Source organism: Niallia laureatilytica (assembly GCF_046613985.1).
Lineage (GTDB): Bacteria > Bacillota > Bacilli > Bacillales > Cytobacillaceae > Niallia.
Window position 1 is genome coordinate 1 of sequence record NZ_JBKKHP010000016.1, and the last position, 55409, is coordinate 55409.

71 protein-coding genes, 1 pseudogene and 2 other annotated features are annotated in these 55409 nt (G+C 39.2%); of the genes and pseudogenes, 7 read left to right on the forward strand and 65 right to left on the reverse strand.

Annotated elements, in window-relative coordinates; translation table 11 throughout:
• Window positions 1–223 precede the first annotated feature (223 nt).
• A complete protein-coding gene (locus ACLIJJ_RS24220) occupies window positions 224–457 on the reverse strand; it encodes a hypothetical protein (protein ID WP_233318738.1) in 234 nt (77 codons plus the stop codon).
• 219 nt (window positions 458–676) lie between these two features.
• Here ACLIJJ_RS24220 and pdaB point away from each other — a divergent pair, with 219 nt between their 5' ends.
• The gene (pdaB, locus tag ACLIJJ_RS24225) at window positions 677–1426 is read left to right on the forward strand and encodes a polysaccharide deacetylase family sporulation protein PdaB (RefSeq protein WP_233318736.1); all 750 of its coding nucleotides are present in this window, start codon (window positions 677–679) and stop codon (window positions 1424–1426) included.
• Window positions 1427–1594: 168 nt separating this feature from the next.
• Entirely contained in the window at window positions 1595–2167 is a 573-nt protein-coding gene (gene gerD / locus ACLIJJ_RS24230) for a spore germination lipoprotein GerD (protein WP_233318734.1), read from the forward strand.
• A 48-nt stretch (window positions 2168–2215) separates the two neighbouring features.
• On the opposite strand, the gene ACLIJJ_RS24235 is transcribed toward gerD, so the two are convergent.
• The 3 genes from ACLIJJ_RS24235 to ACLIJJ_RS24245 form a co-directional block, all read right to left on the reverse strand.
• Window positions 2216–3256, reverse strand: coding sequence for an Mrp/NBP35 family ATP-binding protein (locus ACLIJJ_RS24235; RefSeq protein WP_233318745.1), 1041 nt, complete (start codon window positions 3254–3256; stop codon window positions 2216–2218).
• 123 nt (window positions 3257–3379) lie between these two features.
• A complete protein-coding gene (cwlD, locus tag ACLIJJ_RS24240; protein ID WP_233318732.1) occupies window positions 3380–4096 on the reverse strand; it encodes an N-acetylmuramoyl-L-alanine amidase CwlD in 717 nt (238 codons plus the stop codon).
• A 109-nt stretch (window positions 4097–4205) separates the two neighbouring features.
• The gene (locus ACLIJJ_RS24245) at window positions 4206–4646 is read right to left on the reverse strand and encodes a DUF2521 family protein (RefSeq protein WP_233318730.1); all 441 of its coding nucleotides are present in this window, start codon (window positions 4644–4646) and stop codon (window positions 4206–4208) included.
• Window positions 4647–4826: 180 nt separating this feature from the next.
• Between ACLIJJ_RS24245 and ACLIJJ_RS24250 the strand changes: the two genes are divergently transcribed.
• Window positions 4827–5078: a sigma-G-dependent sporulation-specific acid-soluble spore protein CsgA gene (locus tag ACLIJJ_RS24250; RefSeq protein ID WP_233318728.1), complete on the forward strand. Its 252-nt coding sequence runs from the start codon at window positions 4827–4829 to the stop codon at window positions 5076–5078.
• Window positions 5079–5136: 58 nt separating this feature from the next.
• Here the strand turns inward: ACLIJJ_RS24250 and ACLIJJ_RS24255 are convergent, their stop codons facing one another.
• The 3 genes from ACLIJJ_RS24255 to ACLIJJ_RS24265 form a co-directional block, all read right to left on the reverse strand.
• Window positions 5137–5907, reverse strand: a complete 771-nt coding sequence (locus tag ACLIJJ_RS24255) for a TraR/DksA C4-type zinc finger protein (RefSeq protein ID WP_233318726.1) — start codon at window positions 5905–5907, stop codon at window positions 5137–5139.
• A 121-nt stretch (window positions 5908–6028) separates the two neighbouring features.
• Window positions 6029–7504 (reverse strand): PH domain-containing protein, encoded by a 1476-nt coding sequence (locus tag ACLIJJ_RS24260; RefSeq protein ID WP_411411836.1) that lies wholly within the window; start codon window positions 7502–7504, stop codon window positions 6029–6031.
• On the reverse strand, window positions 7501–7995 hold the full coding sequence (locus ACLIJJ_RS24265) for a PH domain-containing protein (RefSeq protein WP_233318723.1): 495 nt from the start codon (window positions 7993–7995) through the stop codon (window positions 7501–7503). The genes ACLIJJ_RS24260 and ACLIJJ_RS24265 overlap by 4 nt, the downstream gene beginning before the upstream one ends.
• A 327-nt stretch (window positions 7996–8322) precedes the next feature.
• Here ACLIJJ_RS24265 and ACLIJJ_RS24270 point away from each other — a divergent pair, with 327 nt between their 5' ends.
• The 4 genes and pseudogenes from ACLIJJ_RS24270 to ACLIJJ_RS26950 all read left to right on the forward strand — a co-directional run.
• Window positions 8323–10851 (forward strand): LamG-like jellyroll fold domain-containing protein, encoded by a 2529-nt coding sequence (locus ACLIJJ_RS24270; RefSeq protein WP_411411837.1) that lies wholly within the window; start codon window positions 8323–8325, stop codon window positions 10849–10851.
• Window positions 10852–11217: 366 nt separating this feature from the next.
• Window positions 11218–11478 carry a WXG100 family type VII secretion target gene (locus tag ACLIJJ_RS24275; protein ID WP_311315989.1) on the forward strand — a complete coding sequence of 87 codons (261 nt, stop codon included), beginning with the start codon at window positions 11218–11220 and terminating at the stop codon, window positions 11476–11478.
• A 68-nt stretch (window positions 11479–11546) separates the two neighbouring features.
• Complete coding sequence (locus tag ACLIJJ_RS24280; protein ID WP_233318719.1) at window positions 11547–11726, forward strand: hypothetical protein; 180 nt, start codon at window positions 11547–11549, stop codon at window positions 11724–11726.
• 61 nt (window positions 11727–11787) lie between these two features.
• Window positions 11788–11919, forward strand: a pseudogene (locus ACLIJJ_RS26950) (DUF5381 family protein); the annotation flags it as partial.
• A 396-nt stretch (window positions 11920–12315) separates the two neighbouring features.
• Here the strand turns inward: ACLIJJ_RS26950 and rpsI are convergent.
• The 58 genes from rpsI to gltX all read right to left on the reverse strand — a co-directional run bounded on the left by rpsI (window position 12316) and on the right by gltX (window position 55370).
• The gene (gene rpsI / locus ACLIJJ_RS24285; RefSeq protein WP_150911003.1) at window positions 12316–12708 is read right to left on the reverse strand and encodes a 30S ribosomal protein S9; all 393 of its coding nucleotides are present in this window, start codon (window positions 12706–12708) and stop codon (window positions 12316–12318) included.
• A gap of 21 nt (window positions 12709–12729) precedes the next feature.
• The gene (gene rplM, locus ACLIJJ_RS24290) at window positions 12730–13167 is read right to left on the reverse strand and encodes a 50S ribosomal protein L13 (RefSeq protein WP_127742459.1); all 438 of its coding nucleotides are present in this window, start codon (window positions 13165–13167) and stop codon (window positions 12730–12732) included.
• 206 nt (window positions 13168–13373) lie between these two features.
• Entirely contained in the window at window positions 13374–14111 is a 738-nt protein-coding gene (truA, locus tag ACLIJJ_RS24295) for a tRNA pseudouridine(38-40) synthase TruA (protein ID WP_251647796.1), read from the reverse strand.
• 12 nt (window positions 14112–14123) lie between these two features.
• Entirely contained in the window at window positions 14124–14921 is a 798-nt protein-coding gene (locus ACLIJJ_RS24300) for an energy-coupling factor transporter transmembrane component T family protein (protein ID WP_237940542.1), read from the reverse strand.
• Window positions 14918–15790, reverse strand: coding sequence for an energy-coupling factor ABC transporter ATP-binding protein (locus ACLIJJ_RS24305; protein ID WP_233318713.1), 873 nt, complete (start codon window positions 15788–15790; stop codon window positions 14918–14920). The genes ACLIJJ_RS24300 and ACLIJJ_RS24305 overlap by 4 nt, the downstream gene beginning before the upstream one ends.
• The gene (locus ACLIJJ_RS24310; protein ID WP_237940541.1) at window positions 15766–16605 is read right to left on the reverse strand and encodes an energy-coupling factor ABC transporter ATP-binding protein; all 840 of its coding nucleotides are present in this window, start codon (window positions 16603–16605) and stop codon (window positions 15766–15768) included. Before ACLIJJ_RS24310 ends, ACLIJJ_RS24305 begins: the two co-directional genes overlap by 25 nt.
• Window positions 16606–17003: 398 nt before the next feature.
• Window positions 17004–17366 (reverse strand): 50S ribosomal protein L17, encoded by a 363-nt coding sequence (gene rplQ, locus ACLIJJ_RS24315; protein WP_127742449.1) that lies wholly within the window; start codon window positions 17364–17366, stop codon window positions 17004–17006.
• Window positions 17367–17425: 59 nt separating this feature from the next.
• On the reverse strand, window positions 17426–18370 hold the full coding sequence (locus tag ACLIJJ_RS24320) for a DNA-directed RNA polymerase subunit alpha (protein WP_233318741.1): 945 nt from the start codon (window positions 18368–18370) through the stop codon (window positions 17426–17428).
• 177 nt (window positions 18371–18547) lie between these two features.
• Window positions 18548–18937: a 30S ribosomal protein S11 gene (rpsK, locus tag ACLIJJ_RS24325; RefSeq protein ID WP_233318710.1), complete on the reverse strand. Its 390-nt coding sequence runs from the start codon at window positions 18935–18937 to the stop codon at window positions 18548–18550.
• 21 nt (window positions 18938–18958) lie between these two features.
• Window positions 18959–19324 carry a 30S ribosomal protein S13 gene (gene rpsM, locus ACLIJJ_RS24330; RefSeq protein WP_127742447.1) on the reverse strand — a complete coding sequence of 122 codons (366 nt, stop codon included), beginning with the start codon at window positions 19322–19324 and terminating at the stop codon, window positions 18959–18961.
• 22 nt (window positions 19325–19346) lie between these two features.
• A complete protein-coding gene (rpmJ, locus tag ACLIJJ_RS24335; protein ID WP_000868344.1) occupies window positions 19347–19460 on the reverse strand; it encodes a 50S ribosomal protein L36 in 114 nt (37 codons plus the stop codon).
• A 37-nt stretch (window positions 19461–19497) separates the two neighbouring features.
• A complete protein-coding gene (gene infA / locus ACLIJJ_RS24340; RefSeq protein WP_016204578.1) occupies window positions 19498–19716 on the reverse strand; it encodes a translation initiation factor IF-1 in 219 nt (72 codons plus the stop codon).
• Window positions 19717–20573: 857 nt separating this feature from the next.
• On the reverse strand, window positions 20574–21224 hold the full coding sequence (locus ACLIJJ_RS24345) for an adenylate kinase (protein ID WP_233318706.1): 651 nt from the start codon (window positions 21222–21224) through the stop codon (window positions 20574–20576).
• Between the two features lie 68 nt (window positions 21225–21292).
• Window positions 21293–22588 carry a preprotein translocase subunit SecY gene (gene secY, locus ACLIJJ_RS24350; RefSeq protein ID WP_233318704.1) on the reverse strand — a complete coding sequence of 432 codons (1296 nt, stop codon included), beginning with the start codon at window positions 22586–22588 and terminating at the stop codon, window positions 21293–21295.
• On the reverse strand, window positions 22588–23028 hold the full coding sequence (gene rplO / locus ACLIJJ_RS24355) for a 50S ribosomal protein L15 (protein WP_233318703.1): 441 nt from the start codon (window positions 23026–23028) through the stop codon (window positions 22588–22590). Before rplO ends, secY begins: the two co-directional genes overlap by 1 nt.
• A 32-nt stretch (window positions 23029–23060) precedes the next feature.
• Entirely contained in the window at window positions 23061–23243 is a 183-nt protein-coding gene (gene rpmD / locus ACLIJJ_RS24360) for a 50S ribosomal protein L30 (protein ID WP_233318701.1), read from the reverse strand.
• A 13-nt stretch (window positions 23244–23256) separates the two neighbouring features.
• Window positions 23257–23763: a 30S ribosomal protein S5 gene (gene rpsE, locus ACLIJJ_RS24365; RefSeq protein WP_233318700.1), complete on the reverse strand. Its 507-nt coding sequence runs from the start codon at window positions 23761–23763 to the stop codon at window positions 23257–23259.
• Window positions 23764–23787: 24 nt separating this feature from the next.
• On the reverse strand, window positions 23788–24150 hold the full coding sequence (rplR, locus tag ACLIJJ_RS24370; protein WP_233318698.1) for a 50S ribosomal protein L18: 363 nt from the start codon (window positions 24148–24150) through the stop codon (window positions 23788–23790).
• 32 nt (window positions 24151–24182) lie between these two features.
• Window positions 24183–24719 (reverse strand): 50S ribosomal protein L6, encoded by a 537-nt coding sequence (gene rplF, locus ACLIJJ_RS24375; RefSeq protein ID WP_233318696.1) that lies wholly within the window; start codon window positions 24717–24719, stop codon window positions 24183–24185.
• A 31-nt stretch (window positions 24720–24750) separates the two neighbouring features.
• Window positions 24751–25149, reverse strand: a complete 399-nt coding sequence (gene rpsH, locus ACLIJJ_RS24380) for a 30S ribosomal protein S8 (protein ID WP_233318694.1) — start codon at window positions 25147–25149, stop codon at window positions 24751–24753.
• 29 nt (window positions 25150–25178) lie between these two features.
• Window positions 25179–25364, reverse strand: coding sequence for a 30S ribosomal protein S14 (gene rpsN / locus ACLIJJ_RS24385; RefSeq protein ID WP_009499044.1), 186 nt, complete (start codon window positions 25362–25364; stop codon window positions 25179–25181).
• A 25-nt stretch (window positions 25365–25389) separates the two neighbouring features.
• Window positions 25390–25929 carry a 50S ribosomal protein L5 gene (gene rplE, locus ACLIJJ_RS24390; protein WP_233318692.1) on the reverse strand — a complete coding sequence of 180 codons (540 nt, stop codon included), beginning with the start codon at window positions 25927–25929 and terminating at the stop codon, window positions 25390–25392.
• Between the two features lie 26 nt (window positions 25930–25955).
• Window positions 25956–26267, reverse strand: a complete 312-nt coding sequence (rplX, locus tag ACLIJJ_RS24395; protein ID WP_233318690.1) for a 50S ribosomal protein L24 — start codon at window positions 26265–26267, stop codon at window positions 25956–25958.
• Between the two features lie 37 nt (window positions 26268–26304).
• Window positions 26305–26673 carry a 50S ribosomal protein L14 gene (rplN, locus tag ACLIJJ_RS24400; protein ID WP_016204567.1) on the reverse strand — a complete coding sequence of 123 codons (369 nt, stop codon included), beginning with the start codon at window positions 26671–26673 and terminating at the stop codon, window positions 26305–26307.
• Window positions 26674–26713: 40 nt separating this feature from the next.
• On the reverse strand, window positions 26714–26977 hold the full coding sequence (gene rpsQ, locus ACLIJJ_RS24405) for a 30S ribosomal protein S17 (RefSeq protein ID WP_233318739.1): 264 nt from the start codon (window positions 26975–26977) through the stop codon (window positions 26714–26716).
• 20 nt (window positions 26978–26997) lie between these two features.
• A complete protein-coding gene (gene rpmC / locus ACLIJJ_RS24410; protein ID WP_003351417.1) occupies window positions 26998–27201 on the reverse strand; it encodes a 50S ribosomal protein L29 in 204 nt (67 codons plus the stop codon).
• A complete protein-coding gene (rplP, locus tag ACLIJJ_RS24415) occupies window positions 27191–27625 on the reverse strand; it encodes a 50S ribosomal protein L16 (protein ID WP_127742417.1) in 435 nt (144 codons plus the stop codon). The genes rpmC and rplP overlap by 11 nt, the downstream gene beginning before the upstream one ends.
• Before the next feature lie 2 nt (window positions 27626–27627).
• On the reverse strand, window positions 27628–28284 hold the full coding sequence (gene rpsC, locus ACLIJJ_RS24420; RefSeq protein WP_127742415.1) for a 30S ribosomal protein S3: 657 nt from the start codon (window positions 28282–28284) through the stop codon (window positions 27628–27630).
• Window positions 28285–28287: 3 nt separating this feature from the next.
• Window positions 28288–28629, reverse strand: coding sequence for a 50S ribosomal protein L22 (rplV, locus tag ACLIJJ_RS24425; protein ID WP_233318686.1), 342 nt, complete (start codon window positions 28627–28629; stop codon window positions 28288–28290).
• 18 nt (window positions 28630–28647) lie between these two features.
• A complete protein-coding gene (gene rpsS / locus ACLIJJ_RS24430) occupies window positions 28648–28926 on the reverse strand; it encodes a 30S ribosomal protein S19 (protein WP_233318684.1) in 279 nt (92 codons plus the stop codon).
• 60 nt (window positions 28927–28986) lie between these two features.
• Window positions 28987–29817 carry a 50S ribosomal protein L2 gene (gene rplB / locus ACLIJJ_RS24435; RefSeq protein ID WP_233318682.1) on the reverse strand — a complete coding sequence of 277 codons (831 nt, stop codon included), beginning with the start codon at window positions 29815–29817 and terminating at the stop codon, window positions 28987–28989.
• A gap of 29 nt (window positions 29818–29846) precedes the next feature.
• Complete coding sequence (rplW, locus tag ACLIJJ_RS24440; RefSeq protein ID WP_144458335.1) at window positions 29847–30131, reverse strand: 50S ribosomal protein L23; 285 nt, start codon at window positions 30129–30131, stop codon at window positions 29847–29849.
• Entirely contained in the window at window positions 30131–30754 is a 624-nt protein-coding gene (gene rplD, locus ACLIJJ_RS24445) for a 50S ribosomal protein L4 (protein ID WP_233318680.1), read from the reverse strand. The genes rplW and rplD overlap by 1 nt, the downstream gene beginning before the upstream one ends.
• A 28-nt stretch (window positions 30755–30782) precedes the next feature.
• Window positions 30783–31409, reverse strand: coding sequence for a 50S ribosomal protein L3 (rplC, locus tag ACLIJJ_RS24450; protein ID WP_233318678.1), 627 nt, complete (start codon window positions 31407–31409; stop codon window positions 30783–30785).
• A 38-nt stretch (window positions 31410–31447) separates the two neighbouring features.
• Window positions 31448–31756: a 30S ribosomal protein S10 gene (gene rpsJ, locus ACLIJJ_RS24455; RefSeq protein WP_233318676.1), complete on the reverse strand. Its 309-nt coding sequence runs from the start codon at window positions 31754–31756 to the stop codon at window positions 31448–31450.
• On the reverse strand, window positions 31756–31896 hold the full coding sequence (locus ACLIJJ_RS24460; protein WP_237940537.1) for a hypothetical protein: 141 nt from the start codon (window positions 31894–31896) through the stop codon (window positions 31756–31758). Before ACLIJJ_RS24460 ends, rpsJ begins: the two co-directional genes overlap by 1 nt.
• A 249-nt stretch (window positions 31897–32145) precedes the next feature.
• Complete coding sequence (gene tuf / locus ACLIJJ_RS24465) at window positions 32146–33333, reverse strand: elongation factor Tu (RefSeq protein ID WP_233318674.1); 1188 nt, start codon at window positions 33331–33333, stop codon at window positions 32146–32148.
• A 120-nt stretch (window positions 33334–33453) separates the two neighbouring features.
• On the reverse strand, window positions 33454–35523 hold the full coding sequence (gene fusA, locus ACLIJJ_RS24470; protein WP_411411838.1) for an elongation factor G: 2070 nt from the start codon (window positions 35521–35523) through the stop codon (window positions 33454–33456).
• Between the two features lie 45 nt (window positions 35524–35568).
• Entirely contained in the window at window positions 35569–36039 is a 471-nt protein-coding gene (gene rpsG, locus ACLIJJ_RS24475) for a 30S ribosomal protein S7 (RefSeq protein ID WP_127742395.1), read from the reverse strand.
• Window positions 36040–36080: 41 nt separating this feature from the next.
• Complete coding sequence (rpsL, locus tag ACLIJJ_RS24480; protein ID WP_233318670.1) at window positions 36081–36503, reverse strand: 30S ribosomal protein S12; 423 nt, start codon at window positions 36501–36503, stop codon at window positions 36081–36083.
• A 103-nt stretch (window positions 36504–36606) separates the two neighbouring features.
• Entirely contained in the window at window positions 36607–36855 is a 249-nt protein-coding gene (locus tag ACLIJJ_RS24485) for a 50S ribosomal protein L7ae-like protein (RefSeq protein WP_233318668.1), read from the reverse strand.
• Between the two features lie 185 nt (window positions 36856–37040).
• The gene (rpoC, locus tag ACLIJJ_RS24490) at window positions 37041–40640 is read right to left on the reverse strand and encodes a DNA-directed RNA polymerase subunit beta' (RefSeq protein WP_233318666.1); all 3600 of its coding nucleotides are present in this window, start codon (window positions 40638–40640) and stop codon (window positions 37041–37043) included.
• 120 nt (window positions 40641–40760) lie between these two features.
• On the reverse strand, window positions 40761–44321 hold the full coding sequence (gene rpoB, locus ACLIJJ_RS24495) for a DNA-directed RNA polymerase subunit beta (RefSeq protein WP_233318664.1): 3561 nt from the start codon (window positions 44319–44321) through the stop codon (window positions 40761–40763).
• 244 nt (window positions 44322–44565) lie between these two features.
• Window positions 44566–45171 (reverse strand): class I SAM-dependent methyltransferase, encoded by a 606-nt coding sequence (locus ACLIJJ_RS24500; RefSeq protein ID WP_233318662.1) that lies wholly within the window; start codon window positions 45169–45171, stop codon window positions 44566–44568.
• A 128-nt stretch (window positions 45172–45299) separates the two neighbouring features.
• Complete coding sequence (rplL, locus tag ACLIJJ_RS24505; protein ID WP_192486434.1) at window positions 45300–45662, reverse strand: 50S ribosomal protein L7/L12; 363 nt, start codon at window positions 45660–45662, stop codon at window positions 45300–45302.
• 61 nt (window positions 45663–45723) lie between these two features.
• Window positions 45724–46224, reverse strand: coding sequence for a 50S ribosomal protein L10 (gene rplJ / locus ACLIJJ_RS24510; protein ID WP_192486435.1), 501 nt, complete (start codon window positions 46222–46224; stop codon window positions 45724–45726).
• 29 nt (window positions 46225–46253) lie between these two features.
• Window positions 46254–46397: a sequence feature (ribosomal protein L10 leader region), on the reverse strand.
• A 58-nt stretch (window positions 46398–46455) separates the two neighbouring features.
• On the reverse strand, window positions 46456–47145 hold the full coding sequence (gene rplA, locus ACLIJJ_RS24515; RefSeq protein WP_192486454.1) for a 50S ribosomal protein L1: 690 nt from the start codon (window positions 47143–47145) through the stop codon (window positions 46456–46458).
• Between the two features lie 115 nt (window positions 47146–47260).
• Complete coding sequence (gene rplK / locus ACLIJJ_RS24520; RefSeq protein WP_141434103.1) at window positions 47261–47686, reverse strand: 50S ribosomal protein L11; 426 nt, start codon at window positions 47684–47686, stop codon at window positions 47261–47263.
• Window positions 47687–47859: 173 nt separating this feature from the next.
• The gene (gene nusG, locus ACLIJJ_RS24525; protein WP_192486436.1) at window positions 47860–48393 is read right to left on the reverse strand and encodes a transcription termination/antitermination protein NusG; all 534 of its coding nucleotides are present in this window, start codon (window positions 48391–48393) and stop codon (window positions 47860–47862) included.
• 187 nt (window positions 48394–48580) lie between these two features.
• Window positions 48581–48763, reverse strand: coding sequence for a preprotein translocase subunit SecE (gene secE, locus ACLIJJ_RS24530; RefSeq protein WP_192486437.1), 183 nt, complete (start codon window positions 48761–48763; stop codon window positions 48581–48583).
• A 49-nt stretch (window positions 48764–48812) separates the two neighbouring features.
• The gene (gene rpmG / locus ACLIJJ_RS24535) at window positions 48813–48956 is read right to left on the reverse strand and encodes a 50S ribosomal protein L33 (protein WP_411411839.1); all 144 of its coding nucleotides are present in this window, start codon (window positions 48954–48956) and stop codon (window positions 48813–48815) included.
• A gap of 105 nt (window positions 48957–49061) precedes the next feature.
• Window positions 49062–49721: an RNA polymerase sporulation sigma factor SigH gene (sigH, locus tag ACLIJJ_RS24540; protein ID WP_192486439.1), complete on the reverse strand. Its 660-nt coding sequence runs from the start codon at window positions 49719–49721 to the stop codon at window positions 49062–49064.
• A 70-nt stretch (window positions 49722–49791) separates the two neighbouring features.
• Complete coding sequence (locus ACLIJJ_RS24545; protein ID WP_192486455.1) at window positions 49792–50301, reverse strand: NYN domain-containing protein; 510 nt, start codon at window positions 50299–50301, stop codon at window positions 49792–49794.
• A gap of 2 nt (window positions 50302–50303) precedes the next feature.
• Window positions 50304–51047: a 23S rRNA (guanosine(2251)-2'-O)-methyltransferase RlmB gene (rlmB, locus tag ACLIJJ_RS24550; RefSeq protein ID WP_192486440.1), complete on the reverse strand. Its 744-nt coding sequence runs from the start codon at window positions 51045–51047 to the stop codon at window positions 50304–50306.
• A gap of 12 nt (window positions 51048–51059) precedes the next feature.
• Window positions 51060–51467, reverse strand: a complete 408-nt coding sequence (locus ACLIJJ_RS24555; RefSeq protein ID WP_192486441.1) for a Mini-ribonuclease 3 — start codon at window positions 51465–51467, stop codon at window positions 51060–51062.
• A 3-nt stretch (window positions 51468–51470) separates the two neighbouring features.
• Window positions 51471–52868 (reverse strand): cysteine--tRNA ligase, encoded by a 1398-nt coding sequence (cysS, locus tag ACLIJJ_RS24560; protein ID WP_411411840.1) that lies wholly within the window; start codon window positions 52866–52868, stop codon window positions 51471–51473.
• Entirely contained in the window at window positions 52868–53518 is a 651-nt protein-coding gene (cysE, locus tag ACLIJJ_RS24565) for a serine O-acetyltransferase (protein WP_192486443.1), read from the reverse strand. Before cysE ends, cysS begins: the two co-directional genes overlap by 1 nt.
• 97 nt (window positions 53519–53615) lie before the next feature.
• Window positions 53616–53868, reverse strand: a binding site (T-box leader).
• A 44-nt stretch (window positions 53869–53912) separates the two neighbouring features.
• The gene (gene gltX / locus ACLIJJ_RS24570; protein WP_411411841.1) at window positions 53913–55370 is read right to left on the reverse strand and encodes a glutamate--tRNA ligase; all 1458 of its coding nucleotides are present in this window, start codon (window positions 55368–55370) and stop codon (window positions 53913–53915) included.
• Window positions 55371–55409: the final 39 nt, after the last annotated feature.

Consider the following 55409-nt stretch of genomic DNA (forward strand, 5'->3'; position numbering starts at 1 on the left):
TTTTATAACGCAAGTTATAAAAACGATTATTGTTGACGTTTTGTTTGTTCAGTTTTCAAAGAGCAATTTCATGCCGCTCTCTCAAGCGACTTTATCAATTTAACATAACCAAAACTCATTGTCAAATATTTTTTAACTTTTTTATTTTGGTGTTTTTTGTCGAAGTGACGTTTATTAATATAGCAAGTTATCTAAACTTCGTCAACAACTATTTAGAAGTTTTTTATATTTTTTCATCCAGGTACTTATTATCCTTAATGATATAATTCATACACTCTTTTGGAGAAGCAACTCTTTTGAACAATGAAAAAAGGTCTTTATACCTTTCTACCATTGATTTCTTGACAACAATATCAATTCTTTCATCACCTAGATCCAACAATATTTCGTCTAATTCCCGTTTAATCAAATACTCTATTTCCTTCACTTCTCTTTGCGTTAATAGTAGTCCTACCATATGGCTCCTCCTTGATGTACTTGTGTGAAATTTTATTATTCCTATATACAGCCTCTGCAATCTAGGAGAGATGATATCCATCATCAACAAATATAATGGCACTTTGTCTCAGTATTATTGCCATCTTATATTTTTTTATGAATAAACTTTTTTTGTTATTTTCATTTCTTTCTCTGCATAGGATGAACCAAGCAGTAAATTGGACGAGGTGAGCTTAGTATGAATAACTTTTATGTACTTAATGGCAAAAGGTTGAAGCAGTTAACATTAATCGTTGTCGTATCTTTCTTTACCGCTTGGTTCTTGTATATGGAAAACATTGTACAAGTCCCTGTCTTTTCATCAAAGGATGGACCTAAAGCAGTTTATAAAGGAGAAAAGGGTATTGCATTGACATTCAACATCGGATGGGGCGATGAAAAAGCTGAGCCGATATTGGATATATTAAAAAAAGAGAAAGTGACCGCTACCTTTTTTCTCGCTGGTTCTTGGGCTGAAAGACATCCTGACCTCATCGCAAGAATCGTTAAGGAAGGCCATGAAATTGGTATCCTCGGCTATGACTATGTTGATTATTCCGATGTAAAAGAAGAAAAGATTAATCAAGATGTTTCAAAAGCAAAAACAGCATTTGAAAAACTGAAAGTGGAGAATATCTCCTTATTCAGAGCACCAACAGGGCATTTTGACCAAAAGGCTTTAACCATCACAAACAGGTACAACTACACACTTGTTCATTGGAGTGTTGATTCTAAAGATTGGACAAATCCAGGAACCGAACAAATTGTTAAAAACGTTGCTCCGGCAAAAAAAGGAGATATTGTATTGCTTCATGCATCAGATTCAGCTAAGCAGACAGCTAACGCACTGCCAGCGATAATCGACAATCTCAAAGACAAAAACTTGAAGTTCGTTTCTGTAACAGAAATGCTTTCAAACGCTGACTCAAGTTCAAAAGAAGTGAATTAATTCCCATAACATAAAGGTCCTTGATGATTTATTTCATTAAGGGCCTTTATCATTATCCCCTATTCCCGGCAAAACATATCCTGCAAACTTGAAATCGAAAGGAATAATAAATAAAAAACAAAGCATCCTAATGAACAGGGATATTTCCTTTTGAAAGGAGCAGCTGCAATGTTCAAAAAATACAGCATCGTCCTGCTTTTATCTCTTTCCATTTTAAGCGGATGTTCAGCCGGCGAGTCTGCGCAACAGATGGACTATGACCAAACCAAAAAAATGGTAGTAGATATACTAAAAACCGATGACGGAAAAAAAGCAATACGTGATGTTATTGGGGATGAAGAAATTAAGGAAAATCTCGTAATGAATGAAGAGGCTGTAACAAAGACCATTGAATCTACTTTAGTTTCTGATAAAGCAGCTAAGTTTTGGACAGAGAAATTTAAAGATCCGGAATTTGCAGAAACAATGGCAAAAAGCCTGAAAACAGAGAATGAGAAATTACTCAAAGACTTGATGAAGGATCCAGATTATCGAAAGATGATGGTCGAACTACTGCAAGACCCGGCAATTGAATCAGACTTGAAAAATGTGTTAAAAAGCACAGAATATCGAGAACATCTAATGCAGGTTATGCAGGAATCAATGGATACACCTGAATTCAAGAAAAAGTTTCAGGAAATGCTCGACAAAGCAGCTAAAGAGGCAGCCTCTAACTTTAATACTAAGTCCTTTAAAATCTAGTCAAAATAAGAAAGCAGGGAATCCCCTGCTTTCTTTTATTTAGGCTTCTTATTTTCCTACCTTTTGAATGACCTTCTCTGCAATCTTTATATAGATATCGCCTATTACATGTTCCTGCCCATAAACAGAAGGGGCAAAATCATTTTTATCCCAATCAGGCTGACCTAACGGAAGCTGTCCCAACATGGAGGTTTGCAAATCCTCTGCCAACTTCTTGCCCCCGCCTTGTCCAAACACATATTCCTTTTCTCCTGTTAATTTACTCTCAAAGTAGGACATATTTTCAATAACACCTAATATCTCATGTTCCGTTTTTATTGCCATTGCTCCCGCTCTAGCTGCTACAAATGCTGCAGTAGGATGTGGAGTTGTTACAATTATTTCTTTGCTAGAAGGTAGCATCGTATGTACATCTAAAGCTATATCACCTGTTCCAGGTGGCAAGTCTAGAATGAGATAATCTAAATCTCCCCACTCCACTTCTTGCAAAAAGCTTGTCAGCATTTTCCCGAGCATAGGACCTCTCCAAATGATTGGGGCATTATCCTCAACAAAGAAACCCATAGAAATGACCTGTACTCCTAAACGCTCTACAGGTATAATTCGATCATTTACCACTTCCGGTCTCTTCGTTATTCCCATCATATCAGGAACACTAAATCCATATATATCTGCATCTAGAAGCCCAACCTTTTTTCCAAGCCTTGCCATAGAAACAGCCAAGTTGACAGAAACAGTTGATTTACCAACCCCTCCCTTTCCGCTGGCCACAGCAATATATGTAGGGGAATTCTTATTTTCCATCTCAGCATGTTCTGCTTGTATCTCCCGGACTAGGGCACTTGAAAGTTCAGTGAATCGCATACCAACAGTCTGCACCCCATTTTGTTTAAGTATGCTGACAACTTCCTGCTGCAATTCCATTTGTGCAGGAGATCCCATTTCCGCAACTGCTAACTTAATGCTGACATGTGACTTTTCTGCATCCCATTTTAAATCCTTTATGGAATTCAATTCTAACAATGTCTTATGTAAAAAAGGATCTGTTATCTGTTCTATCATGCGTTCAATCGCTTCTGCGTTTAAAATGACAATCCCCTCCTCTTTTTAGTAAGTATAACATAGAAAATGATAACCTTTACATATTTCAGATTCTCCCTTTATATTTCCCAGGAATTACGGGAGAAAAGAATAAGGAGAATCAGCCTATAGCTATTCCCCTTTAATTGCATCCTCGTTAGAAAAATATCGATTAACACCTTTATAGATGGATGCAGCTATTTTATTTTGGTACTCCTTATCCATTAAGTTCTTTTTCTCTGCAGGATTGGATAGAAAACCAATTTCCACTAAAGCACCTGGCTTTTTGGCATACTTTAAAATATAAACACTGTTTAGTGGCTTTGCTTTTCTTGTTGTGTTTTCCAGGTTATCAATCAGCTCATCTTGAATAAACTTTGCGGCAATCTCATTATCCTCCAGCTGTGGGGAAAAGAAGGTTTGTGCTCCGCTCCATTTAGAGGACGGAATGGCATTCAGATGTATACTTAAAAACAAATCAGCATCTGAGGAATTAATCATATTGAGCCTTTCCTTCAGGTCTGCTACCTTCCGATTGCGATATCCCTTTACATCATCCCCTGCTAAATCCTTATCTTCCTCTCTAGTCATTATAACTAGCGCGCCTTGTTCTTGAAGATAATCGCGGATTTTTAAGGATACATCCAAAGCAACATCTTTCTCTAACACTTCCTCATCACCCGCTCCACCATCTGGGCCACCATGACCAGGATCAATGACAATAATTTTCCCGGTTAAAGGCAAATTCCAAGCGTCCCATGAATCATCATCAGAAAAGTCAAATTGCAAGATGAAAAAAAGAAGGATGAGTCCCACTGCAAATATACTGATTTTAAGTTTTTTATTCACTGTCCTAGTCAATCCCTCCTGCTGCTCGTCCTTATTCTAAATATATGGGACAAGGAGGCAATTTAGAACAAACCAGAAAAAAATCAAGCGGTGTGCGCACCGCCTGATTTTAATGAAGTCTAAGTTTTTTTCTTTTAATTGCTTTATTAAAACCCTCTAACCACCATGCATTTACGAATTGTTCACAAAGATAGTATAGCGATTCATTTTTACTGCTTTCTTCACTTCCCCAGTAGAGGAGAAAATGAAATAATGTATCCTTTAAATGTTTATCTTCTTCTAAGCATCTATTTTTAATAGTGGGGATATCTTCACCCCATGCGCTGAACTTGCTAAAGTTTGCCCCTAACAAAAATGCTTCAATAGCTACATCATAACAAGCCTCTTCCATACCTTCGTTCATAATAACGCTTGATGTCAATTGAGATGAGCCAAAATAACGAGCAACCTTTTCTTTTAAATCCTTTACAGAAAGCTCTTTAAGAACAGATCTTTCATATTTTATTTGTTTTTCTCTTTTTTTTAAATCGAAGTTCATAATAACTGTCACTGATTTCACCTCTTGAAAATAGTTTTTAACTAATCGAGAGGAGCAATTCAAGGATAAGGCTAATTTCCATATCCAAATAATATGGATGTTTCTATATATGGAAAAATGTAAGACGGATAATAAAAATCAAGAGAATAACCCATAATAATATAGAAAAAATGATAAGTATGAGGTGCTTAAATGAATCAGTCATTAGCCTATGTAAGAGAAGTTTTATCTCTGTATACAGACCGTTCAGATACTGGAAAAAGCATTTACAGCAAAATGATGAAGGGTCATTATAAATCAGAAGAAGCATTTGTCCGCGAATTATCCGAAGAAGAAAGTAGCTTCTTAAATCAAGTATTAGAAGAGGAAATACAGCATGCTAAAAACGAGCAAGACTCCAAAAGGGCTCACCACCTAAACGACATATATGAACTGTTGTTTTAAACAAAAAGGTCAGGCTGCGCACTAGATATAAATCTAGATGTGTGCCTGACCTTTCTTATTAGCGTTCTCTGCCATCCTCATCTTCAACATAAGGATCATGCTCATATGCAGGCAAATCTCCGAAGCTCGTCATGATTCCTTCTTCATCTAAGCTCTGCTCATATCTTTTATGCTGCTGATTAGGATATACCGTGATATTTTTTCCCTCTATATCAACACCTACAAAATTTTCATACTCCTCTACGTACCCAACATTTTCATAAGAATCAATGGAGAGATCATTATAATGATCAAATACAGGATGAACAAAGTCAGATGGAGTCTCTGACGTACCAAAGCTCTCAACATCCTGCCAGGAATCCTCCGCATCATATGCAACTGTTTCATCCTGTTCATCCATGTCAAACTTTCCAAATGGAGGCATAAGCACACCTTCCTCTACCGGCCGCTCGTGTGAAACAACTTGGTCCGGGGTATGCTCAATGCAATATCTTGCTGTTGGAAGAGCTTCAAGTCTTTCAAGAGGAATTTCCTTTCCACATTCTTCACATTTTCCATATGTTCCATTTTCAATTGCCTTTAACGCATTTACAACACCAGCATATTCAAATCTATAATGCTCATTTAAGGCAATATCCTTTTCTCTTTCATATAACTCGGTGCCCTCATCTCCTGGGTGATTATCATAACTCGATAATTCCCCAACCGAATCATGTGCATGACTGCGGATTAAACCTAAGTGATCATTTATATCATATCTTTCTTCTATGTCTTGTTTTTCATTTTCTAACAGTGATTGGAATTCATTAAGTTGTTGTTTAGTCAGCATGAGATTTTTCCTTTCATTAAATCTTTTGCCTTATTAGTATGAACGAAAAAAACAAGAACATTGAAGGAAATATGTACTTGTATACACTTCATTGATTGGGGAACGATAGGAAAAGATGTCACTACTGCTTATCAATGCGAATTTCCTTTGTCCGCATCCTATACCAATAATAAAAGCCAGCAGCTGCTTCATACGGAATATCCGATATTTCAGTATGTACAATTGGCTTTGAACGGTTGACAATATCAATTGTCGCTAAACCAAATCGCTTTTGCCAACGGGACTGTCCTACTTCAATCTCGATTACTTTATTTCTTTTTGTGAGAAATAAGGACGTTTGGAAGCTGCCTGTTTTAATCTGGATATATTCATCCTTTACTATATAGCGGCTGTTCACGAAGTCCAGAGTTCGTAATAGATAAACAAACAGCAATACGGCAAACGATGCATACCATAAACCTGGTTTAAAAATACATAGAGCAATTAATGATATAATCCATAAATAGCTCGGTCTTAACAACCTTGCTGCTAGCGCGTTCTTCGGCAGGCTAGTCATTTTTGAATGAATTTTGTACTCAGGCAATAATTCATGAACAATTTCATATGCTTTCTCTATCGGCAAAAACGGATAAAGAGAGTTTGTCTTTAAATCTTCTTCCCCTGTCTCCCCTGCACTGACTAACTTGACCTCTGCAAGTTTCAGGATTCTTTTCAAAGGCGATTGGATCACTTCAATTGCTTGCACCTTCTCTTTTAAGATAGAAAATGCAACCTCATCCACAAGTCCTTTTCTAATATAAATTCTATTGCTGTCAGATAATATTTGGTATTTTCCATATCTCCAGTACGTGGAGATTACACCATAAGCAACTGCAGCTATTGTAAAAAGAAACAGCAGTATAGCGATCATCCACCAGTATCTCATAATGCTGCTAAACCAATCCCCCATTTTATTTGTAACAGGGAAAACATCTTCTACATTGGAATAGATAGAAAAAACAACAGGAATTAGTGCAAAAAAACTAAATGATGTAAAGGATGCCTTTAAGACATCTTTTTTTGACGCTATAAAGTGAATCTGTCTGTCATTTGTTTTCTCCACCGTATATTCTATGTTATCCTCAGCCGCTTCATCAGGTACATCCATATACTCAGTTGAAGCTATAGTCTCCAGCCAATCTGCTTCCTTTCGAGAGACAGCAGGCAGTGCAATCGAACCATTATCCCCTGACTCACCAGTTTCCATAGTAATGGAAGAGATATTAAATAACTTATGGATAACAGTAGTGCGTCTTTGAATATTTTGTATCTTATTTAAGTAAATAACCCGCTCTGATTTTTTTATGACACCCGATATAATATGAATAGCTTCATCTTTCACTGTATAACGGTAGAAGCACCAATCAAAGATTATATAAACAATGGCAATAAGTATAAATACTGCAAATAAATACTGTAAAGCTATCCAAACCTTATTGTCTGTGCCAAAATGGATGACATAAAGAAAGAAAATAAATATTATATTGGTTTTAACCAATGTAATGAGGTCCAGCAGCATTTTTACCGGATGCAGCCTTACTGTTCTCCCTTCCATCATTCCACTTCCTTTATTTTTGCATAATGTGCTATCTGATCCCTTAGTTCTCGTGCTTCTTCTTGCGGTATAGCTGGTATTTTATGACTGCTGCCCATTGTGCCGACAGAGATGGAATACAGCTCGTATTTTCTTAATAATGGCCCTTGAATAAGTTCAACAGATTGTACCTTTGTCATCGGAATGAGTTGATGCTGTTTATTCCAGATACCTGATTTCAATTGAATGAACTCTTCATCCACATCATAACGCCAATATTTTTGCTTTAATGACGGTTCAAGAATAATCCCCCAAATTGCGGATAATACTGTTAGCCCAAGAAGCCCAATTATTATCCAGCCTATCCAGTACTTCCAATCAAAATAAACATCTAAATAATATACTATGCCAAGTACAACTAGAATTCCCCCATTTAGGAGAGCTTCCGATATCCGCCACACTTTCATTGCCTTTTCAGAAATACATCTATTCGGTTCCTCAATTTTTGTATACATTCTTCATTCACCTCCAAGCCTTGTAATTGTTATACGGGTGAAAAGCCAGATTAGTTTCTACTATTTCCAAAAAACGTTATTATTTAAGTATTTTTATTCAAAGAAATTAGTAGTTAAAAATAGGCCAATAGGTTCTGTTTTCCTAATTTTGTTAACGTATGATAGATTATGAAAGCGTTTCAAAAATTAAGAGAAAAGGAGTTGATAAAGCCGATAATCACTTAGTTCACCACAACGGAGCTCCTCCCTCATACATAACATCGCCTCTTAGAATGGAGTTGTCCTTTGGCAAGTAATTTTCCATTTCAAAATGAAGGAGATCTGTCAATGAAAACAAATCATATGCGGGTTTTGCTGTCCGCCATTCTAGCTTTTGTATTGATGATTCCCAGCGCTGCCTTTGCAGAAAAAGATAAACAAAAATCCCCTTCTAGCACAAATCCTAGTTTTCAAAATGTATCTGTTCATGATCCATCTATTATCAAGGATGGTGACACATACTATGTATTTGGTTCTCATATTGAAGCAGCCAAGTCAAACGATTTAATAAATTGGGAGACATTCACAAATGGGTATACAACACCTAATAACAAGCTGTATGGAGATTTATCCAAAAATTTAGCCGGATCATTCAAATGGGCTGGCGAAAATGACTCCGACAGCAAAGGAGGTTTTGCTGTTTGGGCTCCGGATGTTTTCTGGAACGAAAATTATGTTAATAAGGATGGTAGCAAAGGTGCTTACATGATTTACTACAGTGCTTCCTCCACATATATACGCTCAGCGATCGGTTATGCAGTTTCTCAAAATATTGAAGGTCCATTTGAATATGTCGACACCATTGTGTATTCAGGTTTCACAAAACAAAGTGCAAAAGATGCTAACAGCAATGTTGATAAAAAATGGGTAAATACAAATATCAGTAACTTAATAAGCTCTAAAGAATTAACAAATGAAAACGACAGCTGGTTTAATGCTGACGGCTCCTATAACAATAATCTTTATCCTAATGCGATTGATGCTAATGTGTTCACAGCTGCTGACGGCAAGTTGTGGATGACATATGGTTCTTGGTCTGGCGGAATTTATCTGTTGGAAATTGATAAGAAAACTGGAAAACCAATTTATCCTGGCAAAGACGGAAAAACAAAGGACGGCAGAATGATTGACCGCTACTTCGGCACAAAAATCGCCGGAGGCTATTACAAATCTGGAGAAGGTCCGTATGTGGTTTATGATAAAAATACGAAATATTATTATCTGTATGTGACATATGGCTGGTTAGGTGCTGATGGAGGTTATAATATGAGGCTGTTCCGTTCCAAATCACCTGATGGTCCTTATGTAGATGCAAGTGGTCAATCTGCAGTGCTACCTGGGAATGTTGACAATTCTCCATACGGAAATAAGGTAATGGGAAATTTCCTGTTTGAACGAAGAATTGGCGATCCAGGAACTGGTATCGGAGTCGGCTATGTATCTCCTGGGCATAACTCAGCTTTCATCGATTCTAAAACTGGGCAGCATTTCTTAGTATTCCATTCCCGCTTCCCTGAAACAGGTGAAATGCATGAAGTACGTGTCCATCAAATGTTCATGAACAGTGAAGGCTGGCCTGTTGCAGCACCATACCGCTACAGCGGGGAAAAGTTAGAAAAAGTGAATAGACAAAATCTTATAGGCCAATATCAGTTCATTAATCATGGAAAAGCTTATTCAGGCGATATTACAGAATCAGTTTATATTGAACTGAATAAAAACGGTAAAATAACAGGAGATGCGACAGGTACTTGGAAAAAAACAAGTCATAACGAAGCAGAAATAAAAATCGATGGCAGTACCTATAACGGTGTGTTTGTCCGCCAATGGGATGAAACGTCCAAAAGCTATGTGATGGCATTTACAGCAATGTCAAACGAAGGAGTTACAATCTGGGGCAGCAAAATGGAAGATAAGTCAGACAAGGAAATAGTCCAGGATGTAAAAACCGACCTAAACCTTGGTGATACAGCTAACGTAGTTTCAAATATATCCTTGCCGACTGAGGGAACCCGTCATACAACAATTACTTGGAAAACCTCTGATTCAAATCTCATATCAGCAACAGGTGCAGTAACACGTCCAGAGGCTGGTGCTGCCAGTAAAGAAGCAACGCTAACCGCAACTATTACAAAAGGCAAGTCCACGACTACTAAAACCTTCGTCATTACTGTTTTGCCATATAAGGAAAATGGCTTGGCAGCCCAATACTCATTCGAAGGTGATTTAAGTGACAGCAATGCACAATTCGGCAGCGGTACAGTGACAGGAAATAGAATTGATAATAATGGTGGAACAATCTCCTATACAGATGGAGTAAACGGAGGAAAAGCAGCAAAATTTGACGGAGCTTCAGGCATCCGCTTGCCAAACGGATTAATATCTAGTGATAGCTATAGTGTTTCTCTCTGGATTAAACCAGAACAGCTGACGCAATACACTACTACTTTCTTCGGTGCAAGAGACAGTAACAACTGGATAAGTCTGCTTCCATATGGCACAGGAAATGGAAGCACAGAAGTATGGTCAGGCAGCTCTACATGGTATGATGCATCTGTCGGCAGCCAAATAAAAACGGGTGAGTGGACACATCTTGCTTTTACAGTTGATAAGGATGCGATCTCCGTGTACGTAAACGGAAATGAAAAATATAAAGGCACAGGATTCCCAAACATATTCACAACGGCTAGCACAAGCTTTAGTTTAGGCGTGAACTGGTGGGACCCACCATTTAAAGGTAGCATGGATGAATTGAAGATTTATGATGGCTCACTTACAGCTGATGAAATAAGCAACCTTGCTCAAAGGAACGAATAAGTGATGGAAAGGCCCGTAAAAAGAACGGGTCTTTCTTCTCTGTTTATCTTCCCCATCCCCTCTTTTTATACTTCTAGATTCATTCTTTTAGCAATTCACACCATAAATAAAATAAAGTTCCCAAAGGCAAATGTTTGAGAGCAAGAAATCACTTATAAGGACTGAGGTACGTCCCCCACTATAAAAAAGCAAATATCAATTGCACAAGGTATGAAGGTTACGTTTCCTATATTCATTTCTAATTACACCACTCGTGATGACTTATGGAAGTTATGTGGAAATCATAGTAATATTTACTTAGCCATTATTTTAATCTAAAAGGCCAATGAATAGAAAAGCAAGTATAAAACGAACGGAAGTTTATGAATTCGGAGAGTCCGTGCATTAGCAAAGGTTTTCCATGAATCTTCTGAAACATTAAAATTAGATGAATTGAAATTAATGCAGAGTGTACATGAAAATACAGATCCTTGGACAGGGGAAGCTCGAAGAAAATTTACTTCAATGCTTGATGAGACAGCTACATTATTTCAAAGACTTTCAGACAATTTATTTCAAATCAGTCGAGAATTAGAAAGCTCTGCAAATAATGTTGAAAGAGTTAGAGAAGAGACTGAAAGACAATGACAGTTAGATCGTCTTGCTTGTATTAACGATGAGTAGCAGTAAATTAAATGAATATATAGAGGTGCCATATGAAATCAAAAAATAGAGATCAAAAAAGTTTAGAAAAGGAAGGCTGGATCCTCCCTGATAAAAATAAGAAAAATAAAGATGGTAGTTTGCTCCCCGGTTGTAGTGATATCTTTATTTTGTTCATTCAATTTGGTTTTTTGGCACATCAAACGACCAGTCTTTTTAAGAAGATATTATAAAAAACAACATCATCATTTTCTTTATTTAAGTTAACAGTTTTACAAATTTGACTTAGATTATCAGGTTGTGATTGATCAATATATTTATCCTTATATGACAGATGATGCGAAAACTATGTGGAATCAAAAAGTTAATTTGGACAAACTGTTGAAAATAGCCAAATACGTGCGACAAAAACAAAATATTGATTAACGGTCAATAGTTTAATTACAAAGGATAACCCTGAAGATATATCTTCAGGGTTATCCTTTGTTCAAGAAACAGCAGCTATAAAATAAATGCGCTTATTAAGAAATGCTAATTATCTTAATAATTTTTTCCATTCAGCTTATTTTAATCAGTCCTCGATTTAGAATATCCCGCCAAAAGCTTCTATAAACCAATTGAAGAAGTTTAACCTATATTATTATATAACGTTACTAACTTTTAAAGGCCCCCTGCATCATAAATTAAAAGATATTTAAGCTCTAGAATGATTAGATGTGAAGATTTATATTTAGGAGTTAACATAGGCCGCCGTCAGAGATAATTTTCAGACATAAAAAAGACCCTTTCCACAAAAGTGGAAAGGGTCTTTGAAACGCAAAATTAACGTTTTGAGAACTGAGGTGCACGACGAGCGCCTTTAAGACCGTATTTTTTACGTTCTTTCATACGAGCGTCACGAGTTAGCAATCCAGCACGTTTAAGTGTTGGACGGTATTCAGGATCTGCTTGTAGTAAAGCACGAGCGATACCATGACGGATAGCTCCAGCTTGACCAGTGTAACCTCCACCGCTAACGTTTACTAGGATATTGTAGCTTCCAGTAGTTTCAGTAGCTACTAATGGTTGTTTTACAACTTCACGCAAAGCTGCAAATGGAATATAGTTTTCAATTTCACGACCATTGATGATGATTTGACCGTCGCCTGGTACTAAACGTACACGTGCAACGGAACTTTTACGACGACCAGTACCGATATATTGAACCTGTGCCATTTTTTTTACCTCCCTTATTAATTATCCGCGAAGTTCGTAAACTTCTGGTTGTTGTGCTTGGTGCGGATGCTCGCTACCAGCGTATACATGTAATTTTTTAAACATTTGACGACCAAGAGAATTCTTTGGAAGCATGCCTTTGATAGCAAGCTCAAGCATTTTCTCAGCGTAGTTTGTACGCATTTCTAAAGCTGTTCTTTGCTTTAGTCCACCTGGATGCATTGTGTGACGGTAGTAAATTTTATCAGTCAATTTTTTACCAGTCAATTCGATTTTTGAAGCATTTAAAAGAATAACATGATCACCAGTGTCCACATGTGGTGTGAAAGTTGGTTTGTGTTTACCACGTAGAATTGATGCTACTTCACTAGCAAGACGACCTAAAGTTTTGCCTTCAGCATCAATCACGTACCATTTACGGTCAACAGTATTTGAATTAGCCATGAACGTTGTACGCATGAGTTTCCCTCCTGAATGTAAGTTTTTAATTTTTTGTTTGTTTTAATGATTTACGTCTATATGTTCACACAATAAGTTTCCGGGGCTTAATGTGGGTTTATAATACATACCATATTATGATATATGCTAGAGTGGCATATGTCAAGAAAATGTTACACCAGGTTTAGTTGTTATGAATATTTCTTGAAAACCTGGCTCTTTCGGCCCTAATAAAAGACCTTCCAAAGATAAAGTCCGTTTGCAGAAGCTGTCTTTCCTGCGGCTTTGCGGTCTTTCTTCTCTAGTATCTCTTTAATGGATTCCGGCTTTCGTTTGCCTCTGCCCACATCTAACAGCGTCCCAATAATAATCCGGACCATATTGTACAGGAAACCATTCCCTTCGAAGCAAAAAACAAGCATGTCCCCTTCTTCCACCAATCTCATGGAATGAATGGTCCTAACCTTATCTTCTTTGTCTGTCTTCATGGAACAAAAACTCGTAAAATCATGTTCTCCGATGAAATACTCCAGTGCTTCCCTAATGGCACCTATATCCAGCTGATATGGGTAATAATAGGCAAAATTACGCTTAAACGGGTCTCTCCTTTCAGAGAGATGAATAAAATAACGGTATTCCTTGCCCTGCACATTGTATCTCGCATGAAAGCTCCTATCAACCGCCTCTATTGTGGAAAAAACAATATCATGCGGCAGCAGTGCATTTAAAGCAAGCTCCCACTTACCTGCAGGAATATCAAGATCTGAATCGAAATGAATAACTTGACCCTTTGCATGAACACCTGCATCTGTACGGCCCGATGCTTGTATCTTAATTTCACTGCCTTTATGAAGCTTTTTAAGAGCTTTTTCAATTTCTCCTTGAACAGTTCGGTCTTTTGGCTGCAACTGAAAACCGCAGTATTCGGTGCCGTCATAGCTGACTATCCCTTTATATCTTTGCATTATTTATCTCCATTATGATTTAAATACAAACAGCAATCCTGCCACTAGCACTAATAATAAAATCATGATACTATCTGTTTGCTTCCATACTAACTGACGGTACTTGGTCCTGCCCTCTCCGCCTTGATAGCCTCTTGCCTCCATTGCAGTTGCTAGCTCTTCCGCACGCTTAAAAGCATTGACAAACAACGGAATTAACAATGGAACAATAGCTTTAATTCTGTTCTTGATTGGGCCGCTAGAAAATTCGACCCCTCTTGCCATCTGTGCCTTCATTATCTTCTCCGTCTCATCCATAAGTGTCGGGATAAAGCGCAGGGAAATAGACATCATTAAAGCAAGCTCATGAACTGGAAAACGGACTTTTTTCAACGGCCCTAGGAGCGTTTCTAAGGCATCTGTCAGCTCGATTGGAGTCGTTGTCAAGGTAAGCAAGGATGTCATAATGATAAGCAGAAAGAATCTTAATGAAATAAGAATCCCCATCCTTAAACCTTCTTCATAAATCTTTATCCATCCGTATTCAAATAAAAGGTTGCCACCTTTAGTAAAGAATAAATGAAGACAGAAAGTAAATAATATAAGCCATAAAATCGGCCTTAACCCGAGATAAATATATCGGAAGGGCACCTTGGATAACAGAATCATCATACCAACATAAACAGCAAGTATAAAGTAGGTAACCGCATTGTTAGCAAGGAAAACGATACATATAAATAAAAATACGATTATCAGTTTAGAGCGAGGGTCCATCCTGTGAAGAAGAGAGTCAATGGGAACAAAACGGCCGATTATCATCTTCCCCATCATTGATTAGCCTCTTTTTTCTTTAAATGATCTGAAACTTCCATAATAAATGTCTCCATGTTTAAATGCACTCTGTCTAACTTGTATCCTAGCAGTGATTCTAATTTCTGTTGAAATCTAACTATATCCGGAACATTAAGACCAATTTCTATTAAACCTTCACTATTTGAGAATATATTCTCTGGTGTTCCTTCTTTATAAACATTTCCTTTGTTCATAATAACTATTTTATCAGCATAGATTGCGGCATCTTCCATGCTGTGAGTAACAAGAATGGTCGTTAAATTCCGCTCTTTATGAAGTCTGTAGAACATATCCATAATTTCTTTGCGCCCTCTTGGATCAAGTCCAGCGGTTGGTTCATCAAGCACAAGCACCTCTGGTTCCATTGCCAGAACTCCTGCAATTGCAACCCTTCTCATCTGTCCTCCAGATAAATCAAATGGAGATTTAGTCAAATACTCTTCAGACAGACCAACTTCTTTAAGCGCCTTTTTTGCTCTTACTTTAGCTTCTTCCTCGCTTACACCAAAGTTCATCGGTCCAAAGCAAATATCCTTTTCCACTGTCTCCTCGAAAAGCTGGCTTTCGGGAAACTGGAAGACGATTCCTACCTTTTGACGAATAGGGGCAAGGTTTTTATTTTTACGTCCAGATTCGATTAGTCTGTCGCCAATTACAACACTACCATTTGAAGGTGTTAACAGAGCATTCAAATGTTGAAGGACGGTAGATTTCCCAGAGCCTGTATGTCCAATAATAGCTGTATATGATCCAGAGGTAATGTTTATGTCTACATCCTTAATAGCCAGAGTCTCAAATGGTGTATTCTCTTGATACTTATAAGCTACTCTTTGAAGTGAGATGTCCATAACTCTGTCACCAACTCTTCTTCTGTCAATGTAATTTTGTCCAGTTGAACTCCCTGCTTACGAAGACCGCTTCTCAGCTTTATCGCAAATGGGATATCCAACCCAATATCAATTAATTCCTTTTCTAACTGAAAGATTTCAGAAGGATTCCCCTCTTTATATATCTTCCCTTCATTCATAATTATGATCCGGTCTGCTCTTGCAGCTTCGTCTAAATCATGAGTGATGGAGATAACGGTCATGTTCTCCTCCTTCAGCTCTTTCATTAATTCCAGCACTTCTTGCCTGCCTTGCGGGTCAAGCATGGAAGTAGCTTCATCCAGCACGATGATGCTAGGTTTCAAAGCAATTACCCCAGCAATAGCTACTCTCTGTTTTTGACCGCCTGAAAGATGGTGCGGCTCTTGATCAAGAAAAGGCAACATATTAACTTTTGATAAAGCTGCTTCTACCCTTTTATGCATTTCTTCTCTGGGGACGGCAATATTTTCTAACCCAAAAGCCACATCATCTTTTACTGTAGTACCTACAAACTGGTTATCAGGGTTTTGAAATACCATGCCTATCTTTCTTCTTGCTTCCCATACTGTTTCTTCAGAAATAGTTACATCACCTATTTGAATTGAACCTTCCGACGAAAAATATAAGCCGTTTAACAGCTTTGCAAGTGTAGATTTGCCAGAGCCATTATGTCCTACTATCGCCACCCATTCCCCTTGCTTTACTTGAAAGGAAACGTTATCGAGAGCTTTTCTTTGTTGATCTTCGTACATAAAAGATAAGGAATCAACTGTTACCAATACTTTATGGTCCATATAATACCCCACTCATTTTTCTTTTGCCAAAAAGAAAACTCGCCTTACGGGCGAGCTTTGAATTGGTTTAACATAAGATAGATATTTTTTATAAAATCCTATGTCCCTGTTACCCAGGTAATTCATATGTTGTAAAGAATCTTATGATATTCCTATTCTTCGCACCCTGAATGCTTCTTTAAAAACGAAAAAAGCCCGCACCCCAAATTCACATTGAATTTATTGAGGTGCTAGAGCTAGACGAGACATTTCTATCTTTTTTTCCTTAATGCTCATCGTAACACTCTGTTTTGGCTTGATAGCATATAGAATGAGACTGCTAAAGAAAAAGGGTACTTGAACAAGTTTGATAGCAATATAAACTGTCCCGCACCCTAAGTTCTTTTAAAATCTCTTTATTATACTAACTCGATAATTACCATTGGTGCACCGTCTCCGCGACGAGGTCCCATTTTCATGATACGTGTGTATCCACCTTGACGTTCAGTGTAACGAGCAGCGATGTCGCTGAACAATTTTTGAACAGCATCTTGGTTTTCTTCAACGTTAGCAACTTCATTACGTACGTAAGCAGCAGCTTGACGACGTGCATGAAGATCTCCACGTTTACCAAGTGTAATCATTTTTTCTACAACAGAACGAAGTTCTTTTGCACGAGCTTCAGTTGTTTCAATGCGCTCGTTGATGATTAAGTCTGTTGTTAAGTCACGTAACATAGCTTTACGCTGTGCGCTAGTGCGTCCTAACTTTCTGTAACCCATGTGTGATTCCCTCCTTTTGTTGTTATTCAAGCAGCTGGGCAATCAAAAACGGCTGTTTATCAGTCGTCTTTTCTCAGGCCTAAACCTAGCTCTTCCAGTTTATGCTTAACTTCTTCCAGAGATTTTCTACCTAGATTTCGAACCTTCATCATATCTTCTTCAGTTTTATTTGCCAATTCTTGTACTGTATTAATGCCAGCACGTTTTAGGCAATTATAAGAACGAACAGATAGATCAAGCTCTTCAATCGTCATCTCAAGAACTTTTTCTTTTTGATCTTCTTCTTTTTCTACCATTATCTCAGCATTTTGTGCTTCATCAGTTAAACCAACGAAGATGTTTAAATGCTCTGTCAAAATCTTTGCACCAAGTGCAATAGCATCTTGAGGACCTGTACTACCGTCAGTCCAAACGTCAAATGTTAGTTTATCATAATTAGTCAATTGACCAACACGAGTGTTTTCAACTTGATAATTCACTCTAGATACAGGCGTATAGATAGAGTCAATTGGAATAACACCAATCGGCTGATCTTCACGCTTGTTCTGCTCAGCAGGTGCGTATCCACGACCACGCTTAGCAGTTAAACGCATGCGAAGATTTCCGTTGCTGCCCAATGTAGCGATATGAAGATCTGGATTCAAGATCTCTACATCACTGTCATGAGTGATGTCCGCTGCAGTGACAACTCCTTCACCTTGCATATCAATCTCTAAAGTTTTTTCATCATCAGAGTAGATTTTAAGTGCTAGTTTTTTGATGTTCAATATGATAGATGTTACATCTTCCACGACGCCTTCAATTGTTGAGAACTCATGAAGTACCCCATCAATTTGAATGGATGTGATAGCGGCACCAGGGAGTGAGGATAATAGAATACGACGTAAGGAGTTACCCAAAGTAGTACCATATCCACGCTCAAGTGGCTCTACGACGAATTTGCCGTATTTGGCATCATCGTTGATCTCAACCGTTTCGATTTTTGGTTTTTCTATTTCGATCATCAAAATATACCCTCCTTCAAAACGTCGAAACCCCGGCTAACTGAGTAACCGAAATTCCCCATGTTTACGTTCCCGCTTTGTGCACAACAACTGGGTTAATAATTCTGTACGGGCTTTTTTAAAAAGTTTTAATCAAATCCCAGTATAGACAAGGATAAATGATTTTATACAGAAAAATTAAACGCGGCGACGTTTAGGTGGTCGGCAGCCATTATGAGGAACTGGAGTTACATCTCTGATAGCAGTAACTTCAAGACCTGCAGCTTGAAGAGCACGGATAGCAGCTTCACGACCAGCACCTGGTCCTTTTACAGTTACTTCAAGAGTTTTCATACCATGTTCCATTGATGATTTAGCAGCAGTTTCAGCAGCCATTTGAGCAGCGAAAGGAGTAGATTTACGAGAACCTCTAAATCCTAGAGCTCCTGCACTTGACCAAGAAAGAGCATTACCATGAACATCAGTGATAGTTACGATTGTGTTGTTGAATGTTGAACGAATGTGTGCAATACCAGATTCGATATTCTTTTTCACACGACGTTTACGAGTATTCGTTTTACGTGCCATTACTAGTACCTCCTTTACCGATTATTTTTTCTTGTTAGCTACAGTCTTACGAGGACCTTTGCGTGTACGAGCGTTGTTTTTCGTGTTTTGTCCGCGAACTGGAAGACCACGGCGGTGACGAAGACCACGGTAGCAACCGATCTCCATTAGACGTTTGATGTTAAGTGAAACTTCACGACGAAGGTCACCTTCAACTTTTAGTTTGTCAATGATATCACGGATTTTGTTAAGTTCATCTTCCGTCAAGTCACGAACACGAGTATCTTCAGAAACACCAGCTTCTGCCAATACTTTTTGTGCAGTAATTTTTCCGATACCAAAAATGTATGTTAAAGATATTACTACGCGTTTTTCACGTGGAATATCCACACCAGCAATACGTGCCATCTATATGCGCACCTCCTTATTATTAACCTTGTTTTTGTTTATGTTTAGGGTTTTCACAGATAACCATAACTTTCCCACGTCTGCGGATAACTTTGCATTTTTCGCAGATAGGTTTAACAGATGGTCTAACTTTCATTATCCTAACCTCCTTGATAGTACGGAGTGCAATCAGATTATTTAAAGCGGTAAGTGATTCTTCCGCGAGTCAAGTCATATGGAGATAACTCAACCGTTACTTTATCACCAGGTAAAATGCGGATAAAATGCATACGAATTTTACCAGAAACGTGAGCCAATACAGTATGACCATTTTCTAATTCTACCTTAAACATGGCGTTCGGCAAAGTTTCAGTGATTGTGCCTTCAATTTCGATTACATCGTCTTTAGCCATCGAATAAATTCTCCCTTCATTTTAAAATGCGAAATACTTTAAACTAAATATAGCAAAGTGTAGTTCTCTCTTTTGTAACACGATCGGTGTACATCAACTACTCTGAACTGCTCTATAATATACTAATTCGTCATATAACTGCAACTAATTGATTATAACACAATGTTAAACCTTCGTCCGCTAATAATGACAAATTAATAATAAAAATTATAAACTTCCATCAGAATCGACCAATGTGACCACCAACACAGCTAATATTGCTTTTACACTCCGTTATAAAGCTATATTAAAAGTAATATTTCTTGCTAACAGGGTAATATAAAAACACTAGCAAAGTGCTAACTGCGGCTGTTTCACTGCTTTTGTTAATTACTGCAAAAAAAATAGCATGGACACTTCTTCAAGAGTCTAACCGTATTTTTCGCATCACATACACAATCGCTACATGAAATGCCGTAAAGATCTTCGCATTCCGATATTAAAATAAAGAGGGATTACCGATTGCGCACACCTGGTCCTATACCTTATGTCCATAATAGAAAGAATAATAGTTACCTTCTTCACTACTAGATAAAAAAGCAATTCAAGCGGAGCTACCATGAAATCCAAAATACTCTGCACCAATTATCATAAATTGATTATTCTTCTAACTCACATAAACATTAAAATTCATATTTATGCTTTATTTGTTACAGATATAACCATAGGAATTATTATACCTTTTGAAAAAAGGAAATGCATCATGTTTAGGAATAAACTCCTTAGCCATTTCATCCCAATTCTTCTATTTTATTCTCTGATTTAAGTCCATGCTAGATTCAGATTAGTCTAAGCAAAAGTGTTTTATGAATTTAGGATTACTTAAGAGTACTTAGTAATTCATCCAGATCTGAGAATACTTTTGAAATATCTTGTTGGCCATTGAAGTTTTTCAAGTAGCCTTTTGACTCATAAAAATCAAGTAATGGTTGAGATTGTTTGATGTTAACATCCAAACGGTTTTTGACAGTAGCTTCATTATCATCTGCGCGTTGATATAACTCACCGCCACAGCGATCGCATGTATCTTCTTTAGCAGGCGGGTTGAACACCAAATGGTATGTCGCTCCGCAAGACTTACAAATACGGCGTCCTGTCAGTCTTTCCATTAATATTTCTTGATCGACTTGAACATTGATTACATAATCAAGTCTTTTTTCTAAATCAGACAAAATGGATTCTAAAGCTTCAGCTTGTGGAACAGTACGAGGGAATCCGTCTAGAAGAAAACCCTTTTCACAATCATCCTTACTAAGTCTTTCGCGAACGATCCCGATAGTAACTTCATCAGGAACCAATTCACCTTTATCCATAAATGATTTTGCTTTTAGTCCAAGCTCTGTTTCATCTTTCATTGCAGCACGGAACATATCACCAGTTGAGATATGAGGGATGCCATATTTCTCGACAATCTTCTCGGCTTGTGTACCTTTGCCTGCGCCAGGGAGCCCCATTAAGACTAAATTCATGCGTATTCCCCCCTAAATAAAGTCTTGCACATAAAATTCAAGGGACAAGAGTCCCCTAAAATTATATGTTATTTTATAAATCCTTTATAGTGACGTTTAACTAGTTGGGATTCTAACTGCTTCATTGTTTCCAGCGCTACACCGACTACGATTAGTAGACTCGTTCCACCAATTTGCGCAGATTGCGGTAACCCGGCAATGTTGATAAAGAACACTGGAAGAATGGCAATAACAGCCAAGAATAATGCACCGACTAATGTTAAACGGTAAAGAACACGAGTCAAATATTCTTGCGTACTTTTTCCTGGTCTGATACCTGGAATGTATCCACCTTGCTTTTTCAAGTTCTCTGAAACTTGTTCAGGATTAACTTGGATAAAAGCATAGAAATAAGTGAATGCAAGAATTAAAACTGTATAGATAACCATTCCAATAGGATGCGTGTAGTCGAATACTTTTTGTATCCAAGTTGTTACAGCATTTTGCTCAAAGAATGATGCGATTGTTCTTGGAGTAACCAAGAATGAAACCGCGAAAATAACCGGGATAACTCCAGCAGAGTTAACCTTTAGCGGAAGATGTGTAGATTGTCCTCCAACCGAGCTGTTTCCATTTGTCATTCTTTTCGCATATTGAATTGGGATCTTTCTAAGTGCTTGCTGGATGAAGATTACTCCAACTACAAGAGCTACCACTGCAACTAGAATTAGAAGCACTGTAGCAATGCGCAAGAATAATTGATCACCAGGGTTTTCAAACTGTTGTGCATAAATTTGGTTAGCGATATTTGGAATTCCAGCAGCTATCCCAGCAAAGATGATAATAGATATACCATTACCAACACCTTTTGACGTGATTAGTTCCCCAAGCCACATCAAGAAAGCAGTTCCTGCTGTTAACACAACAGAGATTACCAAGTAGGAACTAAATCCAGGATTAGTAATCAAAGCACCACCTGCAAGGTTATTGAAACCATAAGACATTCCAAAGCCCTGAATGAAGCCTAAGACGATAGTGAAGTATCTAGTAAATTGAGTTAACTTACGTCGACCAGCATCACCTTGTTTAGACCATTCAGTGAACTTAGGTACAACATCCATCTGCAGCAAGCTGACAATGATAGATGCTGTGATATATGGCATAATCCCCATAGCAAGTATAGAAAAGTTGCTAAGCGCGCCGCCGCCGAATGTATTTAGAATACCGAAGGCACTAAAAGCATCCTGCGCTTGTAAAAACTCTGCATTTACATAAGGTACCGGTATGAAAGTACCGATACGGAATATAATCAACATTAATAGGGTGAATATGATTTTACGTCTTATTTCACCCACGCGCATAAAATTGGAGATTGTCTGAAACATTAAATCACCTCAGTTTGACCGCCGGCAGCTTCAATAGCTTCCTTTGCAGCAGAGGAGAATTTATGTGCTTTAACAGTAAGCTTTTTCTCAACTTTGCCATTTGCAAGAATCTTAATTCCTGCTTTCTCGTTGCTCACGATTCCAGTTTCGATAAGAAGTTCTGGAGTCACTTCTGCTCCATCTTCGAAACGGTTAAGAACATCAAGGTTAACAATTGCGTATTCTTTACGGTTGATGTTTGTAAAACCACGTTTTGGTAAACGACGGAATAAAGGAGTTTGACCACCTTCAAATCCTAGTCTTACACCCCCACCTGAACGTGCATTTTGACCTTTATGACCTTTACCAGCAGTCTTACCAGTACCTGAACCGATACCACGACCGACACGCTTACGTTCTTTACGAGAACCTTCTGCAGGTTTTAATTCATGAAGTTTCATATTGGCACCTCCTTATTGAAGAAGAATGATTTTTAGTTTTCTTTAACAGATACTAAATGTGATACTTTAGTGATCATGCCGCGGATAGCAGCATTATCTTGTTGTTGTACTGTTTGGTTTACTTTACGCAAACCTAACGCTTTAACTGTTTCGCGTTGGTCTTGAGGACGACCAATAACGCTTTTAGTGAGGGTAATTTCCAGTTTGTTTGCCATCTAATTTCCCTCCTTATCCTAACAGTTCTTCTACTGATTTACCACGTAACTTCGCTACGTCTTCAGCACGTTTTAATTGTTTTAAACCGTCTAAAGTTGCACGAACCATGTTAATTGGTGTGTTTGTACCTAAAGATTTAGATAGGATATCAGCAACACCAGCTAACTCAAGCACTGCACGTACTGGACCACCAGCGATAACACCAGTACCTTCAGAAGCAGGTTTTAGCAAGATTTCACCAGCACCGAAATGTCCGATAATTTCGTGTGGGATTGTTGTACCAACCATAGGTACTTCCACAAGATTTTTCTTCGCATCTTCAACTGCTTTGCGGATTGCATCTGGTACCTCTTGAGCTTTACCAGTACCAAAACCAACATTGCCGTTTTTATCTCCAACTACTACAAGTGCAGAGAAACGGAAACGACGTCCACCTTTAACAACTTTCGCTACACGGTTGATAGTAACAACGCGTTCTTCAAGTTCAAGTTTGTTTGGATCAATACTACGACTACGCATCTATTTTTGTCCCTCCTTTGACTATTAAAATTCTAAGCCGTTCTCACGAGCAGCATCAGCTAAAGCTTTTACGCGACCATGATATAAATATCCACCGCGGTCAAAAACAACTGATTTAACACCTTTTTCTACAGCACGTTTAGCTACTAATTCACCGATCTTAACAGCAGCATCAAGGTTGCTAGCAGATTCTAAGTTAAGCTCTTTATCTAAAGTAGATGCGCTAGCGATTGTTACGCCATTAACATCATCAATAAGTTGAGCGTAAATGTGTTTGTTTGAACGGAACACATTTAGACGAGGACGAGCTTGAGTACCGCTTAGTTTAGAACGCACACGTGCGTGTCTTTTTTTACGGGTTTCATTCTTGTCAGCCTTCGTAATCATTCAGGTCACTCCTTTCGTTTACCTATCCGGCATTACTTACCTGTTTTACCTTCTTTTCTACGTACGAATTCGCCTTCGTAACGAATACCTTTACCTTTGTAAGGCTCTGGTGGGCGAACGTCACGGATGTTAGCAGCAAGTGCTCCAACGCGCTCTTTACTAGTACCTTTTACAACTACTTTAGTTGCAGAAGGAACTTCGATTTCGATTCCTGCTTCTGGTTCGATCTCAACTGGGTGAGAGTAACCTACGTTAAGAACAAGTTTGTTTCCTTGTTTTTGAGCACGGTAACCTACACCGATTAGTTCAAGACCTCTTTCAAAGCCTTTAGAAACACCTTCCACCATGTTAGATAACAAAGCGCGAGTTGTTCCGTGCAATGCACGATGTTCCTTCGCATCTGAAGGACGAGTAACGTTAATCACGTTCTCTTCAACGTTGATTGCGATATCAGAGTTAAAAGTACGAGTTAATTCGCCTTTAGGACCTTTAACCGTTACAGTACTGTTATCAATAGTAACTGTAACGCCTGCTGGTACTTCGACTGGTTTTTTACCTACACGAGACATTTAGTTGCACCTCCATTCATTTAAACCTATATTACCAAACGTATGCTAAAACTTCTCCGCCAACTTGTTTAGCGCGAGCTTCTTTATCAGTAAGTACTCCTTGAGAAGTAGAAACTAGTGCGATTCCAAGACCGTTTAGTACGCGTGGTACTTCAGTTGCTTTCGCATATACGCGAAGACCAGGTTTACTAATACGTTTAAGTCCAGTAATTACACGCTCGTTGCTAGAACCGTATTTAAGGAAAATGCGGATGATTCCTTGTTTGTTATCTTCAATATATTCAACATCACGGATGAAACCTTCACGCTTCAAGATTTCAGCGATTTCTTTTTTCACATTAGAAGCAGGTACCTCTAATTTTTCGTGACGTACCATATTCGCATTACGGATTCTTGTAAGCAAATCTGCAATTGGATCTGTCATAACCATTGTTTTAACCTCCTTCCCATAATGGGGTTTTACCAGCTAGCTTTTTTCACACCAGGAATTTGTCCCTTATATGCTAATTCACGGAAACAAATACGGCAAAGCTTAAATTTACGGTACACAGAATGTGGACGTCCGCAGCGTTCGCAGCGAGTATATTCTTGTACTTTATATTTAGGCGTGCGTTTTTGTTTCGCAATCATTGACTTCTTAGCCACATTTACGCCTCCCTCTAATTAGAGATTACTTTTGGAACGGCATTCCAAATTGAGTTAATAATTCACGAGCTTCTTCATCAGTGTTAGCTGTAGTAACGATAACAATATCCATACCTCTAACTTTGTTTACTTTATCGTAATCAACTTCAGGGAAGATCAATTGTTCTTTAACACCTAGAGTGTAGTTTCCACGGCCGTCAAAAGATTTCTTAGAAACACCGCGGAAGTCACGAACACGTGGTAGAGAAACAGATACTAGTTTATCGAAAAACTCATACATGCGTTCTCCACGAAGTGTAACTTTCGCACCGATTGGCATACCTTCACGTAGACGGAAGCCTGCGATAGATTTCTTTGCACGAGTGATTACTGGCTTTTGACCAGAAATTACTGTCAATTCTTCTACTGCAATGTCCAATGCTTTAGCATTTGCAACTGCTTCACCAACACCCATGTTGATAACAATTTTCTCAAGCTTTGGAACTTGCATTACAGATTTATAGTTGAACTTGCTCATAAGAGCAGGTACAGTTTCTTTTGTGTACTTTTCTTTTAGGCGGTTCATTCATAGTACCTCCCTTCTTTTTTAAACTATTTATCTAGAATTTCACCGGATTTTTTCGCTACGCGTACTTTTTTACCATCAACAGATGTAGATCCTACACGTGTAGGTTCACCTGTTTTAGGATCGATAGGCATAACGTTGGATACATGAATAGCTGCTTCCTGGTCATTGATTCCACCTTGTGGATTCAACTGGGATGGCTTGTTGTGTTTCTTAACAATGTTTACTCCTTCAACTAGCACACGGCTCTTTTTAGGGAACGCTGCAAGAACTACACCAGTTTTGCCTTTATCCTTACCAGAGATGACCATTACTTTGTCACCTTTTTTAACATGCATCTTTTCGCACCTCCTTAAAGGCAATTGAATTTATGATTTATAGTACTTCTGGAGCTAATGATACAATCTTCATGAAGTTGTTATCGCGAAGTTCGCGAGCAACTGGTCCAAAGATACGAGTTCCACGTGGACTCTTATCATCACGGATAATTACACATGCGTTTTCATCGAAACGAATGTAAGTACCGTCTGCGCGGCGTACACCACTCTTTGTTCTTACTACTACTGCTTTTACTACGTCACCTTTTTTAACAACGCCACCTGGTGTTGCTTGTTTCACAGTAACAACGATGATATCACCGATATTAGCAGTTTTGCGGCCTGAACCACCAAGAACTTTAATAGTTAGTACTTCACGAGCACCAGAGTTGTCAGCAACTTTCAAACGTGATTCTTGTTGAATCATGTGTGTAACCTCCCTTCGGGATGAAGCTTATTCCGAACAATTAGATAATAACTGCTTTTTCTACTACTTCTACAAGACGGAAACGTTTTGTAGCTGATAATGGACGTGTTTCCATAATACGTACAACATCGCCAATTTTAGCTGTATTTTGCTCATCGTGAGCTTTATACTTTTTAGAGTATTTCACGCGTTTGCCATATAGTGGGTGTTTTTTGTACGTTTCAACAACAACAGTAACGGTTTTATCCATTTTGTCAGAAACAACACGGCCAGTATAGACTTTGCGTTGATTGCGTTCGCTCATCATACGAACCTCCTCTCACGTTATCGATTATTGACGCCGATTTCTCTTTCACGAATTACTGTTTTCATGCGAGCAATCGCTTTGCGTACTTCACGAATGCGAGCTGTATTTTCAAGTTGTCCTGTCGCTAATTGAAAGCGAAGGTTGAAAAGCTCTTCTTTTAAAGATTTAACTTTTTGTTCAATTTCTGCAGTGGTAAGGTCACGAATTTCATTAGCTTTCATTAGTTTCACCACCAATTTCTTCACGTTTTACAAACTTACATTTTACTGGAAGCTTGTGTGATGCAAGGCGAAGTGCTTCACGAGCGATCTCTTCAGAAACACCAGCAATTTCGAACATAATTTTACCAGGCTTAACAACTGCTACCCAACCTTCTGGAGCACCCTTACCGGAACCCATGCGGACTTCTAGAGGCTTTGCAGTGTAAGGCTTATGTGGGAAAATTTTAATCCAAACTTTACCGCCACGTTTCATGTAACGAGTCATCGCGATACGAGCGGATTCAATTTGACGGTTAGTAATCCAAGATGCTTCTAAAGATTGTAGACCGTATTCACCGAAAGTTACTTCTGTGCCGCCTTTTGCTTGACCGCGCATTTTTCCACGGTGTACACGACGGTATTTAACACGTTTAGGTAGTAACATTATTATTTGCCTCCTTCCTCAGTTTTCTTCTTCGTTGGAAGGATCTCTCCACGATAGATCCAAACTTTAACGCCTAATTTACCATAAGTAGTATCTGCTTCTGCTGTAGCGTAATCAATGTCAGCACGTAGAGTATGCAAAGGAACAGTTCCTTCACTATAAGACTCGGAACGAGCGATATCTGCTCCGCCTAGACGACCTGATACCATAGTTTTGATACCTTTAGCACCCGCACGCATTGAACGTTGGATAGCTTGTTTTTGAGCGCGACGGAAAGATACACGGTTTTCTAATTGACGAGCAATGTTCTCAGCAACTAGTTTTGCATCCATATCCGCTCTTTTAATTTCAAGAATATTGATGTGTACACGTTTGCCAGTAAGTGAGTTTAAAGCTTTGCGTAAAGCTTCAACTTCTGTACCACCTTTACCGATAACCATTCCTGGTTTAGCAGTGTGAACAGTAACATTCAAACGGTTAGCAGCACGTTCGATTTCTACTTTAGAAACAGAAGCGTCGTTTAAACGTTTTGTAATGTACTCACGTACTTTAAGGTCTTCGTGTAAAAGATCAGCATAGTCTTTGCCTGCGTACCATTTAGATTCCCAATCACGGATGATCCCGACACGCAAACCGACTGGATTTACTTTTTGACCCACTGATTACCCCTCCTTCTTTTCTGATACAACGATAGTGATGTGGCTAGTACGTTTGTTGATTTGACTTGCACGACCCATCGCACGTGGACGGAAACGTTTAAGTGTTGGTCCTTCGTTAACGTATGCTTGCTCAACCACTAGGTTATTGATATCCATTTCGTAGTTATGCTCTGCATTTGCAATAGCAGACTTTAGAACTTTTTCAACGATAGGAGAAGCAGCTTTTGGAGTTAACTTCAAAATTGATACTGCTTCACCTACTTGCTTACCTCGAATTAAATCTACGACTAAACGAGCTTTACGAGGAGCAATACGAACTGTATTTGCAACAGCTTTAGCTTGCATGTGAATGCCCTCCTCTCATTAACGTCTTGTTTTCTTATCGTCACTTGCATGACCTTTGTAAGTACGGGATGGAGCGAATTCTCCAAGTTTGTGACCTACCATGTCTTCAGTGATGTAAACAGGTACATGCTTACGACCATCATAAACAGCGATTGTTTGACCGATGAATTGTGGGAAGATAGTAGAACGACGAGACCAAGTTTTGATAACTTGTTTCTTATCAGACTCACTTAATTTTTCGATCTTTGTTAGTAAATGATCATCAACAAAAGGCCCTTTTTTTAAGCTGCGACCCATGATTGAACCTCCCTTCGTGATTGTTCTACGGTTCTTATTATGAACCGTAGTTCAACCCCGTTATTTTTTACGGCTACGTACGATAAATTTATCTGATTTGTTTTTCTTCTTGCGAGTTTTAGCACCAAGAGTTGGTTTACCCCAAGGAGACATTGGTGATTTACGTCCGATTGGAGCGCGTCCTTCACCACCACCGTGTGGATGGTCGTTAGGGTTCATTACAGATCCACGAACAGTTGGGCGTTTGCCTAACCAGCGAGAGCGACCTGCTTTACCAATCTTGATTAATTCGTGTTGTTCGTTACCAACTTGACCGATTGACGCACGGCAAGTAGCAAGAACTAGACGAACTTCACCAGAATTTAAACGTACAAGTACGTATTTACCTTCTTTACCAAGTACTTGTGCAGAAGTACCTGCAGAACGAACCAATTGTCCGCCTTTACCTGGTTTTAATTCGATGTTGTGGATAACAGTACCCACTGGAATGTTAGCTAGTGGAAGTGCATTACCTGGCTTGATATCAGCCTCTGGTCCTGACATTACTTCTAAGCCAACTTCTAGATTTTTTGGTGCAAGAATGTAGCGTTTTTCACCGTCTACATAGTTGATTAACGCGATGTTAGCAGATCTGTTTGGATCATACTCAATTGTAGCAACGCGTCCTGGAATGCCATCTTTGTCACGTTTGAAATCAATCACACGATATTGACGCTTATGGCCTCCACCTTGATGACGAACAGTTAACTTACCTTGGTTATTACGGCCGCCTTTTCTGTGTAAAGGAGCAAGCAATGATTTTTCTGGAGTACTTGTAGTGATTTCACTAAAGTCAGAAGAAGTCATGTTGCGTCGACCATTAGAGGTAGGTTTGTATTTTTTAATCGCCATTTGTGTTCCCTCCTCTTCTCAGTTATATATTAAGCTTCGAAAAATTCGATTTCTTTGCTGTCAGCTGTTAGTTTAACAATTGCCTTACGACGTTTGTTAGTGTAGCCTCCGAAACGGCCCATACGCTTGAACTTACCTTTGTAGTTCATGATGTTTACTTTCTCAACTTCAACGCCAAAGATTTCTTCTACAGCATCTTTAACTTGAGTTTTGTTAGCTCTAACATCAACTTCAAACGTATATTTTTTCTCAGCCATTAAGTCAGTAGAACGTTCTGTGATAACGGGGCGCTTAATAGTATCGCGTGCATCCATTATGCAAGCACCTCCTCTACTTTTTCAACTGCTGCTTTCGTCATGATTAATTTATCATGATTTAATACATCTAATACTGTAACATCAGAAGCAGATACAACAGTGATTCCAGGGATGTTACGAGCAGATAATGCTACGTTCTCATCTAGGTCAGCTGTTACGATAAGTGCTTTCTTCTCTACAGAAAGATTACCTAAAACAGTTTTGAATTCTTTTGTTTTTGGTGCATCGAAAGCAAGGCTTTGCAATACTAAAATGCTTTCTTCTAATACTTTAGTAGAAAGTGCAGATTTGATTGCTAGTCTGCGTACCTTTTTAGGCAATTTGTAGCTGTAGCTACGTGGAACTGGTCCAAACACTGTTCCACCACCACGCCATTGCGGAGATCTGATAGAACCTTGACGTGCACGTCCTGTGCCTTTTTGGCGCCATGGCTTACGGCCACCACCAGCAACCTCAGAACGAATTTTTGTTTTATGTGTACCTTGACGTAAAGAAGCTCTTTGCATAACAACTGCTTCGAAAAGAACGTGGTTGTTAGGCTCGATACCGAATACAGAATCCTTTAATTCGATATCTCCAGCTTGAGTACCGTCTTGGTTGAATAATGCAACTTTAGGCATTCTTGTTTCCTCCTTTCCGGATTACTAATTATGCTTTAACAGCACTTTTTACTTTTAATAGAGCTTTTTTAGCTCCTGGTACGTTACCTTTAATCAATAGAAGGTTACGCTCAACATCAACCTTAACGATTTCTAGGTTTTGAACAGTTACTTGCTCTCCGCCCATGCGTCCTGGTAATGCTTTACCTTTGAATACACGGTTTGGAGCTACTGGACCCATTGAACCTGGGCGACGGTGGTAGCGTGAACCGTGAGCCATTGGCCCGCGTGATTGTCCGTGGCGCTTGATAGAGCCTTGGAAACCTTTACCTTTAGATATTCCTGTTACATCAACGATATCGCCTTCAGCGAATACGTCTACTTTGACTTCTTGACCAACTTCGTACTCTGCTAAGCTAACTTCTCGCAATTCACGAACGAAGCGCTTAGGAGCAGTGTTTGCTTTAGCAACGTGTCCTTTTTCAGGTTTGTTAGACAACTTTTCACGTTTATCTTCGAAACCGATTTGAACAGCTTCATAGCCGTCTGTTTCAACAGATTTCTTTTGAAGTACAACGTTTTGAGCAGCTTCAACTACTGTTACCGGGATAAGATCGCCGTTTTCAGCAAAAACTTGAGTCATACCAATTTTTCTTCCTAAGATTCCTTTGGTCATTTCAGTCACACCTCCTGATAGTTATATATTTATTTCAATTAAAGTTTAATTTCGATATCTACACCTGATGGTAAATCCAAACGCATTAATGAATCAACAGTTTGTGGTGTTGGGTTCACAATATCGATTAGACGTTTGTGCGTACGCATTTCAAATTGCTCACGAGAATCTTTATATTTATGAACCGCACGTAGGATTGTGTATATAGACTTTTCAGTTGGTAACGGAATAGGTCCAGATACAGCAGCACCAGAACGTTTTGCAGTTTCAACAATTTTCTCAGCAGATTGATCTAAAATCTTGTGATCATACGCTTTTAAACGGATACGGATTTTTTGTTTTGCCATTATTTTCCCTCCTTTTCGCCTATTTTAAAATAGACATTCTCCGCAGAAATTTCCCACACACTCGCCATGGCAAAGCGGCCGGGTGTGTCAGCAACCTTCTGCATCATCGCAGTCAAAGACCAACATTGTCTATTATACATAAACATTCTAAGAAAAGCAATACTTAAATTATTTTTCTTTTTACGTTTTGTACACTTTGATTATTATACAGCGACTATCGTTATATTTCAACCCATTAATGAATAGTCATAAAATTACAATCTATTCTTCAATAATTATGTAGAATAATAAATAACAAAATTACATCATATATATAGAAGAAACTAAGATCACTTTCGTTATTTCTAAATAAAAACGAGCCGGTTAGACCGGCCCGTTTATTTTAAAGGTTATTCAACGATTGTAGCAACTACGCCAGCGCCTACAGTACGTCCACCCTCACGGATAGAGAACTTAGTACCTTCTTCGATAGCGATAGAAGAAATCAATTCAACATCCATTTCGATGTTGTCGCCAGGCATAACCATTTCTACACCTTCAGGAAGGTTGCAGATACCAGTTACGTCAGTTGTACGGAAGTAGAACTGTGGGCGGTAGTTTGTGAAGAATGGAGTATGACGTCCACCTTCTTCTTTAGACAATACGTAAACTTCAGCTTTGAATTTTACGTGTGGAGTAATTGTGCCTGGTTTAGCCAATACTTGACCACGTTGGATATCTTCACGAGCAACCCCACGAAGAAGTGCACCAATGTTGTCACCAGCTTCAGCATAATCAAGCAATTTACGGAACATTTCTACACCAGTTACAGTAGTAGATTTTTTCTCTTCAGCAAGACCGATGATGTCTACAACGTCACCGACTTTAACTTGTCCACGCTCAACACGTCCAGTAGCAACTGTACCACGACCTGTGATTGAGAATACGTCCTCAACAGGCATCATGAATGGTTTTTCAGTGTCACGAGCTGGTGTTGGGATGTACTCATCAACTGCAGCCATAAGCTCGTTGATTTTTTCTTCCCACTCTGCTTCACCTTCAAGAGCTTTAAGAGCAGAACCTTTGATAACTGGAATGTCATCACCAGGGAACTCATACTCAGAAAGAAGGTCGCGAACTTCCATTTCAACTAGTTCAAGAAGCTCTTCGTCATCAACCATGTCACATTTGTTCAAGAATACAACTAGGTGAGGTACACCAACTTGGCGAGACAATAGGATGTGCTCACGAGTTTGTGGCATTGGACCATCAGTTGCAGAAACAACTAGGATACCGCCGTCCATTTGTGCAGCACCAGTGATCATGTTTTTAACATAGTCAGCATGTCCTGGGCAGTCAACGTGTGCATAGTGACGAGTAGCAGTTTCGTACTCAACGTGTGCAGTTGAGATTGTGATTCCACGCTCGCGCTCTTCAGGAGCTGCGTCGATTTGGTCGTAACCTTTAGCTTCCCCACCGCCTGCTTTAGCAAGTACAGTAGTGATAGCAGCTGTTAGAGTTGTTTTACCATGGTCAACGTGACCAATAGTTCCGATATTTACATGGGGCTTTGAACGATCATATTTAGCTTTTGCCATTAGGAAAATCCTCCTTTGATTTGTAAAAATTAAGTATGGGAGCTGTGATATTTATATCACAGCTTTATTGCTTACATAGTAGTTATACTTCATTGAAAAGGTAAAATCAATCATTACCCTTTATTTTTTTTTGATGATCTCTTCAGAGATTGATTTTGGCACTTCTTCGTAGTGGTCAAATGTCATTGAGAACACACCACGGCCTTGTGTGCTAGAACGTAGAGTTGTAGCATATCCAAACATCTCAGAGAGTGGAACCATCGCACGAACTACTTGTGCGTTACCACGAGCTTCCATTCCTTCTACGCGTCCACGGCGAGAAGTGATGTTACCCATGATATCACCCATGTATTCTTCAGGGATGATTACTTCAACTTTCATTACTGGCTCAAGAATTACAGGGTTACATTTTGAAGCAGCATTTTTAAGTGCCATAGAAGCGGCAATTTTAAACGCCATTTCAGATGAGTCAACATCATGGTATGATCCATCAAACAATTTAGCTTTAATGTCTACCAATGGGTAACCTGCAAGTACTCCTCTTTCTAATGCATCTTCTAGACCAGCTTGAACTGGTGCGATGTATTCACGAGGAACAACACCACCGACGATAGCATTTTCGAATTCGAAGCCTTTACCTTCTTCGTTTGGAGCGAATTCGATCCAAACATGGCCGTATTGTCCGCGTCCACCAGATTGACGTGAGAACTTACCTTCAACTGCAGCAGAAGAACGGAATGTTTCACGGTATGCAACCTGAGGAGCACCAACATTAGCTTCAACCTTGAATTCACGACGCATACGGTCTACTAAAATATCCAAGTGAAGCTCACCCATACCAGCGATGATTACTTGTCCAGTTTCCTGGTTAGTATGCGCACGGAATGTAGGATCTTCTTCTTGTAGTTTTTGTAGAGCTGTTGTCATTTTATCTTGGTCAGCTTTTGATTTTGGTTCAATAGACAATTCAATAACTGGCTCTGGGAATTCCATAGACTCTAGAATTACTAGGTTTTTGTCATCACATAGAGTATCTCCAGTTGTTGTATCTTTTAAACCAACAGCTGCAGCGATGTCTCCAGCATGTACTTCTGTAATCTCTTCACGGCTGTTAGCATGCATTTGTAGGATACGTCCTACACGCTCACGCTTACCTTTAGTAGAGTTTTGTACGTAAGAACCTGAGCTCAATGTACCAGAATAAACACGGAAGAAAGTTAATTTACCAACATAAGGGTCAGTCATAACTTTAAACGCCAATGCAGCGAATGGCTCATCATCACTTGATGGTCTTGTTACTTCTTCTTCTGAATTAGGAATTGTACCTTTAATTGCTGGTACGTCTAATGGAGAAGGCAAGTAATCAATTACTGCATCAAGCATTTTTTGAACACCTTTGTTTTTGAAGGCAGATCCACAAATTACTGGATAGAATTCAACGTTTACAGTTCCTTTACGGATTGCAGCTTTCAATTCTTCTTTAGTAATTTCTTCTCCACCAAGATATTTTTCCATTAAGTCTTCATCAAGTTCTGCTACTGCTTCAACCAATTTTTCACGGTATTCTTCAGCAAGATCTTTGTACTCTTCAGGAATTTCTCTATCTTCAATATCTGTTCCAAGGTCATTACCATAGAACGTTGCCTTCATTTCAACTAGGTCAATAATGCCTTCGAATTGATCTTCAGCACCGATTGGAAGTTGAATTGCATGAGCATTAGCTTGAAGACGGTCATGCAAAGTTTTTAATGAATAGAGGAAGTCAGCTCCGATTTTATCCATTTTGTTAACAAATACAACACGAGGTACACCGTAAGTTGTTGCTTGGCGCCAAACTGTTTCAGTTTGAGGCTCAACACCAGACTGTGCATCCAATACTGCTACAGCACCATCTAATACACGAAGAGAACGTTCAACTTCAACAGTGAAGTCTACGTGTCCTGGAGTATCGATAATGTTTACACGATTACCTTTCCATTGTGCAGTTGTTGCTGCAGATGTGATCGTGATACCACGTTCTTGTTCTTGCTCCATCCAGTCCATTTGAGATGCACCTTCGTGAGTTTCACCAATTTTGTGGATACGACCAGTATAGTAAAGTACGCGCTCAGTTGTAGTCGTTTTACCAGCATCGATGTGAGCCATGATGCCGATATTACGAGTATTTTCTAAGGAGAACTCTCTAGCCATTGGTTTTTCTCCTTCCATAAGAAAGTATTTTTTAGATTTTTGATCTTACCAACGATAGTGAGCAAACGCTTTGTTTGCTTCTGCCATTTTGTGTGTATCTTCACGCTTTTTAACTGATGCACCAGTGTTGTTAGCTGCATCAAGAATTTCGTTAGCTAATCTCTCTTCCATCGTTTTCTCACCGCGAAGACGAGCGTAGTTAACTAACCAGCGAAGACCTAAAGTAGTACGTCTGTCTGGACGAACCTCCACTGGTACTTGATAGTTAGAACCACCAACACGGCGTGCTTTAACTTCAAGTACTGGCATGATGTTCTTAAGAGCTTGATCGAATACTTCGATAGCCTCTTGTCCAGAACGTTGTGCAACGATATCAAAAGCTGAGTATAGGATAGCTTGAGATTTACCTCTCTTACCATCTATCATCATTTTGTTAATCAAACGAGATACAAGTTTAGAATTGTATATTGGATCTGGTAATACGTCTCTTTTTGCTACAGGACCTTTACGTGGCATTTGATTTCCTCCTTTCAACCAATTGTTATATTATTTGTTTATTATTTTTTTGCTGCTTTTGGTTTTTTAGTACCGTATTTAGAACGACCTTGCATACGGTTGTTAACACCAGCTGTGTCAAGAGCACCACGTACGATATGGTAACGTACCCCTGGTAAATCTTTTACACGTCCTCCACGGATTAGTACAACACTGTGTTCTTGTAGGTTGTGACCAATTCCTGGGATGTAAGCTGTAACCTCGATACCGTTAGTCAAACGTACACGAGCATATTTACGCAACGCTGAGTTTGGTTTTTTCGGTGTCATTGTACCAACACGAGTACATACCCCGCGTTTTTGAGGTGAAGATACATCAGTTTGTGTTTTTTTGAAGCTGTTATAACCTTTGTTTAACGCAGGAGACTTCGACTTCTCTTGAGCAGATTGACGAGGCTTGCGCACTAATTGGTTAATAGTTGGCATTTAATTTTCCTCCCTTCCATTTATGTTTGAAGTCCACACATCCAGGTGGTTCATATTAGGGCAAAAACAAAGTTTTCATGGTTCAAATCCATAAAAACAGTTTTTAATTATTTATGGCAACAGTTGCTGCGCCTACTTCTATACCACATGATTTGCCGAGCTTCATCATGGAATCCACAAGTATGATTGGGATGTTCGCTTCATTGGCAGCTTCAGTTACCTTTCCAATTATAAATGGATCTGCATCTTCAGCAACTACTACTTCTGCTACTTTCCCAGCCTTTAACGCTTTTACTGTTTGCTTTGTTCCTACTACTATTTTTTTGGCCTGTGATACTTTTTCATAAGACATAAGATATCCTCCAAAGCAACAGGTGAATAGGAGCACCTTTGATATAGTATCATCTATGAAAATAGATGTCAATTCTTTTCCCAAAAAAATTAAATATTACTTACAATGGACCAACAGCAAGATCTAACTTACGGTTACACTTATTAGACCTTGCCTATTGGAATTCATTGTTTTATACCAGTAAATTACTCAACTGGAACAGATTCTTCTGTTGTTTCGTCCACAGTAATTGGTTCTGCATGACGGTATCTAGGCATACCTGTACCTGCTGGAACAAGTTTACCAATGATAACATTCTCTTTCAATCCAAGCAATTCATCACGTTTACCTTTAATAGCTGCATCTGTAAGAACTCTTGTAGTTTCTTGGAATGATGCTGCAGATAGGAATGAATCAGTTTCAAGAGATGCTTTTGTAATACCTAGCAATACTGGTCTTCCAGTTGCAGGTAGTTTACCTTCTCTTAAAGCTTTTGCGTTTGCATCAGTAAATTGGTGAATATCTAATAGCGTGCCTGGCAATACTTCTGTTTCACCAGCATCAACTACGCGCACTTTACGAAGCATTTGGCGAACCATTACCTCAACGTGCTTATCTCCAATTTCAACCCCTTGCATACGATAAACTTTTTGAACTTCGCGAAGAAGATACTCTTGTACTGCAGTAACGTTCTTCACTTTAATTAATTCTTTCGGATCGATAGAACCCTCAGTCAATTCTTGACCTTGTTCAACTCTATCATCAATCTTCACTTTAAGTCTTGCAGTATATGGTGCAGTATACGTTCTTGTTTCAAGTTCACCTTGAACTACAATCTCATGCTGACGGTCTCTTCCTTCGTTGATTCCGACAATAACCCCTGCCATTTCTGTAATAACAGCCTGACCTTTAGGGTTACGCGCTTCAAAAATCTCTTGAATACGAGGTAGACCTTGTGTGATATCGTCTCCAGCAACCCCACCTGTATGGAATGTACGCATTGTCAACTGAGTTCCTGGCTCACCGATAGATTGGGCAGCAATAATACCAACTGCTTCACCAACTTCAACTTCTTGGCCAGTTGCAAGGTTGCGTCCGTAACATTTTTTACATACGCCATGGCGAGTGTTACATGTGAATGCAGAGCGAATCCACACTTCTTTAATGTCAGCAGCTACGATTTCAACAGCAAGATCTTCTGTGATAAGCTCATTTTCTGCTACAATAACTGCATTTGTTTCTGGATGTCTGATTGGTCTTCTTGCATAACGTCCAATTAGACGCTCATCCAACGGCTCAATGATTTCTGTGCCTTCTTTAAGTGCTGCAACAAGCAATCCTCTGTCTGTACCACAGTCATCATCACGGACAATGACATCTTGTGCTACGTCAACAAGACGGCGAGTCAAGTAACCAGAATCCGCTGTTTTAAGTGCTGTATCGGCAAGACCTTTACGAGCACCATGTGTTGAAATGAAGTATTCCAATACTGTTAATCCTTCACGGAAACTTGAGATGATAGGTAACTCGATAATTCTACCAGCCGGGTTGGCCATCAATCCGCGCATACCAGCTAACTGTGTAAAGTTAGATGCGTTACCACGGGCACCGGAATCACTCATCATAAAGATTGGATTTCGTTTATCCAATGATTTCATCAGTTTCGCTTGGATAACATCCTTAGCGGAACTCCAAATCGAAATTACTCTGTCATAACGCTCTTCTTCTGTGATTAGACCACGTCTGAATTGCTTCATAACATTGTCTACTTTACCTTGTGCTTCATCGATAATTTCTTGTTTTTCACCAAGAACGACGATATCTGCAACCCCAACTGTGATACCAGCTTTTGTGGAGTGTCTGAAGCCAAGATCCTTCATTCTATCAAGCATCTTAGAAGTTTCAGTGATTTTGAATCGCTTGAATACTTCCGCGATAATATTTCCAAGTATTTTCTTCTTGAACGGCTCAATGATTGGCATTGCTTGAATCGCTGCACGCACATCTGTGCCTTGCTCCACGAAGAATCTTTCTGGAGTCTTTTCTTCAAGATTAGCTTTTGTTGGTTCGTTAATGTATGGGAAAGATTCAGGAAGAATTTCGTTGAATACTAATTTCCCTACAGTCGTCAATAATAGCTGATTGTTTTGCTCTTCAGTGAATGTTTGGTTATTCAAAGAGCTTGCACGTACAGCAACACGAGTGTGTAAATGAACATAACCGTTTTGGTATGCTAACAGCGCCTCGCTCGTATCATTGAAGATCATACCTTCACCAACAGCGCCTTCTCTTTCAAGAGTCAAGTAATAGTTACCTAGAACCATATCCTGTGACGGTGTAACAACCGGTTTTCCATCCTTAGGGTTCAAGATGTTCTGAGCAGCGAGCATAAGCAATCTAGCTTCAGCTTGTGCTTCAGAAGATAATGGAACATGGACAGCCATTTGGTCACCATCGAAGTCAGCGTTATATGCTGTACAAACAAGTGGATGCAAACGGATAGCGCGACCTTCTACTAGAGTAGGTTCAAACGCTTGGATACCAAGTCTGTGCAATGTCGGTGCACGGTTAAGCAATACTGGATGCTCTCTGATAACTTCTTCTAAGACATCCCATACTTCTGGTTGTACTCTTTCGATTTTACGCTTAGCAGATTTAATGTTATGCGCCAAACCTTTTTCAACCAATTCTTTCATAACGAAAGGCTTGAATAATTCTAGTGCCATCTCTCTTGGAAGTCCGCACTGATACATTTTCAAGTTCGGTCCAACTACGATAACAGAACGACCTGAGTAGTCAACACGTTTACCCAGCAAGTTTTGACGGAAACGACCTTGTTTCCCTTTAAGCATATGAGAAAGAGATTTAAGCGGTCTGTTACCTGGTCCTGTAACCGGACGGCCGCGGCGACCATTATCGATAAGCGCATCTACTGCTTCTTGAAGCATGCGTTTTTCGTTTTGAACAATGATGCTTGGAGCACCTAAATCTAATAATCTTTTCAGACGATTATTACGGTTGATTACACGGCGATATAGATCGTTAAGGTCAGATGTTGCAAAACGTCCACCATCCAATTGAACCATCGGGCGCAATTCTGGAGGAATAACAGGAAGCACATCTAGGATCATCCAAGAAGGCTCATTGCCTGAACCGCGGAATGCTTCTAGAACTTCCAGTCTTTTAATAGCACGTGTACGGCGTTGGCCTTGTGCTGTTTTCAACTCTTCTTTTAAGCCTTCTACATCCTTGTTTAAATCGATGTCTGAAAGAAGCTTTTTAATTGCCTCAGCACCCATAGATGCTTGGAATTTAACACCGTACTTGTCGCGGTAAGCGCGAAATTCTTTTTCAGAAAGAAGCTGTTTCTTTTCAAGTGCAGTATCACCTGGGTCTGTCACTACATATGAAGCAAAGTAGATAACTTCTTCTAAAGCACGTGGTGACATATCCAATACAAGACCCATACGGCTAGGGATGCCTTTGAAGTACCAAATGTGAGAAACAGGTGCTGCTAGTTCAATATGACCCATACGCTCACGGCGTACTTTAGCGCGAGTTACCTCTACACCACAGCGGTCACAGACTACACCTTTATATCTTACACGCTTGTATTTCCCACAATGACATTCCCAGTCTTTTGTAGGACCAAAAATACGCTCACAGAATAAGCCGTCTTTTTCTGGTTTTAAAGTTCTATAGTTAATTGTTTCAGGTTTTTTTACCTCACCAAATGACCATGAACGGATTTTGTCCGGTGAAGCCAAACCTATTTTCATAAATTCAAAATTGTTTACATCCAACAAGGGTCCTACCTCCCTTTTGATCTTCAGGCTAAGCCCTACATACATTTGCTAATACGTGTTTAATTTAGGAAGGCTGACCCCTTTTCACTAGCGTCAGCCTCCCTCCAAAATTGCGTCAAGTTACTCTTGCATGCCTACTTTTTCTGATTCAGGCTCTTGTGCATCTGGTGCTATTGTTAGAGATTCAGCTTGTTGAATATCATCATCATCTTCTGTATCTCGCATTTCTATTTCTTCTTCTGTGCTGGATAGGATTTTAACATCCAATCCTAAGCTTTGAAGCTCTTTCATTAATACACGGAATGATTCAGGAACACCTGGTTCAGGTACATTCTCACCTTTTACAATGGCTTCATATGTTTTCACACGACCAACTACGTCATCTGATTTAACAGTAAGAATCTCTTGCAAAGTATAAGCCGCACCGTATGCTTCAAGTGCCCAAACCTCCATCTCACCGAAACGCTGTCCGCCGAATTGCGCTTTACCGCCCAATGGCTGCTGCGTAACAAGAGAGTAAGGACCAGTTGATCTAGCATGAAGCTTATCATCAACCATGTGTGCAAGTTTAATCATGTACATGACACCGACAGATACTCTGTTATCAAACGGTTCACCTGTACGTCCATCATAAAGAACTGTTTTAGCATCTTGAGCCATTCCAGCTTCTCTAATTGTTTCCCAAACATCTTCCTCACGAGCACCATCAAATACAGGTGATGCAACATGGATATTCAAGCTTCGTGCTGCCATACCTAAGTGCAGCTCAAGAACCTGACCGATGTTCATACGAGATGGAACCCCAAGTGGGTTTAACATGATATCAACAGGTGTACCATCAGGTAGATATGGCATATCTTCTTCAGGTAAGATTCGGGAAATAACCCCTTTGTTACCATGACGTCCCGCCATTTTATCTCCTTCATGGATTTTACGTTTTTGTACGATATAAACGCGTACAAGCTGGTTAACACCTGGTGGCAGTTCATCTCCGTCTTCACGGTTAAACACCTTCACGTCGTGGACAATTCCGCCGCCGCCGTGTGGTACACGAAGACTTGTATCGCGCACTTCACGTGCTTTTTCTCCGAAGATTGCATGAAGTAGACGCTCTTCTGCAGTAAGTTCTGTTACTCCTTTTGGAGTTACTTTACCAACAAGAAGGTCTCCATCTTTCACTTCAGCACCAACACGGATAATTCCGCGGTCATCCAAGTTGCGAAGAGCATCTTCCCCAACGTTTGGAATGTCACGTGTAATTTCTTCAGGTCCTAGTTTCGTATCACGAGACTCTGACTCATATTCTTCAATATGAATAGATGTATACACATCGTCTTTAACAAGGCGTTCGCTCATGATGATGGCATCTTCATAGTTATAGCCATCCCATGTCATGAAGGCAACAAGAACGTTTCTTCCTAGAGCCAGTTCTCCCAATTCCATAGAAGGTCCGTCAGCAAGGATTTCACCTTTTGTTACTCTGTTTCCAACAGCTACAATAGGTCTTTGGTTGTAGCAAGTTCCTTGGTTAGAACGAATGAATTTAAGCATTCTATATTTATCTAAGTTACCTTTAACTTCTTGACCGTCAATAACAGTAACTCTTCTTACCCACACTTCACGTGCTTCAACATGTTCAACAATACCTTCATGCTTACAGATAACAGCAGCACCTGAGTCTTTACCAGAAACATATTCCATTCCAGTACCTACTCTTGGAGCTTCCGGCTGCATCAAAGGCACAGCTTGACGTTGCATGTTCGCTCCCATAAGGGCACGGTTCGAGTCATCATTTTCTAAGAACGGAATACATGCTGTCGCTGCAGACACAACCTGTTTAGGAGATACATCCATATAGTCGATGCGATCGCGTTTAACAACAGTGTTTTCCCCTCTGAAACGTGCAACTACTTCCTCATCTAGGAAAGAACCATCATCGCCAAGGCGAGAATTCGCTTGGGCAACAACATAGTTGTCTTCCTCATCAGCAGTCAAGTAATCGATATGATTCGTTACTTGGCCTGTCTCTGCATCTACACGTCTATACGGCGTTTCAATGAAACCAAAACGGTTCACTTTCGCAAATGAAGACAAGGAGTTGATCAAACCAATGTTCGGTCCCTCTGGAGTTTCAATTGGACACATACGTCCATAGTGAGAGTAGTGAACATCACGAACTTCGAAGCCAGCACGTTCACGTGTCAAACCACCAGGCCCCAATGCAGATAAACGACGTTTATGAGTCAACTCAGCAAGCGGGTTTGTTTGGTCCATGAACTGTGAAAGCTGTGAGCTTCCGAAGAATTCTTTAATAGACGCAATAACAGGTCTGATATTAATCAATTGTTGCGGAGTAATCGTGTTTGTATCCTGAATAGACATTCTTTCACGAACTACACGCTCCATTCTTGATAAACCGATGCGGAATTGGTTTTGAAGCAATTCCCCAACAGAACGCAGACGTCTGTTACCTAAGTGGTCGATATCATCTGTCAGACCAACACCATGAAGCAGGTTAAAGAAATAACTGATTGATGAAATGATATCTGCAGGAGAGATGTTTTTAACAGCTTCCTCTACATATGCATTGCTAATAACGTTAATTTCTTTTTCTCCATCATCAATTGGTGCATAGATTTTAACAGATTGAACTGTTACATCATCTTCTAAAACGCCACCGTATGGGTTAAGAGTTTTAAAGCCGATGTTATTTTCCAAGTTAGGAATGATACGGTCCAATGCACGTCTGTCTAAAAGAGTACCCTTCTCTGCGATAATTTCGCCTGTTTCAGGGTCCACAAGTGTTTCTGCCAAACGTTGGCCGAACAATCTATTTTTGATATGAAGCTTTTTATTAATTTTATATCTACCTACATTTGCTAAGTCATATCTCTTTGGATCAAAGAATCTTGACACCAATAGACTTTTCGCATTTTCAACAGTAGGCGGCTCACCAGGACGTAAACGCTCATAAATTTCTAAAAGAGCTTTCTCCGTACCTTCTGTGTTATCTTTTTCAAGAGTATTTCGCAAGTATTCATTGTCCCCGATTAAGTCAAGAATCTCTTGATCGGATCCAAATCCTAACGCACGCAATAATACTGTTATTGGAAGTTTACGTGTACGGTCAATACGCACATACACTACATCCTTCGCGTCTGTTTCGTACTCTAGCCAAGCACCACGGTTTGGAATTACAGTAGCAGTAAATCCTTTTTTACCGTTTTTATCTAATTTACCATTATAGTAAACACTTGGAGAACGAACTAACTGTGATACGATTACACGTTCTGCACCGTTAATTACGAACGTACCAGTCTCTGTCATAAGTGGGAAATCACCCATGAATACATCCTGGTCCTTTACTTCCCCTGTTTCTTTGTTAACAAGACGAACCTTTACACGCAATGGTGCTGAATATGTAACATCTCGCTCTTTTGATTCCTCGACAGAGTACTTTGGTTCACCTAAACTGTAGTCGATAAAATCCAATGATAAGTTGCCAGTAAAATCTTCAATTGGTGAAATATCTTGGAACATTTCACGCAATCCCTCATCTAGAAACCATTGATAGGAAGAGGTTTGGATTTCTATTAGATTTGGTAATTCTAAAACTTCACTAATTCGTGCATAGCTTCTGCGCTGGCGGTGTCGTCCATACTGAACAAGTTGACCTGTCAACTGATTCACCCCTCAAATCAAACGTTATAGTACATCTATTAACATCTTATAAACAGCATACAATGTTATTTATAAGACAAAAAGAAAAAGGGTTTTCAAAACAAAAAACCGCATTTTTCATATTTCAAGTATTATTTTGTTAGCTTTTCCGAAATCCACCAATTTTATACATTAATTGAATAAAAAAATGGATAAAAGAAAAATAATATATTGGCATTATACAATGCTATCACAACGATTCGGACTAGTCAATCCTTTTTGCTTTTATAATAAAATAACCTTTTTGCTTATCAACAACATCTACTTCTTGGAATAATTGTTCCAGTTTTTCCAAAGCAGAAGGAGCTCCCTGTTTTTTTTGAATAACAACCCACAGCTCTCCATTATTGATGAGATGCTCATAGCTTTGTTCAAATATATCATGTACAACCTTTTTTCCTGCGCGGATTGGCGGATTTGTTAAGATACTTGCAAATTTGTTCCCTTTTACCTGCAGTAGTCTGTCACTCTCATAAATAACAACATTGCCAATTTGATTGAGAGCAGCATTTTCTTTCGCTAGTGCCAATGCTCTTTCATTGACATCAACCATATGCACTTTTCTATCCATCGCTTCTTTTGCAATAGAGAGTCCGATTGGACCATACCCGCAACCTACATCAAGTATGTCGCCATCAACTTCTGGGTATGTAAAAGCCTCGATTAATACCCGTGAACCGAAGTCTACTTCTTTCTTGGAGAACACCCCATTGTCTGTCTTAAAACGAAATTTGTTTTCTTTTAGGGTAAAGTCCCAATAATTTGGATCACTGCTAACATTCTGGGAACGAGAGTAATAATGTTCAGTCATACTTGACCACCTCCATGGAGATTTAATAGAAGAAATGCTTCCGAGGATATTAACAAAATGTATTTTAACATTTGTTTATTTCAAGGTCAAAAAAGCCCGCCTATGCAGCGGGCTTTTCCAAACTAACATTACTTAACTTCAACGTTAGCTCCAACTTCTTCAAGTTTAGCTTTGATTTCTTCAGCTTCTTCTTTAGTAGCTCCTTCTTTAACAGCTTTAGGAGTGTTGTCAACAAGTTCTTTCGCTTCTTTAAGACCAAGGCCTGTGATTTCACGAACAACTTTGATAACTTTGATTTTTTGATCTCCAGCAGATGCAAGAACTACATCAAACTCAGTTTTTTCAGCTGCAGCGTCTCCACCAGCAGCACCAACAACAGCAACAGGAGCTGCTGCAGTTACACCGAATTCTTCTTCAATAGCTTTAACTAGGTCGTTTAGTTCTAAAACAGTCATGTTTTTAACTGCTTCTAAGATTTGTTCTTTAGACATTATATTTTTCCTCCTTGTTTTGTATGTGTTTTATTAGGATACATGATAGTAGCGTAATAGATTACGCTCCTTGTTCTTCTTTTTGTTCTGCAACTGCTTTTGTAACAAGAGCGAAGTTGCGGATTGGTGCTTGAAGCACGCTGAGTAGCATAGAAAGAAGTCCTTCGCGAGATGGTAGCTCAGCAAGAGCTTTAACATCTTCAACAGAAGCGATATTTCCTTCAATTACACCCGCTTTAATTTCAAGCGCTTCGTTTTTCTTAGCGAAGTCGTTAAGAATTTTTGCTGGTGAAACTACATCTTCATTACTGAATGCAATAGCGTTAGGACCAGTCAAAGCATCATTAAGACCGCTTAGTCCAGCAGCTTCAGCAGCGCGGCGTGTCATTGAGTTTTTGTAAACTTTGAATTCAACGCCAGCTTCACGAAGCTGTTTACGAAGTTCAGTTACTTGAGAAACAGAAAGACCACGGTAGTCAACAACGATTGTTGATTTACTAGCTTTCAATTTCTCTGCGATATCAGATACAATTTGCTGCTTTTGTTCGATAATGCTGCTCATCTTTACACCTCCTGTAGAATTACATTCATACCGACAAATAAAATCCTCCACATCCGAAAAGACATGGAGGAATATACAATAGTCGTTTACACAACTGTTAAGTCTATCGTATTACCTCGGCAGGGAATTAAGCGTTAAGCACCTGCTGTCTTTGGTATAAATGTTATATTTATTTTAACAACAAGATGTAGTATAGGCTATCTATCTTGTTTTGTCAAATGCCAATTTTTATCAAACAGTAGAAGGATCTACTTTTACGCCAGGACCCATTGTTGAAGTAACAGAAACGTTCTTCATGTAAGTTCCTTTTGCTGCTGCAGGTTTTACTTTTTGCATTGTTTCAAAGATAGTTGTGAAGTTATCAACTAGTTTAGCATCTTCGAAAGATACTTTACCGATTGGAACGTGGATGTTTCCAGCTTTGTCCACACGGTATTCTACTTTACCAGCTTTAATTTCGTTAACTGCTTTTGTAACATCAAAAGTAACTGTTCCAGTTTTAGGGTTTGGCATTAAACCTTTAGGTCCCAATACGCGACCAAGTTTACCAACTTCACCCATCATGTCTGGAGTAGCAACGATAACGTCGAAATCGAACCAACCTTGTTGGATTTTAGTGATATATTCAGCATCTCCAACAAAATCTGCACCTGCAGCTTCTGCTTCTTTAAGCTTATCGCCTTTAGCAAAAACTAACACGCGTTGAGTTTTACCAGTACCGTGTGGAAGCACAACAGCTCCACGGATTTGTTGGTCAGCTTTCTTAGGATCTACTCCTAGACGGAAAGCAACTTCAACTGATGCATCAAATTTTGTAGTGCTTGTTTTTTTAACTAGTTCAATTGCTTCTGCAACTGGGTAAGCTTTAGTACGATCAACTTGCTTGATAGCTTCTAAATACTTCTTACCTTTTTTAGCCATAACTATATTTCCTCCTTGAATTGTGGTTTTAGCGGAATTACCTCCCACGAATAAAGGTTGCGACGCTAACAAAAGATGTCGCAACCTTAATCAACAGAACCATATTGGATATGGTTTAGTCTTCAATAACAATACCCATGCTGCGGGCAGTACCTTCAACCATACGCATAGCTGCTTCAACGCTAGCTGCATTTAGATCAGGCATTTTTGTTTCAGCAATCTCGCGTACTTTATCACGCTTAACAGTTGCTACTTTATTACGGTTAGGTTCACCAGAACCAGACTCAATACCAGCTGCTTTTTTCAATAAAACTGCAGCAGGTGGAGTTTTTGTAATAAATGTAAATGAACGGTCTTCAAAAACCGTAATCTCAACAGGAATAATTAAACCAGCTTGTTCAGCTGTACGAGCGTTAAACTCCTTACAGAATCCCATGATGTTAACACCTGCTTGACCTAGTGCTGGTCCAACTGGTGGCGCCGGATTTGCTTTAGCTGCTGGAATTTGCAATTTAACAACTTTAATTACTTTTTTAGCCACGAGACACACCTCCTTAAAGTCCGTGATGTGGTAATAGGGGTTTTCCCCTCCCACTCAACACATATAATCTTTATATTATCATAAAGAATGCGACAATATTCCATCTCATCTTTTGAGACATACTGACCTTTGAAATATTAACACTTTTTCTCGTTCATTTCAAGTTTTTCAGGTTAAAATTTTTCAATTTGTGTAAAATCAAGCTCTACAGGTGTATCCCTGCCGAACATATTCACTAAAACTTTTACTTTTGCTTTATCATTATCTATCTCTTCGACAGATCCTGTGAAGTTTGCAAATGGACCTTCATTTACTTTAACTGTTTCACCCAATTCAAACTCGATATCAATACGTTGTTCGTCAACGCCCATTCTCTTAAGAATAACTTGTACTTCGTCAGGCATAAGCGGAGTCGGCTTTGAACCCGAACCTGCAGATCCAACGAATCCTGTTACACCAGGAGTGTTGCGGACAACATACCATGAATCATCTGTCATCACGATTTCTACAAGCACATAGCCCGGGAATACCTTTCTTTTTACAACTTTCTTCTTGCCGTTTCTTATATCAGTTTCTTCTTCTTCTGGAACGATTACACGGAAAATTTTATCCTGCATTCCCATTGTTTCAACACGTTTTTCTAGGTTGGCTTTGACTTTGTTCTCATAGCCAGAGTAAGTATGTACTACATACCAATTTTTTTCCATATTTGAGGACTGTTATGTCCGTCCCTCCTTAACGCTATTTTACTCTTCATGCCTTATGTAATGCATTCATTTAAAAAGAGCAATCCCATAAAAAAGCTTAATAGTTATTTTCAAGCAATGAAAAAACCCGTTTCCGGGCTTTGTGTGTTTCCTATTGTGTTACCATTATACCATGAGTGGACAACAGTTATTCAAGTATTAAACGAATTAGTTCGGAAATTCCCATATCAACTAGTGCAAAGAACAAAGCAAAGAACACTACTGTCGCAAGGACGGTGATTGTGTAGTTAGTCAGTTCCTTTCTTTTCGGCCAACTAACCTTTCTTAATTCTCTGCCTACTTCGCGGAAAAAGTTAACAGTGCGTTGCATTTCGTTACCTCCATATTTAAAAGCGGGTAGCCTGTCTTAGCAGCATTTGCTATTTTGTCTCTTTATGAACTGTATGTGCATTGCATGTTTGACAATATTTCTTCACTTCAAGGCGATCTGTGGTTTTGCTGCTCATTGTCGAATAGTTTCTGGAGCCGCAATTTCCACAAGCCAATACAAGCTTATTTCTCATTAAATAACACCTACTACGTCCTTTATATCTCCCCAAACTGTAACATGGACATGAATGTATGTCAATATTAGTCAGTTAATTGCCTTTTCTGCGGTTTTGTTACTATCACAGTGAAAACTCCCGGATCTCCAGGTAGCGCTCAAGCTTTCTTTTAACCCTTTGGAGAGCGTTATCTATCGACTTTACATGCCTGTTAAGCTCTTCTGAAATCTCCTGATAGGATTGTCCATCTAAATACAGAGCTAACACTTTCCTTTCCAAATCACTCAGAAGCTCGGACATTTTCACTTCGATATGGTCAAACTCTTCTTGATTGATTATTAATTCCTCTGGATCTAATATCTTCGCTCCAGAAATAACATCCATTAATGTTCGATCTGACTCTTCATCGTAAATTGGCTTATCAAGAGAGACGTAGGAATTTAAAGGAATATGCTTCTGTCTTGTTGCCGTCTTTATTGCAGTGATAATTTGCCTCGTAATGCATAATTCAGCAAAAGCTTTAAATGACGACAGCTTGTCCCCTTTAAAATCTCGGATGGCTTTATACAAACCAATCATGCCTTCTTGAACAATATCTTCTTTATCAGCACCGATTAGGAAATAAGATCTAGCTTTTGCTCTTACAAAATTACGATATTTTTGAATGAGAAAGTCTAAAGCATCACTTTCTCCCTTATGAACTAATTCGACCAGTGTTTCATCATCAAGTTCTAAATACTTCTCAACACTTTCATTACTCTTACTCCTGTTGTCAGCACTCATTCAGATCCCCCCGACCGCACAATCATGGATAAAACCATTATACAGTAGGGTTTTTTTAAGCGTCAACAACTCATTTCTCGCCGCGGCGCCATTTTTCAAATAATTCTTCCATTTCTTTAGAAAGCGGTATCTTAATTACAGGCTTTCTTTCTTTAATTCGCTTTACTTTTTTTTCGATATTTTTTTCAATATCAGCCATTTCTATCAGGAGCTCTCTCGCTGAAATCCTTAGAGCTCCTTGTCCAAATATAGCCCACTGTTCAGTAAAATCCGATGTAGCAACATGAACTTGTGTTCTTCTATTGCTTAGCTCTTTTGCTAGCTTTTCGATTCTTTCATCAGCCGTTTCATTTTCCTTTGTGAAAATCACTTCAACCTTAGAGTTTCTGTACTTTTTTTCCGTACCCCTGACATAGTAGGCATCAAAAACTATGATGACACGATACCCTGAATACCCCTGATATTCTGCCATTTTCTCGAGCAAGGCATCTCTAGCAGCCGCCAAATCATTATTCTTCAACTTATTGAGCTCTGGCCATGCTCCTATAATGTTATAGCCGTCAACTATAAGTATATCCATCATTATCCCTCAATTGGATGGCGTTTACGGTATACCTCATACATTAAAAGTGCTGCAGCTACGGATGCATTTAATGATGTCACTGCACCTGCCATAGGCAGCTGGATAAGAAAGTCGCACTTGTCACGGATGAGCCTTCCCATCCCTTTCCCTTCACTTCCAATTACAAGGCCAAGCGGCATTGTTCCATCAAACCTGCGGTAATCTTCTTTGCCTTTCGCATCAGTTCCTGCGATCCATACTCCTCTTTCCTTGAGCTCATCAATCGCTCTGGCCATATTTGTCACCCTAACAACCGGGATATGTTCAATCGCTCCCGTCGATGCTTTAGCAACAGTTGCAGTCAGCCCTACTGCTCTTCTTCTTGGAATAATAATTCCATGTGCTCCTACAGCATCGGCTGTACGCATAATAGAGCCTAGATTATGCGGATCTTCAATCTCATCCAACAGCATAAAAAATGGTGCTTCATTTCGCTTTTCAGCAAGTGCGAACAAATCATCCATTTCAGCATATTGGTAAGCGGCAACCTGAGCCACAACCCCCTGGTGGTTTGCATCTACAAGTGTATCAAGCTTTTTCTTTGGCACAAATTGAACAAGTACATTCGAATTTTTCGCTAAACCGATCACTGTCTGCATTTGCCCTTTTTGGGAGCCTTCTGCAATAAGAATCTTATTGACATCCCTTTCTGATTTTAACGCTTCAATTACTGCGTTCTTTCCAACAATATAATCATTATCCACTATTGGTTCCTCCTACTGCTTTTCAATGATGGATAAGGCAGCTTGAATAATTTTTTCAAGCCGCTCCTCATCCTTAGACAAATATAAATACCCAAGCACAGCTTCAAAACCAGTGCTATACCGGTATGTTTGAACATCCGTATTTTTTGGTATACTCCCAGATTTTGCGTTTCTGCCTCTTTTCATGACCGCAAATTCTTCAGGTGTGAAAAAATCCTCCGCTATCAGCGCATGGACGACCTTTGCTTGCCCCTTTGCTGAAACATACTTAGTAGCTTCCCTATGGAGCTGGTTAGGCCTCACCTTGCCGCTATATAGAAGATGCCTTCTGACGTATATCTCCAGTACAGCATCACCCATATACGCAAGAGCCAAGCTATTCAGTTGTTTTTCATCAATATTCTTATCGTAAAGGAGCATTCATTACCCTCTTTTCCAGCGAATGCCCTGTGGCGTATCTTCTAATATGATGTTCATCGCTTTCAATTGGTCTCTAATTTGGTCAGCCAATTGGAAATTACGTTCTTTGCGTGCCTGATTTCGTTTCTCGATAAGTGCTTCTATTTCCTCGTCAAGCAAATCTTCCTGCGCAAGCGAAAGCCCAAGCACTCCGAAAAGCTCTTCAAATTCTTTTATAAACGCATTGATGACAGCCGCTGACGTTGTCTTTTCCAATAAGTAATAATTAGCTTGCTGGGAAAGTTCAAATAACACGGAAATACCGTTAGCTGTGTTAAAATCATCATCCATACTTTCAATGAATTGATTATGCAAATCAGTGATTTTATTCAGCCATTCTTCATTCGTATCCGTTAGGTCAGTGCTTGTAACCTTGCGGTGCAGCAAGTTATCGTAAGAAGTTCTAATACGCTCCAATCCAGCTCTTGTATTCTCTAGTACTTCTTCACTGTAATTGATTGGGTTGCGGTAATGAACCGACAGCATAAAGAATCTTAATACTTGTGGATCGTGGATCTGCAGAATATCGTGAACTGTAATAAAGTTACCTAACGACTTAGACATTTTCTCATTATCAATATTAATATAGCCATTGTGCATCCAATAGTTTGCAAACGTCTTTCCTGATAATGCCTCTGATTGGGCAATCTCATTCTCATGATGAGGGAAGGCTAGATCCTGTCCTCCTGCATGAATGTCAATTGTGTCCCCTAAATACTTTTTAACCATTGCTGAGCACTCTATATGCCATCCTGGTCTTCCTTGTCCCCACGGGCTTTCCCAAGAGATTTCTCCCTCTTTTGCATTTTTCCATAGAGCGAAATCAAGAGAATCTTGCTTTTTTTCACCAACAGCTATTCTTGCTCCAGATCTAAGCTCATCAATTGATTGATGCGATAATTTACCGTATCCTTCAAATTTTCTAGTATGATAATAGACATCTCCCTCTGACTCATAAGCAAAGCCTTTATCAATTAGCGCTGCGATGAATTCAATAATGATATCCATACTTTCTGTTACACGAGGATGGGTATCTGCTTTTTTGCAACCAAGTGCAGTAACGTCTTCAAAATAAGCTTCAATAAAGCGGTCTGCAATAGCAGGAACCTCTTCTCCAAGCTCATTGGCAGCCCTAATCAATTTATCGTCTACATCAGTGAAATTAGAAACAAAGTTTACATCATAGCCTCTAAATTCTAGATAGCGTCTTACTGTATCAAATACTATTGCTGGTCTTGCATTTCCAATATGAATATAGTTGTATACGGTTGGACCGCAAACATACATTTTAACCTTACCCTCTTCTAAAGGTACAAAATCTTCTTTTTCCCTTGATAATGTATTATAAATTTGAATAGGCATTACCTATATCTCCCTTCCTTTTTCAGCTCTTTCAATTCGGTTTTTAAATGAAGCAGCTCATTCTCTAATTCCTTCATTCTCTCCGCAAATGGGTCAGGTAAATCGGAGTGGTTTAAGTCTTTTTTTATTCTAATACCATCCTGCACCACTACCGTCCCAGGAATACCTACGACTGTGGAATTTGGCGGAACATCTTTCAAAACAACAGAACCGGCTCCAATTTTTGCATTCTCACCAATAATTATCGAACCTAATACTTTTGCTCCAGTTGCAATTAACGCATTATCCTTGACCGTTGGATGTCTCTTTCCTTTTTCTTTCCCGGTTCCTCCTAAGGTTACCCCTTGAAATATCGTCACATTATCACCAATTTCGCAAGTTTCCCCTATAACAACTCCCATGCCATGATCTATAAAGAGTCTTTTTCCAATCGTCGCTCCTGGGTGTATTTCTACACCAGTTACTAAACGGCTGAATTGAGATATCGTGCGGGCAAGAAAAAACCATCTATGTTTGTAAAAACGATGCGCAAGGCGATGAAGCCAAATCGCATGCAATCCAGAGTAAGTAAGGACTACTTCAATTGTGCTTCTTGCTGCAGGATCTTGTTCAAATACTACTGATATGTCTTCTTTAATGCGCTTAAACATTTTAACCCTCCCAATTCCTTCTCTATTTACATGAAAGCCGTTTATATTCCCCCAACTTTGCTTTATACCTACAAAAAAAAGCGTCTCTGTCCATAAAGACAGAGACGCTTTTATATGCGCGGTTCCACTCTGTTTAGATTATTCCCTAGGTAATAATCTCCACTCAAACCTTGTTAACGGTTAGGAACCGCCTCTATTTACTAAACAAAAGACCTAGAAACTGCTTTTCGTTTTTCAATATAGGACTCAGAGGGGCACTTCAAAAAAGGAGAGGCTTGAACCACTTTCAGCCGCTGATGGTTCTCTCTAAAAAGCATCCTTTTTTTACTTTTCCTCTTCTACGATTTATTATTTATTTGGTTTTCCTTTACTATATTACATTTTTATCAGAATGTTAACCAATTAGAGATAATAATCTTTTTTCAATTTTAGAAGATCCAAGCAATTCAATTGCTTTAGGAAGATCTGGTCCATGTGTTTGACCAGTTGCAGCTACACGAATCGGCATAAATAAATTTTTGCCTTTTTGGCCTGTAGCCTTCTGGACTTTTTTAATGGCAGCTTTAATATTATCTGCAGTCCATTCACTCAAAGCATCCAGCTCTTCCTTAAAGGAAGACAGTACTTCCTTCACTTGTTCACCAGATAATACCTCTTTTGCTTCTTCATCATACTCTATATCTTCACTGAAGAACAATGTAGATAGACCGACAATATCAGCACCACAGCTCATTTGCTCCTGATACAAGCCGATTAGATTATGAACCCACATGTCCTCTTCACTTGAACGGTTCTCCTCAACAAGTCCTGCTTTAATAAGATGAGGTAACGCCAGCTCAATGACCTTGCTTAGGTCAGCCTTTTTAATGTACTGGTTGTTCATCCATGCCAGTTTATTCTGGTCAAAGAGAGCAGGTGACTTCGAAAGTCTTGCTGCGTCAAAGATTTTGATGAATTCTCCCTTCGTAAAGAGCTCTTCCTCTCCTTCTGGAGACCAACCTAGCAGGGTAATAAAGTTGAAAAGTGCTTCTGGCAGATAGCCAAGCTCTTCATATTGCTCGATAAATTGAATAATAGATTCATCTCGTTTGCTCAGTTTCTTTCTGCTTTCATTGACGATTAAAGTCATATGGCCAAACACTGGTCTCTCCCAATTAAGCGCATCATAAATCATCAGCTGCTTAGGTGTGTTTGTAATATGGTCATCTCCCCTAAGAACGTGGGAAATTTCCATTAGATGATCATCTATAGCAACCGCAAAGTTATATGTAGGGGTGCCGTCTTTTTTAACGATAACATAATCCCCAATTGTTTCTGATTCAAAAGAAACAGATCCTTTGACCATGTCCTCAAACTCATACACAACATTCTCTGGAACCTTAATTCGGATGCTAGGCTGTCTGCCTTCCGCTTCTAGTTTCGCCTGTTCTTCCTTAGTCAAATGACGGCATTTGCCGGAGTATTTCGGTGTTTCATTATTCTTTACTTGCTCTTCCCGCTCTGCTTCAATTTCTTCTTCCGTACAGTAGCACTTATACGCTAATCCGCGATCAAGCAATTCATTATAATATTTTTTATAGATGTCATTTCGCTCTGATTGACGGTAAGGACCAAAATCTCCACCGACATCTACGCTTTCGTCCCAATCTATGCCAAGCCACTTTAAGTATTTTAATTGGCTTTGCTCTCCACCTTCGATATTACGTTTTTTATCTGTATCCTCAATTCGGATAATAAACTTCCCACCCAAATTGCGTGCATATAAATAATTGAATAATGCAGTACGCGCATTCCCTATGTGTAAATGTCCCGTTGGACTTGGGGCATAACGAACACGTATTTCGTTACTCATGGTTCTGCCTCCTCGAATTTGTTTCATAAATATTTCTTG

Excerpts from the sequence above, each read along its gene's own strand:
- ACLIJJ_RS24220 (WP_233318738.1), bottom strand. The coding sequence starts at position 457 with ATGGTAGGACTACTATTAACGCAAAGAGAAGTGAAGGAAATAGAGTAT.
- pdaB (WP_233318736.1), top strand. The coding sequence starts at position 677 with ATGAATAACTTTTATGTACTTAATGGCAAAAGGTTGAAGCAGTTAACA.
- gerD (WP_233318734.1), top strand. The coding sequence starts at position 1,595 with ATGTTCAAAAAATACAGCATCGTCCTGCTTTTATCTCTTTCCATTTTA.
- ACLIJJ_RS24250 (WP_233318728.1), top strand. The coding sequence starts at position 4,827 with ATGAATCAGTCATTAGCCTATGTAAGAGAAGTTTTATCTCTGTATACA.
- ACLIJJ_RS24255 (WP_233318726.1), bottom strand. The coding sequence starts at position 5,907 with ATGCTGACTAAACAACAACTTAATGAATTCCAATCACTGTTAGAAAAT.
- ACLIJJ_RS24260 (WP_411411836.1), bottom strand. The coding sequence starts at position 7,504 with ATGATGGAAGGGAGAACAGTAAGGCTGCATCCGGTAAAAATGCTGCTG.
- ACLIJJ_RS24265 (WP_233318723.1), bottom strand. The coding sequence starts at position 7,995 with ATGTATACAAAAATTGAGGAACCGAATAGATGTATTTCTGAAAAGGCA.
- ACLIJJ_RS24270 (WP_411411837.1), top strand. The coding sequence starts at position 8,323 with ATGAAAACAAATCATATGCGGGTTTTGCTGTCCGCCATTCTAGCTTTT.
- ACLIJJ_RS24280 (WP_233318719.1), top strand. The coding sequence starts at position 11,547 with ATGAAATCAAAAAATAGAGATCAAAAAAGTTTAGAAAAGGAAGGCTGG.
- rpsI (WP_150911003.1), bottom strand. The coding sequence starts at position 12,708 with ATGGCACAGGTTCAATATATCGGTACTGGTCGTCGTAAAAGTTCCGTT.
- rplM (WP_127742459.1), bottom strand. The coding sequence starts at position 13,167 with ATGCGTACAACGTTCATGGCTAATTCAAATACTGTTGACCGTAAATGG.
- truA (WP_251647796.1), bottom strand. The coding sequence starts at position 14,111 with ATGCAAAGATATAAAGGGATAGTCAGCTATGACGGCACCGAATACTGC.
- ACLIJJ_RS24300 (WP_237940542.1), bottom strand. The coding sequence starts at position 14,921 with ATGATGGGGAAGATGATAATCGGCCGTTTTGTTCCCATTGACTCTCTT.
- ACLIJJ_RS24305 (WP_233318713.1), bottom strand. The coding sequence starts at position 15,790 with ATGGACATCTCACTTCAAAGAGTAGCTTATAAGTATCAAGAGAATACA.
- ACLIJJ_RS24310 (WP_237940541.1), bottom strand. The coding sequence starts at position 16,605 with ATGGACCATAAAGTATTGGTAACAGTTGATTCCTTATCTTTTATGTAC.
- rplQ (WP_127742449.1), bottom strand. The coding sequence starts at position 17,366 with ATGGGTTACAGAAAGTTAGGACGCACTAGCGCACAGCGTAAAGCTATG.
- ACLIJJ_RS24320 (WP_233318741.1), bottom strand. The coding sequence starts at position 18,370 with ATGATCGAAATAGAAAAACCAAAAATCGAAACGGTTGAGATCAACGAT.
- rpsK (WP_233318710.1), bottom strand. The coding sequence starts at position 18,937 with ATGGCACGTAAAACGAATACTCGTAAACGTCGTGTGAAAAAGAATATC.
- rpsM (WP_127742447.1), bottom strand. The coding sequence starts at position 19,324 with ATGGCACGTATTGCTGGTGTGGATATTCCACGTGAAAAACGCGTAGTA.
- rpmJ (WP_000868344.1), bottom strand. The coding sequence starts at position 19,460 with ATGAAAGTTAGACCATCTGTTAAACCTATCTGCGAAAAATGCAAAGTT.
- infA (WP_016204578.1), bottom strand. The coding sequence starts at position 19,716 with ATGGCTAAAGACGATGTAATCGAAATTGAAGGCACAATCACTGAAACT.
- ACLIJJ_RS24345 (WP_233318706.1), bottom strand. The coding sequence starts at position 21,224 with ATGAATTTAGTCTTAATGGGGCTCCCTGGCGCAGGCAAAGGTACACAA.
- secY (WP_233318704.1), bottom strand. The coding sequence starts at position 22,588 with ATGTTTCAGACAATCTCCAATTTTATGCGCGTGGGTGAAATAAGACGT.
- rplO (WP_233318703.1), bottom strand. The coding sequence starts at position 23,028 with ATGAAACTTCATGAATTAAAACCTGCAGAAGGTTCTCGTAAAGAACGT.
- rpmD (WP_233318701.1), bottom strand. The coding sequence starts at position 23,243 with ATGGCAAACAAACTGGAAATTACCCTCACTAAAAGCGTTATTGGTCGT.
- rpsE (WP_233318700.1), bottom strand. The coding sequence starts at position 23,763 with ATGCGTAGTCGTAGTATTGATCCAAACAAACTTGAACTTGAAGAACGC.
- rplR (WP_233318698.1), bottom strand. The coding sequence starts at position 24,150 with ATGATTACGAAGGCTGACAAGAATGAAACCCGTAAAAAAAGACACGCA.
- rplF (WP_233318696.1), bottom strand. The coding sequence starts at position 24,719 with ATGTCTCGTGTAGGTAAAAAACCAGTCGAAGTACCAGCAGGCGTTACA.
- rpsH (WP_233318694.1), bottom strand. The coding sequence starts at position 25,149 with ATGGTTATGACAGATCCAATTGCAGATTTGCTTACAAGAATCCGTAAT.
- rplE (WP_233318692.1), bottom strand. The coding sequence starts at position 25,929 with ATGAACCGCCTAAAAGAAAAGTACACAAAAGAAACTGTACCTGCTCTT.
- rplX (WP_233318690.1), bottom strand. The coding sequence starts at position 26,267 with ATGCATGTTAAAAAAGGTGACAAAGTAATGGTCATCTCTGGTAAGGAT.
- rplN (WP_016204567.1), bottom strand. The coding sequence starts at position 26,673 with ATGATTCAACAAGAATCACGTTTGAAAGTTGCTGACAACTCTGGTGCT.
- rpsQ (WP_233318739.1), bottom strand. The coding sequence starts at position 26,977 with ATGAGCGAACGCAATCAACGCAAAGTCTATACTGGCCGTGTTGTTTCT.
- rpmC (WP_003351417.1), bottom strand. The coding sequence starts at position 27,201 with ATGAAAGCTAATGAAATTCGTGACCTTACCACTGCAGAAATTGAACAA.
- rplP (WP_127742417.1), bottom strand. The coding sequence starts at position 27,625 with ATGTTACTACCTAAACGTGTTAAATACCGTCGTGTACACCGTGGAAAA.
- rplV (WP_233318686.1), bottom strand. The coding sequence starts at position 28,629 with ATGCAAGCTAAAGCTGTTGCAAATACAGTTCGTATTGCTCCTCGTAAA.
- rpsS (WP_233318684.1), bottom strand. The coding sequence starts at position 28,926 with ATGGGTCGCAGCTTAAAAAAAGGGCCTTTTGTTGATGATCATTTACTA.
- rplB (WP_233318682.1), bottom strand. The coding sequence starts at position 29,817 with ATGGCGATTAAAAAATACAAACCTACCTCTAATGGTCGACGCAACATG.
- rplW (WP_144458335.1), bottom strand. The coding sequence starts at position 30,131 with ATGGATGCACGCGATACTATTAAGCGCCCCGTTATCACAGAACGTTCT.
- rplD (WP_233318680.1), bottom strand. The coding sequence starts at position 30,754 with ATGCCTAAAGTTGCATTATTCAACCAAGACGGTACTCAAGCTGGAGAT.
- rplC (WP_233318678.1), bottom strand. The coding sequence starts at position 31,409 with ATGACCAAAGGAATCTTAGGAAGAAAAATTGGTATGACTCAAGTTTTT.
- rpsJ (WP_233318676.1), bottom strand. The coding sequence starts at position 31,756 with ATGGCAAAACAAAAAATCCGTATCCGTTTAAAAGCGTATGATCACAAG.
- ACLIJJ_RS24460 (WP_237940537.1), bottom strand. The coding sequence starts at position 31,896 with ATGTATAATAGACAATGTTGGTCTTTGACTGCGATGATGCAGAAGGTT.
- tuf (WP_233318674.1), bottom strand. The coding sequence starts at position 33,333 with ATGGCAAAAGCTAAATATGATCGTTCAAAGCCCCATGTAAATATCGGA.
- fusA (WP_411411838.1), bottom strand. The coding sequence starts at position 35,523 with ATGGCTAGAGAGTTCTCCTTAGAAAATACTCGTAATATCGGCATCATG.
- rpsG (WP_127742395.1), bottom strand. The coding sequence starts at position 36,039 with ATGCCACGTAAAGGTCCTGTAGCAAAAAGAGACGTATTACCAGATCCA.
- rpsL (WP_233318670.1), bottom strand. The coding sequence starts at position 36,503 with ATGCCAACTATTAACCAATTAGTGCGCAAGCCTCGTCAATCTGCTCAA.
- ACLIJJ_RS24485 (WP_233318668.1), bottom strand. The coding sequence starts at position 36,855 with ATGTCTTATGAAAAAGTATCACAGGCCAAAAAAATAGTAGTAGGAACA.
- ACLIJJ_RS24500 (WP_233318662.1), bottom strand. The coding sequence starts at position 45,171 with ATGACTGAACATTATTACTCTCGTTCCCAGAATGTTAGCAGTGATCCA.
- rplL (WP_192486434.1), bottom strand. The coding sequence starts at position 45,662 with ATGTCTAAAGAACAAATCTTAGAAGCAGTTAAAAACATGACTGTTTTA.
- rplJ (WP_192486435.1), bottom strand. The coding sequence starts at position 46,224 with ATGAGCAGCATTATCGAACAAAAGCAGCAAATTGTATCTGATATCGCA.
- rplA (WP_192486454.1), bottom strand. The coding sequence starts at position 47,145 with ATGGCTAAAAAAGGTAAGAAGTATTTAGAAGCTATCAAGCAAGTTGAT.
- nusG (WP_192486436.1), bottom strand. The coding sequence starts at position 48,393 with ATGGAAAAAAATTGGTATGTAGTACATACTTACTCTGGCTATGAGAAC.
- secE (WP_192486437.1), bottom strand. The coding sequence starts at position 48,763 with ATGCAACGCACTGTTAACTTTTTCCGCGAAGTAGGCAGAGAATTAAGA.
- rpmG (WP_411411839.1), bottom strand. The coding sequence starts at position 48,956 with ATGAGAAATAAGCTTGTATTGGCTTGTGGAAATTGCGGCTCCAGAAAC.
- sigH (WP_192486439.1), bottom strand. The coding sequence starts at position 49,721 with ATGAGTGCTGACAACAGGAGTAAGAGTAATGAAAGTGTTGAGAAGTAT.
- ACLIJJ_RS24545 (WP_192486455.1), bottom strand. The coding sequence starts at position 50,301 with ATGGATATACTTATAGTTGACGGCTATAACATTATAGGAGCATGGCCA.
- ACLIJJ_RS24555 (WP_192486441.1), bottom strand. The coding sequence starts at position 51,467 with ATGCTCCTTTACGATAAGAATATTGATGAAAAACAACTGAATAGCTTG.
- cysS (WP_411411840.1), bottom strand. The coding sequence starts at position 52,868 with ATGCCTATTCAAATTTATAATACATTATCAAGGGAAAAAGAAGATTTT.
- cysE (WP_192486443.1), bottom strand. The coding sequence starts at position 53,518 with ATGTTTAAGCGCATTAAAGAAGACATATCAGTAGTATTTGAACAAGAT.
- gltX (WP_411411841.1), bottom strand. The coding sequence starts at position 55,370 with ATGAGTAACGAAATACGTGTTCGTTATGCCCCAAGTCCAACGGGACAT.